Origin of the sequence: Pseudomonas sp. R3-18-08, assembly GCF_003852065.1 — a bacterium.
In the GTDB taxonomy this organism is placed as follows: Bacteria; Pseudomonadota; Gammaproteobacteria; order Pseudomonadales; family Pseudomonadaceae; genus Aquipseudomonas.
Map to the genome: position 1 here is coordinate 5,720,470 of NZ_CP027729.1, position 57,671 is coordinate 5,778,140.

47 protein-coding genes (2 of these 47 only partly in view) are annotated in these 57,671 nt (G+C 61.9%); 25 read left to right on the forward strand and 22 right to left on the reverse strand.

Annotated elements, in window-relative coordinates:
- The 7 genes from C4J92_RS26505 to C4J92_RS26535 form a co-directional block, all read left to right on the forward strand.
- Nucleotides 1-264, forward strand: partial view of a sodium:alanine symporter family protein gene (locus C4J92_RS26505; protein ID WP_124405697.1) — the final stretch only. 1,182 nt of this gene lie to the left of the window's left edge; the window shows 264 of its 1,446 coding nt (coding positions 1,183-1,446); its start codon lies beyond the left edge, outside the window; its stop codon occupies nucleotides 262-264.
- A gap of 77 nt (nucleotides 265-341) precedes the next feature.
- Nucleotides 342-1,319 carry an asparaginase gene (locus C4J92_RS26510; protein WP_124405698.1) on the forward strand — a complete coding sequence of 326 codons (978 nt, stop codon included), beginning with the start codon at nucleotides 342-344 and terminating at the stop codon, nucleotides 1,317-1,319.
- Nucleotides 1,320-1,433: 114 nt separating this feature from the next.
- Complete coding sequence (locus C4J92_RS26515; protein ID WP_256657437.1) at nucleotides 1,434-6,011, forward strand: dermonecrotic toxin domain-containing protein; 4,578 nt, start codon at nucleotides 1,434-1,436, stop codon at nucleotides 6,009-6,011.
- Between the two features lie 48 nt (nucleotides 6,012-6,059).
- Complete coding sequence (locus tag C4J92_RS26520) at nucleotides 6,060-7,052, forward strand: AraC family transcriptional regulator (protein WP_124405699.1); 993 nt, start codon at nucleotides 6,060-6,062, stop codon at nucleotides 7,050-7,052.
- A 157-nt stretch (nucleotides 7,053-7,209) separates the two neighbouring features.
- Complete coding sequence (locus C4J92_RS26525; protein WP_124405700.1) at nucleotides 7,210-8,244, forward strand: histone deacetylase family protein; 1,035 nt, start codon at nucleotides 7,210-7,212, stop codon at nucleotides 8,242-8,244.
- A complete protein-coding gene (locus C4J92_RS26530; RefSeq protein ID WP_124405701.1) occupies nucleotides 8,241-9,332 on the forward strand; it encodes a polyamine ABC transporter substrate-binding protein in 1,092 nt (363 codons plus the stop codon). The genes C4J92_RS26525 and C4J92_RS26530 overlap by 4 nt, the downstream gene beginning before the upstream one ends.
- A 114-nt stretch (nucleotides 9,333-9,446) precedes the next feature.
- Nucleotides 9,447-14,075, forward strand: coding sequence for a dermonecrotic toxin domain-containing protein (locus tag C4J92_RS26535; protein ID WP_124405702.1), 4,629 nt, complete (start codon nucleotides 9,447-9,449; stop codon nucleotides 14,073-14,075).
- 5 nt (nucleotides 14,076-14,080) lie between these two features.
- Here the strand turns inward: C4J92_RS26535 and C4J92_RS26540 are convergent, their stop codons facing one another.
- Nucleotides 14,081-15,622, reverse strand: coding sequence for a PLP-dependent aminotransferase family protein (locus C4J92_RS26540; protein ID WP_124405703.1), 1,542 nt, complete (start codon nucleotides 15,620-15,622; stop codon nucleotides 14,081-14,083).
- A gap of 87 nt (nucleotides 15,623-15,709) precedes the next feature.
- Between C4J92_RS26540 and C4J92_RS26545 the strand changes: the two genes are divergently transcribed.
- From C4J92_RS26545 to C4J92_RS26555, 3 genes are read left to right on the forward strand one after another with little or no spacing between them, the layout of a single operon-like run.
- Nucleotides 15,710-16,348, forward strand: coding sequence for an FMN-binding negative transcriptional regulator (locus C4J92_RS26545; protein WP_124405704.1), 639 nt, complete (start codon nucleotides 15,710-15,712; stop codon nucleotides 16,346-16,348).
- Nucleotides 16,345-16,791, forward strand: a complete 447-nt coding sequence (locus tag C4J92_RS26550; RefSeq protein WP_124405705.1) for a GNAT family N-acetyltransferase — start codon at nucleotides 16,345-16,347, stop codon at nucleotides 16,789-16,791. Before C4J92_RS26545 ends, C4J92_RS26550 begins: the two co-directional genes overlap by 4 nt.
- 10 nt (nucleotides 16,792-16,801) lie before the next feature.
- Nucleotides 16,802-17,473 carry a GNAT family N-acetyltransferase gene (locus C4J92_RS26555; RefSeq protein WP_124405706.1) on the forward strand — a complete coding sequence of 224 codons (672 nt, stop codon included), beginning with the start codon at nucleotides 16,802-16,804 and terminating at the stop codon, nucleotides 17,471-17,473.
- A 124-nt stretch (nucleotides 17,474-17,597) separates the two neighbouring features.
- Here the strand turns inward: C4J92_RS26555 and C4J92_RS26560 are convergent, their stop codons facing one another.
- Nucleotides 17,598-18,506 carry a homocysteine S-methyltransferase family protein gene (locus tag C4J92_RS26560; RefSeq protein WP_124405707.1) on the reverse strand — a complete coding sequence of 303 codons (909 nt, stop codon included), beginning with the start codon at nucleotides 18,504-18,506 and terminating at the stop codon, nucleotides 17,598-17,600.
- A gap of 112 nt (nucleotides 18,507-18,618) precedes the next feature.
- On the opposite strand from C4J92_RS26560, the gene C4J92_RS26565 reads away from it, so the two are divergent.
- From C4J92_RS26565 to C4J92_RS26575, 3 genes are all read left to right on the forward strand, one after another.
- The gene (locus C4J92_RS26565; protein WP_124368870.1) at nucleotides 18,619-19,440 is read left to right on the forward strand and encodes an ABC transporter substrate-binding protein; all 822 of its coding nucleotides are present in this window, start codon (nucleotides 18,619-18,621) and stop codon (nucleotides 19,438-19,440) included.
- Complete coding sequence (locus tag C4J92_RS26570) at nucleotides 19,437-20,267, forward strand: amino acid ABC transporter permease (protein WP_124405708.1); 831 nt, start codon at nucleotides 19,437-19,439, stop codon at nucleotides 20,265-20,267. The genes C4J92_RS26565 and C4J92_RS26570 overlap by 4 nt, the downstream gene beginning before the upstream one ends.
- A 158-nt stretch (nucleotides 20,268-20,425) precedes the next feature.
- Nucleotides 20,426-21,736 (forward strand): autotransporter domain-containing protein, encoded by a 1,311-nt coding sequence (locus C4J92_RS26575; protein WP_124405709.1) that lies wholly within the window; start codon nucleotides 20,426-20,428, stop codon nucleotides 21,734-21,736.
- 81 nt (nucleotides 21,737-21,817) lie between these two features.
- Here the strand turns inward: C4J92_RS26575 and oadA are convergent, their stop codons facing one another.
- Together oadA and C4J92_RS26585 are read right to left on the reverse strand one after the other, a co-directional pair.
- Nucleotides 21,818-23,626: a sodium-extruding oxaloacetate decarboxylase subunit alpha gene (gene oadA / locus C4J92_RS26580; protein ID WP_124405710.1), complete on the reverse strand. Its 1,809-nt coding sequence runs from the start codon at nucleotides 23,624-23,626 to the stop codon at nucleotides 21,818-21,820.
- A gap of 11 nt (nucleotides 23,627-23,637) precedes the next feature.
- Nucleotides 23,638-25,053 carry an acetyl-CoA carboxylase biotin carboxylase subunit gene (locus C4J92_RS26585; RefSeq protein WP_003195732.1) on the reverse strand — a complete coding sequence of 472 codons (1,416 nt, stop codon included), beginning with the start codon at nucleotides 25,051-25,053 and terminating at the stop codon, nucleotides 23,638-23,640.
- Between the two features lie 195 nt (nucleotides 25,054-25,248).
- Here C4J92_RS26585 and C4J92_RS26590 point away from each other — a divergent pair, with 195 nt between their 5' ends.
- A complete protein-coding gene (locus C4J92_RS26590) occupies nucleotides 25,249-26,223 on the forward strand; it encodes a LysR family transcriptional regulator (protein ID WP_124368875.1) in 975 nt (324 codons plus the stop codon).
- Here the strand turns inward: C4J92_RS26590 and C4J92_RS26595 are convergent.
- The 3 genes from C4J92_RS26595 to C4J92_RS26605 all read right to left on the reverse strand — a co-directional run bounded on the left by C4J92_RS26595 (nucleotide 26,153) and on the right by C4J92_RS26605 (nucleotide 30,535).
- Nucleotides 26,153-26,350 (reverse strand): PA3496 family putative envelope integrity protein, encoded by a 198-nt coding sequence (locus tag C4J92_RS26595; protein WP_124365036.1) that lies wholly within the window; start codon nucleotides 26,348-26,350, stop codon nucleotides 26,153-26,155. The two genes, C4J92_RS26590 and C4J92_RS26595, sit on opposite strands and share 71 nt — an antisense overlap.
- Before the next feature lie 282 nt (nucleotides 26,351-26,632).
- Entirely contained in the window at nucleotides 26,633-27,499 is an 867-nt protein-coding gene (hexR, locus tag C4J92_RS26600) for a transcriptional regulator HexR (protein WP_003177007.1), read from the reverse strand.
- A 162-nt stretch (nucleotides 27,500-27,661) separates the two neighbouring features.
- A complete protein-coding gene (locus tag C4J92_RS26605) occupies nucleotides 27,662-30,535 on the reverse strand; it encodes an EAL domain-containing protein (protein WP_124405711.1) in 2,874 nt (957 codons plus the stop codon).
- 267 nt (nucleotides 30,536-30,802) lie between these two features.
- On the opposite strand from C4J92_RS26605, the gene uvrD reads away from it, so the two are divergent.
- From uvrD to C4J92_RS26620, 3 genes are all read left to right on the forward strand, one after another.
- Nucleotides 30,803-32,986 (forward strand): DNA helicase II, encoded by a 2,184-nt coding sequence (gene uvrD, locus C4J92_RS26610; protein WP_124372330.1) that lies wholly within the window; start codon nucleotides 30,803-30,805, stop codon nucleotides 32,984-32,986.
- A 309-nt stretch (nucleotides 32,987-33,295) separates the two neighbouring features.
- Complete coding sequence (locus tag C4J92_RS26615) at nucleotides 33,296-34,165, forward strand: Tim44 domain-containing protein (RefSeq protein WP_124365039.1); 870 nt, start codon at nucleotides 33,296-33,298, stop codon at nucleotides 34,163-34,165.
- Nucleotides 34,166-34,300: 135 nt separating this feature from the next.
- Nucleotides 34,301-34,708 (forward strand): SMI1/KNR4 family protein, encoded by a 408-nt coding sequence (locus tag C4J92_RS26620; RefSeq protein ID WP_078735291.1) that lies wholly within the window; start codon nucleotides 34,301-34,303, stop codon nucleotides 34,706-34,708.
- A 12-nt stretch (nucleotides 34,709-34,720) separates the two neighbouring features.
- Here the strand turns inward: C4J92_RS26620 and C4J92_RS26625 are convergent, their stop codons facing one another.
- Nucleotides 34,721-36,484, reverse strand: coding sequence for a cation:proton antiporter (locus C4J92_RS26625; RefSeq protein ID WP_124405712.1), 1,764 nt, complete (start codon nucleotides 36,482-36,484; stop codon nucleotides 34,721-34,723).
- A 277-nt stretch (nucleotides 36,485-36,761) separates the two neighbouring features.
- On the opposite strand from C4J92_RS26625, the gene C4J92_RS26630 reads away from it, so the two are divergent.
- Entirely contained in the window at nucleotides 36,762-37,247 is a 486-nt protein-coding gene (locus tag C4J92_RS26630) for an acyl-CoA thioesterase (RefSeq protein WP_034110411.1), read from the forward strand.
- 129 nt (nucleotides 37,248-37,376) lie between these two features.
- Here C4J92_RS26630 and pdxY read toward each other — a convergent pair whose 3' ends face one another.
- Nucleotides 37,377-38,249 carry a pyridoxal kinase PdxY gene (pdxY, locus tag C4J92_RS26635; RefSeq protein WP_124405713.1) on the reverse strand — a complete coding sequence of 291 codons (873 nt, stop codon included), beginning with the start codon at nucleotides 38,247-38,249 and terminating at the stop codon, nucleotides 37,377-37,379.
- A gap of 117 nt (nucleotides 38,250-38,366) precedes the next feature.
- Between pdxY and C4J92_RS26640 the strand changes: the two genes are divergently transcribed.
- Nucleotides 38,367-38,762: a DUF3301 domain-containing protein gene (locus C4J92_RS26640; RefSeq protein ID WP_124365041.1), complete on the forward strand. Its 396-nt coding sequence runs from the start codon at nucleotides 38,367-38,369 to the stop codon at nucleotides 38,760-38,762.
- Here C4J92_RS26640 and C4J92_RS26645 read toward each other — a convergent pair.
- From C4J92_RS26645 to zigA, 3 genes are read right to left on the reverse strand one after another with little or no spacing between them, the layout of a single operon-like run.
- Entirely contained in the window at nucleotides 38,756-39,718 is a 963-nt protein-coding gene (locus tag C4J92_RS26645; protein WP_124405714.1) for a GTP-binding protein, read from the reverse strand. The two genes, C4J92_RS26640 and C4J92_RS26645, sit on opposite strands and share 7 nt — an antisense overlap.
- Nucleotides 39,719-39,763: 45 nt before the next feature.
- Complete coding sequence (locus C4J92_RS26650; RefSeq protein WP_124405715.1) at nucleotides 39,764-40,408, reverse strand: DUF1826 domain-containing protein; 645 nt, start codon at nucleotides 40,406-40,408, stop codon at nucleotides 39,764-39,766.
- A complete protein-coding gene (gene zigA, locus C4J92_RS26655; protein ID WP_124405716.1) occupies nucleotides 40,408-41,616 on the reverse strand; it encodes a zinc metallochaperone GTPase ZigA in 1,209 nt (402 codons plus the stop codon). The genes C4J92_RS26650 and zigA overlap by 1 nt, the downstream gene beginning before the upstream one ends.
- Nucleotides 41,617-41,678: 62 nt before the next feature.
- On the opposite strand from zigA, the gene C4J92_RS26660 reads away from it, so the two are divergent.
- Entirely contained in the window at nucleotides 41,679-42,068 is a 390-nt protein-coding gene (locus tag C4J92_RS26660) for a glutamine synthetase (protein WP_372238360.1), read from the forward strand.
- Here the strand turns inward: C4J92_RS26660 and C4J92_RS26665 are convergent.
- Entirely contained in the window at nucleotides 42,065-43,276 is a 1,212-nt protein-coding gene (locus C4J92_RS26665; protein WP_124405718.1) for an N-acetylmuramoyl-L-alanine amidase, read from the reverse strand. The two genes, C4J92_RS26660 and C4J92_RS26665, sit on opposite strands and share 4 nt — an antisense overlap.
- Nucleotides 43,277-43,404: 128 nt before the next feature.
- Here C4J92_RS26665 and folE2 point away from each other — a divergent pair, with 128 nt between their 5' ends.
- The 4 genes from folE2 to C4J92_RS26685 are packed head-to-tail and all read left to right on the forward strand — an operon-like array spanning nucleotide 43,405 to nucleotide 46,716.
- Nucleotides 43,405-44,295 carry a GTP cyclohydrolase FolE2 gene (folE2, locus tag C4J92_RS26670; RefSeq protein ID WP_124405719.1) on the forward strand — a complete coding sequence of 297 codons (891 nt, stop codon included), beginning with the start codon at nucleotides 43,405-43,407 and terminating at the stop codon, nucleotides 44,293-44,295.
- The gene (locus tag C4J92_RS26675; RefSeq protein ID WP_124405720.1) at nucleotides 44,292-44,960 is read left to right on the forward strand and encodes a metal ABC transporter ATP-binding protein; all 669 of its coding nucleotides are present in this window, start codon (nucleotides 44,292-44,294) and stop codon (nucleotides 44,958-44,960) included. The genes folE2 and C4J92_RS26675 overlap by 4 nt, the downstream gene beginning before the upstream one ends.
- Nucleotides 44,960-45,826, forward strand: a complete 867-nt coding sequence (locus C4J92_RS26680; RefSeq protein ID WP_124405721.1) for a metal ABC transporter permease — start codon at nucleotides 44,960-44,962, stop codon at nucleotides 45,824-45,826. The genes C4J92_RS26675 and C4J92_RS26680 overlap by 1 nt, the downstream gene beginning before the upstream one ends.
- An 11-nt stretch (nucleotides 45,827-45,837) precedes the next feature.
- Nucleotides 45,838-46,716, forward strand: a complete 879-nt coding sequence (locus C4J92_RS26685; protein WP_124405722.1) for a metal ABC transporter substrate-binding protein — start codon at nucleotides 45,838-45,840, stop codon at nucleotides 46,714-46,716.
- 24 nt (nucleotides 46,717-46,740) lie between these two features.
- Here C4J92_RS26685 and C4J92_RS26690 read toward each other — a convergent pair whose 3' ends face one another.
- A complete protein-coding gene (locus C4J92_RS26690) occupies nucleotides 46,741-47,262 on the reverse strand; it encodes a DUF3617 domain-containing protein (RefSeq protein WP_065933659.1) in 522 nt (173 codons plus the stop codon).
- A gap of 130 nt (nucleotides 47,263-47,392) precedes the next feature.
- On the opposite strand from C4J92_RS26690, the gene cls reads away from it, so the two are divergent.
- Complete coding sequence (gene cls / locus C4J92_RS26695; protein ID WP_124405723.1) at nucleotides 47,393-48,832, forward strand: cardiolipin synthase; 1,440 nt, start codon at nucleotides 47,393-47,395, stop codon at nucleotides 48,830-48,832.
- Between the two features lie 136 nt (nucleotides 48,833-48,968).
- Here cls and cfaB read toward each other — a convergent pair whose 3' ends face one another.
- The 8 genes from cfaB to hflK (C4J92_RS26735) form a co-directional block, all read right to left on the reverse strand.
- Nucleotides 48,969-50,153, reverse strand: a complete 1,185-nt coding sequence (gene cfaB, locus C4J92_RS26700) for a C17 cyclopropane fatty acid synthase CfaB (RefSeq protein WP_124365052.1) — start codon at nucleotides 50,151-50,153, stop codon at nucleotides 48,969-48,971.
- 86 nt (nucleotides 50,154-50,239) lie between these two features.
- Nucleotides 50,240-51,028: a DNA-binding domain-containing protein gene (locus C4J92_RS26705; RefSeq protein ID WP_124405724.1), complete on the reverse strand. Its 789-nt coding sequence runs from the start codon at nucleotides 51,026-51,028 to the stop codon at nucleotides 50,240-50,242.
- A complete protein-coding gene (locus tag C4J92_RS26710; protein ID WP_124405725.1) occupies nucleotides 51,019-51,864 on the reverse strand; it encodes a DUF692 domain-containing protein in 846 nt (281 codons plus the stop codon). Before C4J92_RS26710 ends, C4J92_RS26705 begins: the two co-directional genes overlap by 10 nt.
- A gap of 63 nt (nucleotides 51,865-51,927) precedes the next feature.
- The gene (locus C4J92_RS26715; protein ID WP_124368894.1) at nucleotides 51,928-52,179 is read right to left on the reverse strand and encodes a hypothetical protein; all 252 of its coding nucleotides are present in this window, start codon (nucleotides 52,177-52,179) and stop codon (nucleotides 51,928-51,930) included.
- A gap of 116 nt (nucleotides 52,180-52,295) precedes the next feature.
- Nucleotides 52,296-54,182: a cation-translocating P-type ATPase gene (locus C4J92_RS26720; RefSeq protein WP_124405726.1), complete on the reverse strand. Its 1,887-nt coding sequence runs from the start codon at nucleotides 54,180-54,182 to the stop codon at nucleotides 52,296-52,298.
- The gene (gene hflK, locus C4J92_RS26725; RefSeq protein WP_124405727.1) at nucleotides 54,179-55,213 is read right to left on the reverse strand and encodes a protease modulator HflK; all 1,035 of its coding nucleotides are present in this window, start codon (nucleotides 55,211-55,213) and stop codon (nucleotides 54,179-54,181) included. The genes C4J92_RS26720 and hflK (C4J92_RS26725) overlap by 4 nt, the downstream gene beginning before the upstream one ends.
- On the reverse strand, nucleotides 55,210-56,202 hold the full coding sequence (gene hflC / locus C4J92_RS26730; protein WP_164485308.1) for a protease modulator HflC: 993 nt from the start codon (nucleotides 56,200-56,202) through the stop codon (nucleotides 55,210-55,212). Before hflC ends, hflK (C4J92_RS26725) begins: the two co-directional genes overlap by 4 nt.
- A gap of 9 nt (nucleotides 56,203-56,211) precedes the next feature.
- Nucleotides 56,212-57,671 carry the 3' portion of a protease modulator HflK gene (gene hflK / locus C4J92_RS26735; RefSeq protein WP_124405728.1) on the reverse strand. The gene runs 445 nt beyond the window's last position, so 1,460 of the gene's 1,905 nt are visible here — the last part of the coding sequence; its start codon lies off the right edge, out of view; its stop codon occupies nucleotides 56,212-56,214.

Consider the following 57,671-nt stretch of genomic DNA (forward strand, 5'->3'; position numbering starts at 1 on the left):
AACCTGGGCACCGTGTTCGCCTTCGCCGACATCACCATGACCATGCTGGCGTTCGTCAACCTGTTCGCCCTGGCGTTCCTGTTCAAGATCGCCATGCGCATCCTGAACGACTACGACAACCAGCGCGCCGCAGGCATCAAGACCCCGGTGTTCGACTCCAGCCAGTTCCCTGATCTGGACCTGGACCGCAAGGCCTGGCCGGCGAATCCGGTAAAACCGCAAGCGACCCCGGCGGCTGAATTGAACGCTCAATTGCAACGCTGAGCGTAGACAGATGACACGCCGCCTGGCCTTGGGCATGCTCTGGGCCCGGCGGCGTTTTTCGTTCAGGAGATTTTCAAATGCAACCAGCCAATAACGTCATGGTGCTCTACACCGGTGGCACCATCGGCATGCAGGCCAGCGCCAATGGCCTGGCACCCGCTTCCGGATTCGAAGCCCGCATGCGTGACCAGTTCGCCAACCTGCAAGCGCCCGCCTGGCGTTTCCGGGAAATGTCGCCGCTGATCGACAGCGCCAACATGACCCCCGCTTACTGGCAGCGCCTGCGCACCGCCGTGGTTGAAGCGGTGGACGATGGCTGCGACGCGGTGCTGATCCTGCATGGCACCGACACCCTGGCCTACAGCGCAGCAGCCATGAGCTTTCAACTGCTGGGCCTGCCGGTGCCGGTGGTATTCACTGGCTCCATGCTGCCCGCCGGCGTGCCTGACAGCGATGCCTGGGAAAACGTCAGCGGCGCCTTGGTGGCGTTGGGCGAAGGCCTGGCACCGGGCGTGCACCTGTACTTCCACGGCGCGCTGATGGCGCCGACCCGTTGCGCGAAAATCCGCAGTTTTGGGCGCCATCCCTTCGCCGCGCTGCAGCGCAACGGCGGCGCGGCCAAGGCAGAAGCACTTCCCGCCGCCCTGGATTACCGCCAGCCCAAGGCCCTGGCCAACGTCGGCGTGTTGCCGCTGGTGCCAGGGATCGGCGCCGGGCAACTGGATGCGCTGATCGACAGCGGGATCGGCGCGCTGATCCTGGAATGCTTCGGCAGCGGCACCGGGCCGAGCGACAATCCGGCGTTTCTCGCCAGCCTCCAACGTGCGCAGGACCTGGGCATCGTGGTAGTCGCCATCACTCAATGCCATGAAGGCGGCGTGGAACTGGATGTGTATGAAGCCGGCAGCCGCCTGCGCGGCGTGGGCGTGTTGTCGGGCGGCGGCATGACCCGCGAAGCGGCCTTCGGCAAGCTCAACGCCTTGCTGGGCGCCGGGCTGGCCACGGCCGATATCCGCCGCCTGGTCGAACTGGACCTGTGTGGGGAGCTGCGCTGAGCCAGCGTCGACCGCTACATAATCACCCCCTGCCCTGACTGGCCGGTACCTAGCATGGAACACCCGAGTGGAGACCTCGGGTCGCTTCCATCAACCCGCCAGACAGGATGCCCCATGACTACGCACAGCCGAACTTTTGAGCAACCATCCGTCAAGCCTGCGGACCTGACACTGGACCTGCTCACCCAACTCACTGCACGGCCCTCATTCAGAGAAGTGGCCTCAGTGTTGTTGCGCCAGACCTTACAAGAGCAGTACCCGGCACTCGACATCAATCCCGACCTCAGTCTGGTCGGCAGCCCATCCTGGGAAATCGTCGAGGACAAGATCGTCCCCGGGCTGACGTTCTATCAAACCCTCAGCGACATCCTGGCCAGACAGTCCGTAGTCGGCGGGACGACAACGTACATTGAAGGCGAACACTTCCTCACCCAGCAACCGCTGACCGACCCGCCGATGCTGCTGCCCGTGCGCATTGTCGACATCGCCCACACCCTCAACACCCTGGCGCCGGTGATGCCGGCCGCGTTCCAGGAACAGCAGGTGGAATTCTGGAACCACAGCACCGACGACGGCCCGCGCTGGCATGGGTTTTCCAACTCATTGCGGGCAGCGTGGAATGTTCAGAGGGTGGACGGCTGGGATGACGACGACTGCGCCATGGCTCGCCTGTTGTTTCACGCCCCGGCCCGTAGCGGGCGGCTCAATGACCCTTACAACCTGCGAGCGTGCCTGATCGACATCGATCAGGTCGACGACGCAAAAGTCACGCATTTGAACGAGTGCTCGACAGCCGTACTGATCGGTCGACGGGACGAACGCGAAATTATCCTCACCTACTCCCTGCTCAAGGGGTATGAAAAATTCGCCTCGCTGGAGCAACTTGGCCAGAGCCTGCCGGACCGGCTGAGCCCGTCGGCCACGCGAAAAAAAATCCAGTGGCGGCTGTTCGAACCGACCGGCGACTTTTTCGACCACCAGGCCTGCAGCCTGATCGCCTTGCAGATCGAGGCCATCGGCACCCAGGATTTTTCCATCGACGATGAACCCGAGACGGCACCGGCGCTGGTTACCCCCGAGCAGATCGCCAAAAACGGGCCGCCCCTGGATTGGTACCGGCAAGTGCTGCCGGACTGGCTGCGGCAGGCCTCTCTCTCTGACCTGGGTTTCTATTCGCGGCATTTGAAAGACCTGGCCGCCCTGCAAAGCATGAACCTGGGCAAGTCCTACCAGGACGATATCCCGCCCATCGAGCAATATGCGCTTGAGGCGCTGAAGGCCGAAATGCTCAAGGAGCATCCAGAGGCGCTGCACCTGCCGCTGGACAAGCTCAGCATCCGGGTTCAAAGCCTGGTCGTGTGGGGCACCTTCACCGTGCCGGGACAGACGGACACCACCACCTTCAGCCTCAGCGAACTGGCCCTGCAGAACCTGATCGCGGTGCCGCTGGGCAACAAAACGCTGCTCCAAAGCAATGAGCGACCGTTGCCGCAATGGATGACCGTCGATTATGTGGAAAGCCTTGTCAGCAAGGCAGATATCGGCAAGCAGTACCCGGCATTGATCAACAGCAAGCTGCTGGAGATCAAGAGCGAAGCCTCACGGCGAAAGCGTCTCTACGCCCACCACCTGCGCATCCAACTGCCGCTGCTGGCCCTGCAATGCAAGATTCGTCGCGAACACGGGATTGATGAACAAGGCTACCGCTACGTCGCCGCCGCGATGCAGGCCGATACCAGGGACCGCAAGGTCGACGGGCAAGACATTGTCATCCGGCCCTTGGCCTTTGTGCCCCAACGCCGCAGCGATGGCTCGCGCGACGAGGTGGAAAACATGTACGTGATCGGCGCGAAGGGTTCTTCCGCCGGCCCCTGCCTGCTGTATCGGCCGCAGTTCGACCCGGCCCTGATCCAATACCCTTCCCACGCCAACCTGATGTATGCCATCGCCCAGTCCCCCGACCTGCGCAAGTCAGTGCTGGCGTGGCTGCCCGACGCCGTGCGCAACCATTACGCCAATTATGTGTTCCCTGGGGCACTGCCCTCGCCGTGGGCCGTCGCGGACTTTCTGGTGGACACCTCGACGCAATGGACCATGAGCGGACCGATAAGCCTGGGTGAACGCACGCTCGACGGCGATCTGTTTGCCAGCCTCTATGAGGCCAATGCCCACGCCCTGATCAAGCTCGCCGATCGCCAGTCGGTATCGAATGCGGAAAACCGCTGGGAGACGCTCAAGCATGCCGGCTGGACGCTGCTCAACGCCGCGCTGCCGTTTGCCAGCCCGACCGTGGCAACCGGCGCCTGGATCTGGCAGGTCGTCGAGCAAGTGCAACAGTTCGTGATTGCCTGGGAGGACGGCGCAAAACCCGCGCAATGGGCGGCGCTCACCGATGTGCTGCTCAACCTCGCCACCGCAATTACCCTGCACATCAGCACGCGCCTGCGGCCTGCGGGCCGTCGCCGGGAGCCCGAGCCCACGCTCATCAAGCCAGCGCCGCTGCCCACCGTGGAAACCCTCCAACTGGAAACGATTGCCACCCATGAGTTGCCAGCCGGCCATGCGCGATGGCTGCACACCAGCGGCGCGGTCAATCGGGCGCCAGCCACACTGGGCCGTGTGCTGGACAGCTTCAAGGTGAGCAAGCCGCACGAGCCGAGCACCGTCGAAACGAACCAGGGGCCGCACCAACACCTGACCCGGCACGACCAGAAGTACTACGCCCAGGTCGGCGAACGCTGGTTTGAAGTCGCCGTGGACGAGAACGATACCGTCATGATCATCGACCCGCAGCAGCCCGAGCGAACAGGCCCGACGCTGTTTCACAGCGCGGCGGGCCAGTGGGTTATCGACACTCGTTTGCGCCTGCGCGGCGGTGGCCCCAAACAGATGCTCAAGCTGGCGAAAGCCGAAGCAACCCTGCAGGCCGCCGAAGTACGCGACAAACTGGTGGCTTTCGAAAATGCGAAAAAAACCGCGCAAAGCGAGCTGCAGCAAACCCATCGGGCCATGACCGAAGCGCCTGGAACCTCCGCCGCCGCCAAGCGCGAACTCTACCTGCAGAAGCTCGGCACCCAGAGCGCCGACTATGAAACGGCGCTGCAGCAACTCAAGCGCCTGAACGTGTTCACCTCGGTGCCCGACTATCAACAAAAGGCCCTGGGCTACGTACGCGCGCAACTGGAACTCAACGAAGCCGGAATCCGCGAAGCGCAAACCCTTTTTACTCCCAAGCTCAAGACCACCCTGGACCAGATCGAACGCCAGAGCCGCGAATCCGGGCAGCGCGAGGTGGCGGGCGCTCAAGAAATGACCGACCTGAGCGAGGACATGATCGCGCGCCTGGATTACACGCAAACGCGCTTCGCCCAACTGCGGTCCCTGGCCCTGGATGGACAGCGCCTGATCCAGGACGCCAGGAAGCGGCTGCCAGCCTACACCAGCACTGACCTCAAGGCGCTGCAAGTGACCCTGGCGCGCAACCTGTGTCTGGAAAAAGCCAGCGCAGCCACCGAACCCGATGCCTGGAAGGTCATGGATGAGATCGTCGACAGCGCCGACCTCTCAGTCCAGGCCTTGTGCGACACCCTGCACGAGCGCAGCGAATCACGTCTGGATGAGCGCATCGATTCATTGGGCAGCCTGATCGAGCAATTCAAAGTCATCGATGAACGCCTGGAGGATTTCCCCCAGGAGTTTCCCGCCCTGGTCCTCTCGGACCCGCTGCAAGGCCTGCGCCTGAAGCTGCGCGAATTTTCCCAGGAGGCCCTGCATCATTTGAGCCTGTTACACGTCGAACGCGACGCCTTCAGAAACCGTCCGACGCCACCGCCGACACCGCCCAGGCCGCTGAAAAAGTTCATCCACACCCGTTACAACGGTGTGCTGATCGGTGAACCGCGACTGACGCCCATTGGCCTTGAAACCAACCTGGTGGATATCAAGTCGCCGCTGACCCAGCAGGTCATCGCAACCTTCCATGAGAAAAGCCCGAACGTGTGGTTGCAGCGCGTCACCACCTCGCAAGGCGAGGATGTCGTCCCCGACATCCAGGTCAGCCTGGACCACGGCCAGGCACTGCTGGACGGTCTGACTGCCTTCAAACGGCGCGCTGTCGAACAAAAGAACAAGCCAGATCGCACCGCCGTCGGTATCGAGTACCTGTATCACCGTCACGCTTTGCTGCTGGAAGAAACCAACCGACACATCGAGAGGGCGCTGGCCCACAACACTGTCACAGAAATCCACTCGAATTCGGCGGCCAGCATCGGCAAACAACTCCACGAAGCAGCACGGGAGCTTTATAAACTCGCATCCTCGCACATGATGCAAATGATCAAGCAACGTGCGCCGACCACCACCGGGATTGAATGGCTCAGAGATCGCAACGCGGTCATCATCAAGAAGGTCATCAAGCGGCGCCGGCTCACGAACACCGTGCCGGATTACCTGGATGAATACACCATCAGCGAGCGCTATAGCCATGAGGTACTGTGGTACGCGCACTTTCATTACTCAGCGGCCTGGACGCCGGACAAGTCCTTTATTTCCGCGCGGTTGAAGACACTCCAGGAATACCAAAAAGGGTCGTCGGCCGATTCCATTCAAGGGCTGACCGAGCAGCAGCAAATTGCCTACTTCCGTAGCGAGATCAGCCTGGAAGCCGCCAAGCGCTTATTTTTCGACCACTGACCGGCACACTCCTTGCTGCTTGCTGCCAAACCCCGGCAGGAACCGCCCATGCTGCACTCGCACCTGACCACGCTGAACGCGGTTGCCCTGGTGCTTGACACCTTCAAGGCCCAAGGCGTGGCCGCTGACGCATTGCTCGCCGGCAGCGGTATCTGCGGCGCGGACCTGAGCCGCGCCGACACGCGCATCACCACCAACCAGGAGATGCGCGTGTGTGCCAACGCCGTGGCCTTGCGCCGCGATATCGGCCTGGAATTGGGGCGGCGCATGCACGTGTCGTCCTACGGCATGCTCGGTTATGCGCTGCTCACCAGTGCCACCTTCGGTGACGCTTTGCGCCTGGCCCTGCGCTACCCGGCGCTGCTGGGAACACTGTTTGAGTTGAACCTGGAAGAAGACGGCCAACGCATCTGGTTCACCGCCAGTGATTATCGGGAAAATCCGGCACTGACCGCATTCAACGTCGAGCTGTGCCTGGTCTCGTTAAAAGTCATCTGTGACGACTTGCTGGGCCGGCCCCTGCCACTGCTTGGTGCCCGCTTCGAACACAGCGCGCCGGACTATCAGGCGCGTTATACCGAGCGCTTCGACTGCCCGTTGACATTCGAAGCCACCGCCAATGCCTTTGCCTTCGACCGGCACTGGCTCGAGCAACCGTTACCCTTGGCCGACGCCATCACCCACCGCGCCATGGCCGAGCGCTGCCGCAAACAAAATACCGAATTCACCGGTCGCCAGGCCTGGCTGGGCCGGGTGCGCCTGTTACTGGCGGCGCAATTGAACGCCGCCCCCGGCATCGATGGCTTGGCCGAGCAGATGAACTGTTCACCGCGCACCTTGCGCCGACACCTGCATGCCATGGGGTGCAGCTACCAGGAACTGCTGGACGAGCTGCGCTTCGAGCAGGCCAAGCAACTGCTGGGGGAGGACAAACTGCCGATCTACCGCATTGCCGAGCAGTTGGGCTTCAGCGAAACCGCCAGTTTCCGGCATGCCTTCGTACGCTGGAGCGGCGTGGCGCCCAGTCAGTTCCGGCCGTGACGCACAGGCCTGGGGCGCCGCCGCGCCATTGAGGGGCGAATAGCGGACACATTCTTTGGCCTTATTTATCTCCTTTTGGCCGCTCCTGCCGTTCTCCAAACCTGCGCACGCCGCAACACTGCAAGGCACCCCACTCAGCCTGCGGAGAACAACAACAATGCTGACGATCTACTCGGACGATCATCACCTGCACCACGGCCGTTGCGAATTGATGGACGGGCAATTGATGCCCTGTTTTGAAATGCCTTCGCGCGCCGACCACGTACTGCAGCGCGTCAACGAGCGCGAGTTGGGCCCGGTGCAGGCGCCTCAGGACTTCGGCCTGGCCCCATTGCAGCGCATCCACAGCCGCGACTACCTGGATTTTTTCAAAGGCGCCTGGCAACGCTGGACCACCTTCGGCCAGGACGGCGACCTGTTGCCCTACACCTGGCCCGCCCGCACCTTGCGCCGCGTACTGCCCACCAGCCTGCACGGCCAGTTGGGCTATTACAGCTTCGACGGCGGCGCACCGATTACCTCTGGCACTTGGCAAGCGGCCTACAGCGCGGCGCAGGTCGCGCTGACCGCGCAACAGGCGATCCAACACGGCGCCCACAGCGCCTTCGCCCTGTGCCGACCACCGGGGCATCACGCCGCCAGCGACTTGATGGGCGGGTATTGCTACCTCAACAACGCTGCCATCGCCGCCCAGGCCTTTATCGATCAGGGCCACGCGAAGGTCGCGATACTCGACGTCGATTACCACCATGGCAATGGCACTCAATCGATTTTCTATGAACGCAGTGACGTGCTCTTCGCCTCGATCCACGGGCATCCCGAGGCAGAGTTTCCGTTTTTCCTCGGTTATGCCGACGAGCTGGGAGAAGGCGCCGGCAAAGGCTTCAATTTCAACTACCCGCTGCCGGCCGGTTCCGGCTGGGGCACCTGGAGCGCCGCCCTGGAACAGGCATGCATGGAAATCGAGCGGTATGGCGCCGACGTTATCGTGGTCTCCTTGGGAGTGGACACCTTCAAGGACGACCCCATCTCGCAGTTCAAGCTCGACAGCCCGGACTACCTTGTCATGGGTGCGCGTATCGCGCGCCTGGGCAAGCCGACGTTGTTTGTGATGGAAGGCGGTTACGCCGTGGAAGAAATCGGCATCAATGCCGTCAACGTTCTCGAAGGTTTTGAGGGGTCAATCGAATGAACACGCTCAAGTCGCTTGTGCTCTGCGCCGCCGTGTTGAGCAGCGCCGTCCACGCCGAAGAAAAAACCCTGCGGGTCTACAACTGGTTCGACTACATCACGCCCAAGGCCCTGGATGACTTCAAGGCCCGGAACCCGGCAATCAAGCTGGTCTACGACATCTTCGACACCAACGAAGCCCTGGAAGCCAAGTTGCTCACCGGCAACGCCGGCTACGACGTGGTGGTGCCATCCAATGTGTTCCTGGCCAAGCAGATCGAGGCCGGTGTGTTCCAACCCCTGGACCGCAGCCAATTGCCGAACTGGAACCACCTGGACCCCAAGCTGATGAAGCTGATCGAGGCTAACGATCCGGGCAATAAATTCGCCGTGCCCTACATGTACGGCACGATCCTGATCGGCTTCAACCCGGACAAGGTCAAGGCCGCGCTGGGTGCCGATGCACCGGTGGATAGCTGGGACCTGATCTTCAAGCAAGAGAACATCAGCAAGCTCAAGCAGTGCGGCGTCGCGCTGCTGGATTCACCCTCGGAGATCCTGCCCCTGGCTTTGCAGCATCTGGGCCTGGACCCTAACAGCAGCAACCCCAAGGACTATGAAAAAGCCGAAGCGCTGTTGATGAAGATTCGGCCGTATATCACCTACTTCCACTCCTCCAAATACATGGCCGATATCGCCAACGGCGACATCTGCGTCGCCGTCGGCTACTCCGGCAGCTTCTCCCAGGCGGCCAACCGGGCCAAGGAGGCCAAGAACGGCGTGACCGTCGACATGCGCCTGCCCAGGGAGGGCGCGCCGATCTGGTTCGATATGCTGGCCATTCCCAAGGGCGCGAAAAACCCGCAGGACGCCTACACCTTCATCAATTACCTGCTGCAACCGCAGGTGATTGCGCCGATCAGCGATTTCGTCGGCTACCCCAACCCCAACAAGGACGCCACCTTGCAGGTCGCCCCGGCGATCCGCAACAACCCCAACCTGTACCCCACCGAGGCGGCAATGGCCACGCTCTACACCTTGAAACCCCTGGGCCGCGACGCCGAACGCGCCAGGACCCGCGCCTGGAGCAAGATCAAGTCCGGCACCTGATAAGCGTCGGCCAGGGACTGCGCGCCCTGGCTGTTTTATCTATCTACCGTCCCCAGGGCATCTTTGGACACTACCTTGCGACTCTCTCGTTCGACTGCTCGCAAGGAGCTGCAGATGCCCAATGACTCATCCCGAAACGACGACCCCGTCGCCCGCAACCTTCCTCCCAGCACCTACGATCTGCTGACACAACTGACCACCGGCCCTTCGATGCGCGAGGTCGCCTCAACCCTGTTGCGTACGGCGCTGCGGGAAGAGTTTCCGACGCTGGATATCGAGCCTGACCTGGCCATGGTGATTACGCCGCGCTGGAGCATCATTGACGATGTTCTCCAACCGGCGGAGCCGTATGTCGACTCGCTGACCACGGTCCTCGCTCGGCAAGCGTTGGCGCCCGCGCCGGTGATCTACATCGACGGCGAGCATTTCCTCACCCAACACCCCAACGCAGTACCCGCAGTCCACCTGCCGGTGAAAATCGACGCCATTGCGCGGTTGCTCAACGAGCTGTCGGCGCTGATTTTCGTCGCCTTTCAGGAGCAGCAACTGGACCACTGGAACGCGTCCAATGGCTCCGCCGGCCCGCGCTGGCAGACACTTTCCCAGTCCCTGCGCAAGGTATGGAACCTCAACAAGCTGGAAGGCTGGGATGAACACGACTGCGCCATGGCTCGAACGCTGTTCCGACTGCCGGATCCGACTGGCCGTCGAGAAGGCGATCCCTACCCGATCAATGTCTACCTGATCGACATGGACGTACGCCAAAACAACAAGACCGTGCACGCGGGCCTGGCGGACATAGCGGTACTGATCGGCGTCCATGAGCAGAAGCAGCGGATCCTGACGTACTCGCTGGTCGAGGGTTACGAGAAGTTCGACTCGATGCAGCAACTGGGCGAAGTCCTGCCGGGCAGGTTGAACCCGTATCACCCCGAGCTGGACGTGCAATGGCGGCTGTATCAACCCCCTGGGAATTTCTTCGATAGCCAGGCCTTCGCCATGATCACCCTGCAACTGGTGGTCATCGGCGCGTTTGGCTTGCGCACCCAAAAATCTTCCATCAGAAAAGGCATCAGCGACCAGGCCGTGATCAACGTCGTGCCGGTGATCGACGACCTGAGCGATCAGTCGCTGTCGAACATCCGCCAGATTCATCAGCAACTGCCCGAATGGTTGTCGGACGCCTCGGACCTCGACATATCCACTTACGGCCGAGGCGTCATTGACCTGGCCCAGGTGCACACGCACAACCAAGGCCTGCAATTTGATGACGGTATCGCATCGATCCGCGGCTACGCCCGGGCGCAACTGCGCAGTAAAATCCAGGCCCATCCCAATGGCGCCGGCCTGAACCTGGACAAGGTTGAAGTCAGCATCGAGAGCCCGGTGCTCTGGGGTACGTTTGTGGTGCCGGGTAGCAGTGACATCACGCGCCACAGCCTGATCGACCTGGCCCTGGCAAACCTCACCGGTTTGCCGACGGGTACAGCGAGCGTGCGCTACAACGGTGGCGACGCCCCGGACTGGCTGACCTACGACTACTTGAAGCAACTGATCGAAGCCATCGATATCGGCAAGCACTATCCGGCACTGATCAAGAGCACCCTGCTCACGGACCCGTTCGAGTCCAAGGCCCGCCAACTGCTCTACGTTTCACACCTGCGAGTGCAATTGCCGCTGCAGGCCCTGCAGTGGAAGATCAAGGGTGAGAATGGGCTCAACTCCCTCGGCTATCGCTATGTCGCTGCCGTTGTCCAGGCCCAGCAGCACGACCGCCAGGTGGAGGGGCAGGAGATCGTTATCCGCCGCCTGGCTTTTATCCCGGCGCTGCGGCCCGGTCATGAGCAGGATGTGGTCGCCAATATGTTCGTGATCGGTCCTCGCGATCACACCCAGGGCCCCTGCGTGCTCTATCGTCCGCTGCTTGAGCCGGTGCTGCTCCAATTCCCCTCCCGGCAAAACCTGCTGTATGCCATCAAGCACAATCACCTGCTGCGCGAGTCGGTCCTGGCCTGGCTGCCGGAAAGTTCGCGCTTCAACTACGAGCAATACGTATTCCCCGACAAACTGCCTTCGCCGTGGACCGTGGCGCGGGTGCTGGTGGAGCCCGAGGTGGTCCTGCAAATGAGCGGGCCTATCGGCCTGAGCGATGAAGTGCTGACCGGTGACATCCTGGGGATGCTGTTCGAGGCCAACGCCAATGCCATGATTGATCTGGCCAAGCAGCAATCGGTATCCAACACCCAGAAACGCTGGGCAAGCTATCGACAGGCCGCCTGGCAGATTTTCGGCGCGGCCCTGCCCTTCCTCGGGCGCACAGCCGGGATCGCGGCCTGGATCTGGCAAATCATGGATGACCTGCAAGAAGCCACCGAGCAAGAGCCTGGACCTGACGGGACAACCTCATGGACGGCGCAGATCGACCTGCTCCTCAATCTGGGCATGGCGCTGGTGATGCACGTCACCCTGCGCCACTCATCACCGAAAAAGAGCGCCGAAGGTTTTGCGCTCGAGCCCGAACCGAAGCTGGTCGAAGAGCCGGAAAAGGCAGCGCCTGTGCCCAGGAAACCCATCGTGACCAAGCAACCGGACCTGTCCGAAGCCGAGCTACCCGCTGAACATCAGGGTCCATTGCACATTCGTGGGGCGCTGAGCCGCACGCCTTCAAGCCTGGCGGCGACGCTGGATCGTTTCAAAATCGCTAAACCGGATGGGTTGGGCGAACCGAACAAGGAACCCGGACCGCACCTGCATCTTCATGGCCTGGCCGGCAAATGGTACGCGCAGGTCGGTGAACGCTGGTTCGAGGTCACCGTGGACGACAACGACAACGTGGTGGTCGTCGACCCCCGCCAACCTTCGCAAACCGGCCCGGCATTGACGGGCAACCTGGCCGGCAAATGGTTTGTCGACACGCGCCTGCGCCTGCGCGGCGCCGGCTTCAGGAATCGCCGCAGGGCGGCCAGGGGCAAGGCACCTTCGCGCATCAAGGAATTGCGTGAGGGCCTCACTGCGTTCGATGCCGATGAAAGACGCGGGCAGTCGGAAGTCGCCGCCGTATTTGACGCCATCGTTCGCGAGCCCGGGCCGTCCAGGGATACGACGCACCAGGCGTTCATCGAGAAGGTCGACGCTCGCCTGGAACAGTACGAGACACCCATCCGCCAGTTGCGCGCACTGAACATCATCGACTCGGTGCCCAATTATCAGAGCAGCATGATCGACTACCTGAACAAGCAGTTGTTGCTGACCCGATCCGCCGTGGCTGAAAGCCTCCCCGAGTTTCGGGAAAAACTGCTCTGGACCCTCGAGCACATCGAGACCCTGTCCGCCCTTGAGCCCAAGAAGCAGGCCGAAGCTGCCCAGGTCATGGCGAATTTGAACAAGGCAATGATCAGCCGCCTGGAATACGCCGAGTCGCGCTACCGTGAACTGGAAGGACTTGGCATGGAAGGTGCGAAGGTCGCACAGACCACCATGCGCGCGTTGCCCGGCATGCGGCTGCACGATCTCAAGGCGCTGCAAGTCACCCTGACGCGTTACCTGTGTATCCGCGAAGGCGACGGCGAGGCGTTTATCGATGCCCGCACCCAGATCGGCGAAATCGTCGAGATTGCCGACCTCAACATTCAAAACTGGGTTGAAACCCTGATCGAAGCCAACGTCAGCGGCCTGGATGAGCGCATTGAGGTGCTCAACAGCGTGGCCGACCAATTCGCCATCGTCGACCAACGCCTGCTGGACCTGCACGCCGAACACCCGGAGCAGGTAAACCGGGAAACCCTGGAGGGCCTTCGCAAGGAAATCGACGGTTTCAATCAGCAGGCGGTGGTGGAGCTTGCGCTGCTGCTGCGCGAAAAAAAGGCCCTGGAACCCAAGCCGGGTACATCGAAGCCGCCGCCTACGCCCAAGCGCAAAGTCATCAAGACCCGCTTCAATGGCGTGGTGGTGGGCGAACCTCGCGCGACGCAAAGCCACCTGGTGGACGTCAAGGCGCCAATGACGGGCAGGCTCATCGCCACGTTCCACGAGAAAACACCGGGGGTCTGGGTTGAACGGGAAAGCCCGTCCCCAAGTCGTACAGAGCCACACACCGTTGACCTGAATGCGGGCATGAGGGCCGGGCAAGGCTTGCTGGATGAAGAGCAGGCCGTCACCCAGCGTATCCTTGCGCACTCCAGAAAAGCCGGGCGCATCCCTGTGGAAATCGAAGAGATGCTGCACCAGTACGCCGCACGCCTGGAGCGCTCGGTCAGCACCATTGAGGAAGGGCTGACGCGACTCAACCTGACCGAAAGCGATCGCCCCTCAGCCGCCACCCTCAGCAGGAACCTCAACGACGCCGCTCAGCGGCTCTACAAACTGGGCACCGACACCCGCATCAGCATGACCAAAGAACAACCGCCCACCGCAGCGCGGGTGGAATGGCTGCACGAACAAGGGTTGGTGAAGATTGAAAAGGTCGTTACCCGCAAGCGTCTCAAGGGCCCCGGCAAGAACTACCTGGACGAATACGAAGTGCGCGATCACCAGAGCCGTGCCGCGTTGTGGTATGCGCACTTTCACTACGATTCCGTGCAAGCCGCGACCGAGAATTTCTTTGCCGGTCATCTGAAAACCCGCGAGCAGCGCAAACTTGGCGGAGCCATGGAGCGCGCAGGCCTGAGCGACCGGGACCAGATTGCGGTGTACCGCAGTGAAATCAGCCCGCAGCTGGCGCGCTCGTTGTTCTTCCAGAGCTGAGTGGGTCAGCCGCTGAGCCAGGCTTTGCCCAGACGCGACAGGGCCTGGGTAATGGCTGCCTCAGGCACGGCGGCAAACCCCAGAACCAGGCCGGCGCGTTGATCCGGTGCCGGGCTTGAACCGGGCAGCCAATAGCTACTCAGGCCATTGATTTCTACGCCCACGCCGCGGGCTTGTGCCAGCAACTGCTGCTCACGGGCCAGGCTGTCTACCCGAACCGTAAGGTGCAGGCCCGCTGCAACAGCGGGCAGGTTGTCCACACCGGGCAGCCCGCTGGGCCAGCCGACCAGCAAGGCATTGCGCCGACTCAGGGCGGCGCGACGCATGCGGCGGATATGGCGCTGGAAATGCCCGGCCGCCATGAATTCGGCCATCACTGCCTGAGTGCTGACTTCCGAGTGGCGCATGTCGACGGCGCGGCGCCGGGAGAACGCATCCACCAGGCCCGGCGGCAATACCAGATAGCCCAGACGCAGGGCCGGGAACGCCACTTTGCCGAAGGTACCGACGTAGAGCACGCGCCCGCTGCGGTCCAACGCGGCCAGGGGCGCCAGCGGCGCACCGCTGTAGCGGTATTCGCCATCGTAGTCGTCTTCGATGATCCAGCCACCGGTGCGCTCGGCCCAGGCCAGCAGTTCCAGGCGCCGCGCCAGGCTCATCACCACGCCCAGCGGGTATTGATGGGAGGGTGTGACATAGGCCAGGCGGCAGTCTTCCAGGCCATTGAGGGTCTGGCAGTCGATACCTTCGCTGTCCACCGGTACACCCCGCAGGTTCGCACCAGCCAAGGCGAATGCGTGGCCGGCTGCACGATAGCCTGGGTTCTCCACCGCGACCCCGTCGCCGGGCTCCACCAGCAACTGTGCACAAAGGCTGATTGCCTGCTGTGCACCACTGGTGATCACTATTTGTTCAGCGGTGCACTGCATGCCTCGCGAGCTGCGCAGGTAAGCCGCGATCAGCCCACGCAGGCGTGCGTCGCCTGCGGGGTCGCCGTAGCACAACTGTTCCAGGGCCGGCTTGCGCCAGAAAGCCCCGTTCAGCTTGGCCCAGACCTCAAAAGGGAACAGATCGAAGGCGGGCACCCCCACGCGAAACGCCTTGGGCGGCCCGGTCGGCGGTTGGGATAAATGGTTGTGTTGCAGACGGTCCAGAGCCGGGCTGTGGATAACTTCGGCATCCAGATCCACCGGCAAATTCGTGCATTTTGTGGATAAGGTTGGGGATAAGCCTGTTGGTAAGCCTGTGGATAGTTTTGTGGATAAATTTTTAGGGGTAGGCAGCTGGGCGACATAGGTGCCATCTCCCACCCGGCCTTCGATAAACCCCTCGGCGTATAACTGATCGTAGGCGCGCACCACGCTGTTGCGGGAAATCGACAGGGCCGCAGCCAGATCGCGGCTGGCGGGCAAACGCGTGCCGCTGACCAGGCGCCCGTCCAGCACGCGCAGGCGCAGGGCCTCATAGAGTTGGCGCGTGAGGCCCTGGCGCCGGTCCAGCTCGATACCGGCCGGGTTAAATGACAGAGGCGGCGAGAGTGGTGACATATTGGACCTACGAAATTGACCTTGGATGGCTCTTACAACGGACCATTAGCCTGCCTAGGATGCAGGCATTCGCCAAGGAAAATATTCATGTACACACCACGCGCCTTTGTCCTCGAAGACCTGCCTGAATTACACCAACTGATCCAGCACACACGCCTGGCGCAGTTGGTGACCTTTGGCGAGCAAGGCCTGCAGGCCAGCCATTTGCCGCTACTGCTGAATCCCGATGAAGGCCCCAACGGCACGTTGTACGGGCACCTGGCCAGGGCCAATCCGCAGTGGAAAGACCTGCAAAACGGCAGCGAAGCCCTGGTGATCTTTGCCGGCGCCGATGCTTACGTCAGCCCGGCGTTTTACCCGGCCAAGGCCGAGCACGGCAAAGTGGTGCCGACCTGGAACTACATCGCGGTGCATGCCTACGGCACGGCCGAGGTGTTTACCGATGCCGAACGTTTGCTCGACGTGGTCAGCGCCCTTACCGACCGCCACGAGGGCAATCGCGCCCAGCCCTGGAAAGTCAGCGACGCCCCGGCCGACTACATTGATGGCATGCTCAAGGCCATCGTCGGCTTCGCGCTGCCCATTGATCGCCTGATCGGCAAACGCAAGCTCAGCCAGAACCGCAGCCCGGCCGACATCGCCGGGGTGCGCAACGGCCTGGCCGCCAGCGTCGATGTACGCGACCAGACCCTCGCCCGCTTTATGCCCCAAGGAGCCCCTGAATGAGCCCGATCGATATCCGCCAGGTCAGCGCCGCCGACCACGCCGCCTGGTTGCCGCTGTGGCAAGCGTATTTGACGTTCTACAACACCCAATTGCCGGACGCGGTCAGCCGGAGCACCTGGCAACGCCTGGTCGATGCCGACGAGCCAACCCATTCGGCCCTGGCCTGGCAGGATGGCAAGGCGGTGGGCATGGTCAACTTCATCTACCACCGGTCCAACTGGAGCATCGAGAACTCCTGTTACCTGCAGGACCTGCTGGTGGACTCGGCCCAACGCGGCACTGGTGTCGGTCGCAAACTGATCGAGTTCGTCTATGCCACGGCCAAGGCAGATGGCTGCGGCAAAGTGCATTGGCTGACCCACGAGACCAACGCCACGGCGATCCAGCTCTATGAGCGCATCGCTGAACGCCCAGGTTTAATTCAATTTCGCAAAGCCCTTTAAGGAGCACAGCATGTCGATCTCCCTCGCTGACTGGAAAGGTGTTCCGGCGCCCACGGCTCAACTGCTCGAAGGGCGTTTTATCCGCCTGGTCAAACTCGACCCCGCGCGCCACGCCGATCAACTGTGGCAAGCCCTCGAAGGCCCCGGCGCCGACCCGAAGTTGTGGGACTATCTGCCTTACGGCCCGTTTGCCGAGCGCGCCGCGTTCGATGTGTGGTTGAACAACCACGCAGCCAGCACCGACCCGTATTTCTTCAGTGTGGTCGACCGCGCCAACGATGAGGTGCAGGGCATCCTGAGTTTGATGTCCATCGTCCCGGCCCAGGGCCGTATCGAAATCGGCCATGTCACCTTCGGCGCCCCGATGCAGCGCTCGCCGAAAAGCACCGAGGCGGTGTATCTGCTGGCCAAGTATGCGTTCGAGCAGGGCTACCGCCGCCTGGAATGGAAATGCAACAACGGCAACGCCCGCTCCCGATACGCAGCCGAGCGCCTGGGTTTCAGTTTCGAAGGGGTATTCCGCCAGCACATGGTGGTCAAGGGCCAGAACCGCGATACGGCATGGTTTTCGATGCTGGATTCGGAATGGCCGGCGATTGACGCGGGGTTCGAACAGTGGCTGTCGGAGGCTAACCAAACCAGCTCCGGGCAGCTGAAAACACTGGCCGAGTGCAGAAATTGAAACGAGGGGTACGCCCCAACGCCCCTGTAGGAGCGAGCTTGCTCGCGAAAAACGCCCAGGCAACACGCTCATACTGGATAAACGTGAAGCCCCTAGTTCTTCGCGAGCGCGCCTGCAAAAAGCCTTAACCGATTGGGGTCAGGTGCTTGGCCAGCACCGCAATATGCTCCGGCCCGATGCCGCAGCAGCCGCCCAGATGGCTGGCCCCGCGCGCCTGCCAATCGGCCGCCCAGTGCAGATAGCCGGGCGGGTCAAGGTCATCGCGCAGCGGGTCGAGGCCATCGTTGGCCGTGGCCTCCTTGGGTTGCGGCGGGAAGGCGTTGGCGTAAGCGCCGATCTGGGTCGCCACGCCAAGGCGCTCGAAGGTCTGGCGGGCAGCGTCAATCGCCGCGCCGATCACTTCCGGCTGGCTGCAGTTGAACAGCAGCACCTCCACGCCCAACTGCGCTGCCGCTTCGGCGGCATCCGCCACCGGTTCACCTGAGCGCAGGCGTGGCACCTCGTCCGTGTCTTCGTCCTTCAAGGTAAACGACAGCCAGAGCGGTTTACCGTCTTTCGGCAGCCCGGCCTGGATCGCCCGCGCCTCGGCGATGGAGCTCTGGGTTTCCGCCAGCCACAGGTCGACGTGGGGCGCCAGGCCGTTCACCAGAGGCGTCAGCAGCTCGCTCACCCGCCCAGGCTCGAACAAATCCGGTCGATAAGAACCGAACAGCGGCGGCAATGAGCCCGCCACCCGCACCGCCTGGCCTGAAGCCTGCACCGCACGGCGGGCCAATTCACCAGCGAGCGCCGCCAGCGCCTGGCCTTCGGCGGCGAACCGCGCCTCACCAATATGAAAGGGCACAACGGCGTAGCTGTTGCTGGTGATCACGTTGGCGCCGCTCTGGATATACGCCGCGTGCACCGCCTCAACCGCCTGAGGCGCTTCGCTCAACGCCAGCGCCGACCACTCTGGCTGCCTGAACGGCGCGCCACGGCGTTGCAGCTCACGGCCCATGCCACCATCGAGAATTACTGTAGGTTGTGCGCCCATATAGCTTTTACTCATATGCTTATGAAAATAACTCACTATGAGAGTCGTTCTTATAACTATTTAATACGCACCAGTCGGCTCATCACAACTCTTTTTTCTTCAGGTGTCTGCTTTGAAACTTAAACCGCTATTGGCCCTGGGCCTGACCATGCTCGCTGCCTCCACTCAGGCCTTCGGCGGTACCACCCTGGATCGGATCGAGCAAAAGAAAGAACTGGTGGGCGTGCTGATGGAAAGCTATCCGCCGTTTTCGTTTCTCAATGAGCAGAACCAACTCGACGGCTTTGACGTCGACGTGGCCAAGGCCGTGGCACAAAAACTGGGCGTGAAGCTTCGCCTGGAAACCCCGTCCTGGGACGTGATCGCCGCTGGCCGCTGGAGCGGGCGCTACGACATCTGCATCTGCTCCATGACCCCGAGCAAGGCGCGCGCCGAAGTGTTCGATTTCCCGGTGGAGTACTACGCCTCGCCTGCGGTGATCGTGGTCAATGCCAAGGATGACCGCATCCACGGCGCCAAGGACCTGAGCGGCAAGAAAGTCGGCCTGACCAGCGCATCGAGCTACGAGAGCTATCTGAACAAGAACCTGGTGATCGAAGGCGCCGAAGACACGCAACTGCAGTATCCGTTCGAGGACGTGCAGATCGCGCCGTACGACACCGATAACGTGGCCTTCCAGGACCTCGGCCTTGGCGCCGGCGTGCGCCTGGACGCGATCCTCACCAACCTGGTGACCGCACAGCCACGCTTGACCGCCGACAAGCGCTTCAAGCTGGCCGGCGAGCCGCTGTACTCGGAGCCCAACTCGGTGGCCATCGAAAAAGGCGACCCGCAGTGGGACAGCAAAGTGCGTGAGGTCTTCGCCCAGCTCAAGCAGGACGGCACCTTGAGCAAGCTGTCGCAAAAATGGATCGGCGCCGACATCAGCCAATGACCGCTTTCCCAAACCCGCCCCAGCCCCCGGTAACCACGTCGCGGCTGCGGCGGCTGTTCGGCTTTCGCACGCGGCTGTACCTGACTTGGGCCGCGCTGTTTTGCCTGTTTGCCAGTTTCTTCCTGAGCTTTGACCTGAAGTTCTCGATCATCCTCGACAAGCTGCCCAACCTGGTTGGCGTGCACCTGGCGCCCAACGGCTTCCTGCAAGGCGCGGCGCTGACGCTGTTTCTGTGCCTGTGTTCGATCGTGGCGTCGTCGGTGCTGGGTTTCGTCACTGCGCTGGGACGCGTGTCGAAAAGCGCCGTGGCCTTCGGCATCGCTACGTTCTATGCCTCGTTTTTTCGCGGTACGCCGCTGCTGATCCAGATCCTGCTGATCTACCTCGGCCTACCGCAACTGGGCCTGGTACCGGGCGCGATCGTCGCCGGGATCATCGCGCTGTCGCTGAACTACGGCGCCTACCTGAGCGAAATCTTCCGCGCCGGTATCCTCGGCGTGCCCCACGGCCAACGGGAAGCGGCACTGGCCCTGGGCATGCGCGACAGCGCGATCTTCTGGCACGTTACGCTGCCCCAGGCCATGCGCACCATCGTCCCGCCGGCCACCAACCAGTTCATCTCGATGCTCAAGGACTCGTCGCTGGTCTCGGTGATGGGCGTGTGGGAAGTGATGTTCCTCGCACAATCCTATGGGCGCTCAAGCTATCGCTATATCGAGATGCTCACCACGGCGGCAATCATCTATTGGGTAATGTCTCTCGGACTGGAGCTGATCCAGGCGCGCATGGAGCGGCACTATGGCAAAGGGTACGTAAGGCGAGGGTGACGGGAGGCAAAGCAACTACCGTGATCCGCCCTATTCCTCATTGTTTTAATCGCACCAGACGGCAGACATCTCCCGCAAAGGATCGGCTCGCAGGCCGACATTTATCCCCCCGGCACCCCGCTAAATTCCCAGCCTCATACATTAAGAGGTGGGTTTACATGCCGCTCATACACAAACAACTCGCACTGGCCATCACCCTGGCGTTCGCAGCGATCAGCACTCAACAGGCGCAGGCACGCGGCGACATCGAGCCAGACAGTGAATGGCTTGAGCCGACTCCGGTGAACGGTGGAAAACAATATTTCGAACCGGCCCTCCCGGCGCCTGAAGACTTCTACTTCGCCAACACGGCTACCAGCCGCAACGGCTTGAGCGTCGCCCATGTGCTGGACTCCGCAGTGGACACACTGCTGGCGTCGGACGAACTGCACGAATGGGAAAAAGACCAACTTGAGCAATACGGCCAGCACCTGAGCACTTTGGAGCCAGGCAGGCTAGGTGCCGTGCTTGAGCAATTGGCAGGCAGCCAGAACGCCAACTTGGGCACCGCCACCCAAAACAGCATGAAACAATTGAACGACAGCCTGTTGTCGGCAATACGTCTGCCGGACAACCACGCCAGCGAGACGGGACGCGTGTGGTTCCAAGGCTTGGGCAATAGCGGCAGCCTCGATGCCCAACACGGCAGTGCCGGTCTGAAACAACGCAGCCAAGGCCTGCTGCTGGGGGCTGACTGGTCAATCGACCACGCATGGCGGGTGGGCGTGGTGGGCGGCAAGTCCGGCAGTGAACTGAACGCCACGCGTTTCAAGGGTGATCTGGACAGCTGGCACCTGGGCGCTTACGCCGTGCGTCAAGACGGACCACTGGCGTTGCGCCTGGGCGCGCTGTACAGCAGCCATACCGGAAAAAACAAACGTACGGTCGATTTCGACCTCATTGACCTTCGCCAGAACCTCACCGGCAAGTACAACGCCCAGAGCCAAAACGTATTCGCAGAGGCGGGCTACCAACTGGATATCGGCGGCTTGCACGCCGAGCCCTTTGCCAGCGCAGGTTTTCAACGTTATCAGCGCGACCGCTTCCAGGAAAAAGGCGGCTATAGCGCTTTGGACGTGGGTGCACAAACCCAGCAAAACTTCAGTAGCACCTTCGGTCTTCGCTTGAGCCACGACGTTGCAATGGGCAACCAGATGACCCTCAAACCGCACCTGAGCACCCAATGGAAACACCTGTATGGCGACGTTAACAGTCGCGTTCGCCAGTCATTTGCCTGGAATAAACGAGAGGACTTCAACAGCGAGTTCACCATCGGCGGCACTGCTCTGGACCGCAACAGCCTGGCGCTGCGTACCGGCATGGACATGGCACTGTCGGCTGAACACACCGTGGGTCTGGCCTACACCGCCGAGTTCGGCAGCACGAGTCGCAACCAGGGATTGATGGGGCAGTGGGCGATGGCGTTCTAAGGCGCCAATGCCTGATCAGCAGGCAAAAAAAAGGGGGCACATGCCCCCCGAGGTTTAAGCGGTAGTGTCGAAGGCTCGGTATCAGCCTTCGATTTCAATCAGGATTTCGCCAGGGTTCACGCGGTCGCCCTTGGCCACATGCACGGCGGTGACTTTACCGGCGATGGAGGCCTGCACTTCGGTTTCCATCTTCATCGCCTCGGTGATCAGCACCGCCTGGCCGGCCTTGACCACGTCGCCTTCCTTGACCAGCACGTCGACGATATTGCCTGGCATCGCGGTGCTGACATGGCCTGGCGCGGTGGCATGCTTGCGCTTGCTGCCGCCGCTGCTGACGAACTCGTTGAGCGGTTCGAACACCACTTCTTCGGGCATGCCGTCGATGGACAGGTAGAAGTGACGCTTGCCTTCGGCCTTCACCCCGACACCAGTGATGTCCACACGGTAGCTTTCACCGTGCACGTCGATGACGAACTCGGTCGGCACGCCTTCGCCACCGGCACGGGCCACGCCGCCGGCTTCAGGGATCGGCAGCAGCACTTCCGGCGCCAGAGTGCCGGCGTCGCGCTCTTCGAGGAACTTGCGACCGATGTCGGGGAACATGGCGTAGGTCAGCACGTCTTCTTCGGACTTGGCCAGCGCGCCGATTTCGCCGCGCAGCTTGGTCATTTCCGGCTTGAGCAAATCAGCCGGGCGTACGTCGATCACCTCTTCGCTGCCGATGGCCTGGCGGCGCAACTTCTCGTTCACAGTGCCCGGCGCCTTGCCGTAGCCGCCTTGCAGGTAGAGCTTCACTTCGTTGGTGATGGTCTTGTAACGCTCGCCGGCCAGCACGTTGAAGAACGCCTGGGTGCCGACGATCTGCGAGGTCGGGGTGACCAGCGGCGGGAAGCCAAGGTCTTCACGCACGCGGGGGATTTCGGCGAGCACTTCGCTCATGCGGTTCAGCGCGCCCTGCTCTTTCAGCTGGTTGGCCAGGTTGGAAATCATCCCACCGGGCACCTGGTTGACTTGCACGCGGGTGTCGACAGCGGTGAACTCGCTTTCGAACTGGTGGTATTTCTTGCGCACGGCATAGAAGTACAGGCCGATTTCCTGCAGCAGTTCCAGGTCCAGGCCGGTGTCGAATTCGCTGCCCTTGAGGGCGGCGACCATCGACTCGGTGCCCGGGTGGCTGGTGCCCCAGGCGAAGCTGGAGATGGCGGTGTCGATGTGGTCGGCGCCGTTTTCGATGGCCTTGAGTTGGCACATCGCGGCCAGACCCGCGGTGTCGTGGGAGTGGATAAAGATCGGCAGGTTCTGCTCGGCTTTCAGCGCCTTGACCAGCTCGCCGGTGGCGTAGGGCGTCAGCAGGCCGGCCATGTCCTTGATCGCGATGGAGTCGCAGCCCATGGATTCGAGCTGCTTGGCCTGGGCCACGAACGCCTCAACGGTGTGCACCGGGCTGGTGGTGTAGGCGATGGTGCCCTGGGCGTGCTTGCCGGCGGCTTTGACCGCTTCGATGGCCACTCGCAGGTTACGCACGTCGTTCATGGCATCGAAGATGCGGAACACGTCGATACCGTTGACGGCGGCCTTGGCGACAAACGCTTTGACCACGTCATCGCTGTAGTGGCGATAGCCCAGCAGGTTCTGGCCGCGCAACAGCATTTGCAGGCGCGTGTTGGGCAATGCGGCGCGCAGTTGGCGCAGGCGCTCCCACGGGTCTTCTTTCAAAAAGCGCACGCAGGCGTCGAACGTCGCGCCGCCCCAGACTTCCAGGGACCAGTAGCCGACTTTGTCGAGCTTGTCGCAGATCGGCAGCATGTCGTCAGTGCGCATGCGGGTCGCCAGCAACGATTGGTGGGCGTCGCGCAGGATGGTGTCGGTTACGAAGATTTTCTTAGACATTGGAATGTTCCTCACAGGCCTGCGTGGGCGGCGATGGCGGCGGCGATGGCCAGGGCCAGCTCTTCGGGTTTGCGCTTGATCGAGTAGTTGGTCAGCTCAGGATGGCTTTCCACAAAGCTTGTATTAAATTGGCCGCTGCGGAATTCCGGGTTGCGCAGGATTTCCTGGTAGTAGGCGGCGGTGGTCTTCACGCCTTGCAGGCGCATGTCATCCAGGGCACGCAGGCCGCGGTCCATGGCTTCTTCCCAGGTCAACGCCCACACCACCAGTTTCAGGCACATGGAGTCGTAGAACGGCGGGATGGTGTAGCCGGTGTAGATCGCCGTGTCGGTACGCACGCCGGGGCCACCGGGGGCGTAGTAACGGGTGATCTTGCCGAAGCTTGGCAGGAAGTTGTTCTTCGGGTCTTCGGCGTTGATACGAAACTGCAACGCGAAGCCACGGTGCTGGATGTCTTCCTGCTTGACCGACAGCGGCAGGCCCGAAGCGATGCGGATCTGCTCGCGGACGATGTCGATCCCGGTGATTTCTTCGGTGATGGTGTGTTCCACCTGCACCCGGGTGTTCATCTCCATGAAGTAAACCTCGCCCTCGGCGAGCAGGAACTCCACGGTGCCGGCATTCTCGTAGCCCACGGCCTTGGCCGCACGCACCGACAGATCGCCGATATAGGCGCGCTGTTCAGGGGTGAGCTGGGGGCTGGGAGCGATTTCGATGAGTTTCTGGTTGCGACGCTGGATCGAGCAGTCGCGCTCGAACAGGTGCACGACGTTGCCAAAGCTGTCACCGAGGATCTGCGCTTCGATGTGCTTGGGATTGACGATGCATTTTTCCAGGAACACTTCCGCCGAACCGAAGGCCTTGGTGGCCTCTGAAATCACCCGGGGGAAGGCTTGTTCAAGTTCTTCGCGGCTGTTGCAGCGACGGATACCGCGACCGCCACCACCGGACGTAGCCTTGAGCATCACCGGGTAACCGATACGGTCGCCTTCGGTGAGGGCTTCATGGATATCGGCGACGTTGCCTTCAGTGCCCGGCGTGACCGGCACGCCAGCCTTGATCATGCTGCGGCGCGCTTCGGTCTTGTCGCCCATGCGGCGAATCACTTCCGCCGAGGGGCCGATGAACTTGATGCCGCGTTCGGCGCAGATGTCCGCCAATTCGGCGTTTTCCGACAGAAAGCCGTAGCCGGGATGCAGCGCATCGCAACCGGTCTCTACGGCCAGGTTCACCAGTTTGCGCGGGTTCAGGTAGCCGGCCAAGGGCTCGGCACCGATGCTGTGGGCTTCGTCGGCACGCTTGACGTGTAACGCGTGGCGGTCGGCGTCCGAATAAACCGCGACCGAGCGAATGCCCATCTCGGCGCAGGCACGCACGATTCGTACGGCAATTTCACCACGGTTGGCGATCAGGATCTTTTTTATCACTTGGAAATTCCCTTGAGCCGATTGCTGCGTTCTTCGACCCGTTGTAGGCGGGTCGACGCGTGACCAAATGTTTCATGACAGTCGCGAGACACACACTATGCGCACTTGAGGATTAACAAAAATCAATAATTGTTGGGCTGTGTATAAGTAAAGACTTATAGTTGGCCGGACGACCGGGGCTTGAGGAGTTACTTAATGCGTAAGTCATTGATGCGTATGACATTGCGTCAATTGCAGATTTTCAATGAAGTGTGTGATCTGCGCTCCTACAGCCGTGCAGCCGAGGAAATGTCCCTCACCCAACCCGCCGTCAGCCTGCAAATTCGCCAGCTCGAAGAGCTGCTTGGCCAGCCGCTGTTCGATTATGTCGGCAAAAAGCTCTACATGACCGAGGCCGCTGAAGCCTTGCAGCGGGCCAGCCGGGATATCTTCGGGCGCCTGGAAAATCTCGATATGCAGCTGTCGGACATGCAGGGCTCGTTGCAGGGCCAGTTGAAGCTGGCGGTGGAGTCCAGCGCCAAGTACTTCGTGCCGCACTTGTTCGCCGCCTTCAAGCGCCAACACCCGGAGGTGCAATTGCACTTGACCGTGGTCAATCGCGCCCAGGTGATTCGCCGGCTTTCGGACAACCGTGACGACCTGGTGATCATGTCCATGGTGCCTCAGGATATGGGCCTGGAATTCCTGCCGTTCCTGAATAATCCGATTGTCGCCGTGGCGCTGCCGGATCACCCCTTGAGCCTGCAAGGGCCGCTACGCTTGCAGGATCTGGAACCCTACACCCTGCTCATCCGCGAACCGGGTTCCGGCACGCGGCTGGCCTGCGAAGAGTACTTCAAGGAAAAACGCGTGCACTTCACGCAGACGGTGGAAGTGGCCTCGGCCGAGGCGCAACGCGAGTGCGTGGCTGCAGGGTTGGGCGTGGCCCTGCTGACGCGCCACGCCCTGAACCTGGAGCTGGCCACCGGCGGGCTCAAGGAGCTGCCGGTGGAAGAACTGCCGCTGTACCGCAGCTGGTGCCTGGTGCAAGCCAAAGCCAAGCGGCTGTCACCGGTGGCCCACGCGTTCCTGGGCTTTATCCGCAGCGAACGGGTGCAGATCAGCGCGCTGGCTGAGCGTTTCGCTGGGCAGCCAAGGGTGCCTGCCAATGGAGTTCCGGGTAGTCACTGATGCTCTGGAGCAGTTGGCGCTGGTCGCAGCGGTCTTCGATTGCGCGACGGAACGCCATGCGGCGCTGGTCTTCCTGCTGACGACGGGTCTTGACGGTGCTGTTGCTGTCTTCGTAGGGCCGGGCCATTTGGAGTCTCCCAATGCAAGTACGGGGAGTACAGGATGGGCACCGGGGATGACGGGGCTATGACAGCCTGATGAAGATTCTGGACACACAAAAGATGCACATGTGGGAGGGGGCTTGCCCTAGAGCCCTCTGTAGGAGCGAGCTTGCTCGCGAAAAACTCACAGGCACCGCGTTCATTCAGAAAGCACGCGTTATCGTTGACGTTTTTCGCGAGCAAGCTCGCTCCTACAGACTGGCATTAGGGCTTGCCCCCCTCCCACATTTTGTTCTGTGTACAGTTGATCAGTCGTCGAGGGCTTTGACCGACTTGGGCGACAACCGCAGGCTGCGCAAACTGCGCTTCACACTCTTGAGGTGGTTGACCAGGCTCGGCCCTCGGGCCATGGCCACGCCCATGGCCAACACGTCGATCACCACCAGGTGGGCAATGCGCGAGGTCAGCGGCGTGTAGATCTCGGTGTCTTCGTGTACGTCGATCGCCAGGTTCACTGTGGACAATTCCGCCAATGGCGTCTGGCTCGGGCACAGAGTGATCAGCGAAGCGCCGCTTTCACGCACCAGATTGGCGGTGATGAGCAGGTCTTTGGAGCGACCGGACTGGGAAATACAGATGGCCACGTCGGTGGGCTTCAAGGTCACCGCCGACATCGCCTGCATGTGCGGGTCGCTGTAGGCCGCCGCCGTGAGCAGCAGGCGGAAAAATTTGTGCTGGGCGTCGGCCGCTACCGCGCCGGAAGCACCAAAGCCATAGAACTCCACGCGCTGGGCCTGGGACATCGCGGTCACGGCCTTTTGCAGCTCCACCGGGTCGAGCTTCTCGCGCACTTCCATCAAGGTGTGCAAGGTGGTGTCGAAGATTTTCAGGCTGTAGTCAGCGACCGAGTCGTCTTCATGGATCGCAAACTGGCCGAAGCTCGCACCGGCGGCCAGGCTTTGCGCCAGCTTGAGTTTCAAGTCCTGGAACCCGGAGCAACCGATGGCGCGGCAGAAGCGCACGATGGTCGGCTCACTGATGCCCACGCTGTGGGCCAGGTCGGCCATGGAACTGTGCATCACAGCCGCAGGGTCAAGCAGCACGTGATCGGCAACCTTGAGTTCCGATTTGCGTAACAGGTGGCGCGACTGGGCGATATGTTGCAACAGGTTCAAAGGGCAGGACTCTTGTTATTGGCAGACGCCAGGGATGTAGCAAGCTTGTAGTTATACTACAAGAATTGCCGTTTTGCCCGCCTGATGCAGCACTAAATCGCCCCGCTCCCCTCTGAAACTAAGGGCAGAGGCTTTGTAGCCACAGGGACGCCACTTGAGTCGTTAAGAAAAATCTGGATTTTTTCGTAACAAATCTGCCAGCCCCTCAGCGTCCATCGGCCGGCTGATCAGATAACCCTGCACCTCGTCGCACTGCTCGCTTCGCAGGAAATCCAGTTGCTGCTGGTCCTCCACGCCTTCGGCCACCACTTTGAGCGACAACCCATGGGCCATGGCAATGATCGCCCGGGTAATGGCCGCATCCTCGCGGCCCTGGCCAAGACCCCGGATAAAGGTCTGGTCGATCTTCACGTAGTCCACCGGAATGCGCTTAAGGTAGCTGAGGGATGAATAGCCGGTGCCGAAATCGTCGATGGCCAGCTTCACGCCCAGGTCGCGTAACTGCCGGAAGGTGGTGATGATGTGCTCGACACTGTCGAGCAACTGGCTTTCGGTCAATTCCAATTCGAGGTATTGCGGGTCCAGCCCGGTCTCCTCCAGCACCTGGCGCACCAGACTGACCAGCTTGCCCTGGCGCAACTGATGCACCGACAGGTTCACCGACACCCGAATCGGCGCCAGCCCCTGGCGTTGCCACTCACAGGCCTGCCAGCACGCCTGGCGCAACACCAGCTCACCCAACGGCACGATCAGGCCGGTTTCTTCGGCCAGGCCGATAAAGTCTCCCGGCGGCACCAGGCCCCACTGCGGATGTTCCCAGCGCACCAGGGCCTCGGCCGCATTGAGCGTGCCGGTGGCCAGGCACAGTTTGGGTTGGTAGAACACCGTGAGCTGGCCCTCGTCGATGGCCTTGCGCAGATGGTTTTCCAGCTGCAAGCGCTCCAGGGTGCTGGCTTGCAGGCTGTCGGTGTAGAACTGGAAATTGTTCCCGCCCAGGTGCTTGGCGTGCTGCATCGCCATATTCGATTGGCTGACCAGCGCAGAAATTTCCCGCGCGTTATCCGGCAGCAGGCTGACGCCCATGGAGGCGCTGACCACCAGCTCATGCCCCTCCACCGTCACCGGCACGCGCAGCTTGGCCAGCAGCCGAGTCGCCACCCGCGCCAGGCTCGACAGGTTGCCATAGGCGTCGAACAGCACAGCGAATTCATCACCGGACAGGCGTGCAATGGTGTCGGCTTCCGGCAGTGCGTTGATCAAGCGCCGCGCCATTTTCTGCAACAGTTGGTCGGCCACTTCATGGCCAAGGCTGTCATTGAGCAGCTTGAAACGGTCGAGGTTGATGTGCAGCAGCGCCAGGCTGCGCCCACCCTGACGTACGCGTTGATGCGCTTCGCGCAGCCGTTCGCGAAACAGCGAACGGTTGGCCAGGCCGGTCAACTCGTCGTAATGGGTGAGGTAGCGCATGCGCTCCTCGGACTCGCGCCGCGCGGACAGATCGGCGAAAAAACCCACTATATGACTGACATTGCCGCGAACATCGCGCACCACGCTCAGTTGCAGCCACTGCGGGTACAGCTCGCCGTTCTTGCGCGTTTCCACCAGTTCGCCCTGCCAGGTGCCGTGGCTGAGCAGCGCCTGGCGGATCACCGGGAAGTGACGCCGGGCGTCGCGACTGCTGGGCAGCTCCACGACATTGCGACCGAGCATGTCGTCAATGTCAAAACCGGTGACACGGCTGAACGCCTGGTTGACGGCGAGCAGCACATAGTTCGGGTCGAGAATCACGATGCCTTCGCTGGCGGCCTCGAACACCGTCGAGGCGAGCCGTTGCTGTTCTTCCACGGCCTTGCTGGCACTGATGTCACGGCGCGTGCCGAGCATGCGGATCACCCGGCCACTGGGCGAACGCTCTACCGCGCGCCCACGGTCCTCGATCCACACCCAGTGCCCGTCGCCGTGACGGATCCGGTATTCCACCTGATAGTCCTCGCTGCGGCCCTTGAGGTGCTCCACCAACGCATGCTTGAGCAGCGGCAGGTCGTCGGGGTGCAGGCGCGGCTTGAGATGGCTGAGCATCGCGGTGACAAACTCGGGTTCCAGGCCGAACAATTCCTTGAGCTGGGTGTGGTGCACCTCATCGGTTTGCAGGTTCCAGTCCCACAGGCCCAGTTCACTGGCCTGCAGCGCCATGGCCAGGCGCGCCTCGCTTTGATTCAGGGCGAGGCTGGCGGCGTCCAATTCCTGGCTGCGCAGCGCCACACGGTCTTGCAGGCCCACCTGGGCTTCACGCAGCTCCTGTTCGACCTCGCGGCGCTGCTCGACTTCGCGCAGCAGTTCCTGATTCAACTGCTCGCTGCGCTGCTGCGCCTGCTGCAAATGCTCGATCAAGGCCTGGTTCTGGAAGCGTCGCAGCAGCCCGCGCTGGATCAGGCGATTGACCTGCCACGCCACCACACTTAATGACGCCAACAGGATCAGACCGAGCACGCCCCAGCCCTGTTGCCGCGAGGTGCCATTCCAGAACAGATAGGCGATGACCGGCAACAGGCAGGGCAAAGCGAAGGACAGAAAGGCCCAAAGGCTGACGGCATAGGCCACGCTGGCCGACAACGTCGCCGCGCCGATCAGGCCGAACACCCAGGCCTGTTGCATGAAGCTGTCGGTCGGCACCAGGGCGATGGCGGCGACCGACAGGGTCAGGCCGCTGACCGCCGAACCGAGCATGAACATGCGCCGCCAGACGGGCTGGGCCTGCCGGCTGGGCATCGCCGAATCAAACGCCGCCACCTGGATGACGCGCATCGCCACCAGGGCCAGCAACCAGACCAGCCAGACGCTGTCGAGCAGGTATTGCTTGGGGTCCCACAAAAGCCAGGCGCAGACCAAACCGTTGACCAGCATCAACAGGGTCGGCAGCAGCGAGCCCTGATACAGCAGGCGTGTACGCTCGACCGCGATCTCGGTGGCATAGTGTTTGCGGATAACCTGCGCAGGCGCCGCCGAGGGGCCGAACAGGTCAGTGTCAAAGGTCATAGGCAGTGTTCTTATAATGGTGAGCCCGAAACGTCGTCGGAGCATACACAAGCAAGCGCTCGGACCAAACCGCTCCAAGTCATAAAAACCCCTCGCCGGTTGAGCGCAAAACGTTGTCCCAGACAGCTTGAACGAGACGGCACGCGGGCTGTGGCGCATGACTAACCGGTCATCCGCACCCGCAGAATGTTTGCGCGCAGGTGGTTTTGTGTCGACCACCCGGCATTGGGATTTGCCCGTCTCCCCCCGGCACCCTAGAATGCGCCGATGCGCGATGATCTCTCCCTTTTGCTGAACTCCCTCAACGATGCCCAACGCCAGGCCGTAGCGGCCCCCGTTGGCCGTCAGTTGGTCCTGGCCGGTGCTGGCTCCGGTAAAACCCGAGTGCTCGTGCACCGTATCGCCTGGTTGATCCAGGTCGAGAACGCTTCTCCCCATTCCATCCTGTCGGTGACATTCACCAACAAGGCGGCTGCCGAGATGCGCCATCGCATCGAGCAGTTGATGGGCATCAGCCCGGCCGGCATGTGGGTGGGCACCTTCCACGGCCTGGCGCACCGCCTGTTGCGGGCGCATTGGCAAGAAGCGGGGCTGAGCCAGACGTTCCAGATCCTCGACAGCGACGACCAGCAACGCCTGGTCAAGCGGGTAATCCGCGAGCTGGGCCTCGATGAACAGCGTTGGCCGGCCCGCCAGGCCCAGTGGTTTATCAACGGCCAGAAAGACGAAGGCCTGCGCCCGCAACATATCCAGGCCAGCGGTGACCTGTTCCTGGCGACCATGCGCAGCATCTATGAAGCCTACGAGGCGGCCTGCGTACGCGCCGGCGTGATCGACTTCTCCGAACTGCTGTTGCGTGCCCTCGACCTGTGGCGCGACAACCCCGGCTTGCTGGCCCATTACCAGAAGCGCTTCCGGCATGTTCTGGTGGACGAGTTCCAGGACACCAACGCCGTGCAATACGCCTGGTTGCGCCTGCTGGCCAAGGGTGGCGACAGCCTGATGGTGGTGGGCGATGACGACCAGTCGATCTACGGCTGGCGCGGCGCGAAAATCGAGAACATCTACCAGTATTCCGAAGACTTCCCGGACGCGGTGACTATCCGCCTCGAGCAGAACTACCGCTCCACCGCCGGGATCCTGAAGGCTGCCAACGCTTTGATCGCCAACAACACCGGGCGCCTTGGCAAAGAGCTGTGGACCGACGGCGGCGAAGGCGAAGCGATCAACCTGTACGCCGCGTTCAATGAGCACGATGAAGCGCGCTACGTGGTGGAAACCATCGAAAGCGCGCTGAAAACCGGCCTGGCGCGCAGCGACATCGCCATTCTCTACCGCTCCAACGCCCAATCGCGGGTGTTGGAAGAAGCCTTGTTGCGCGAGCGCATCCCGTATCGCATCTATGGGGGCCAGCGCTTCTTCGAGCGGGCGGAAATCAAGAACGCCATGGCCTACCTGCGCTTGCTGGAAGGACGCGGCAACGATGCGGCGCTGGAGCGGGTGATCAATATTCCGGCCCGTGGCATCGGTGAAAAAACCGTCGAGGCCATTCGCGAACACGCCCGCCATGCCGATGTGTCGATGTGGGAGGCCATGCGCCTGCTGATCGCCAATAAAGGCCTGACAGGCCGCGCCGCCGGCGCATTGGGCGTGTTTGTCGAGCTGATCGAGAACCTCGCGGCCAAATGCGCGGAAATGCCCCTGCACTTGATGACCCAGACCGTGATCGAACAGTCCGGGCTGATCGCCTACCACGAGGCGGAGAAAGGCGAGAAAGGCCAAGCCCGGGTAGAAAACCTCGAGGAACTGGTCAGCGCCGCCCGCGCCTTCGAAAACATCGAGGACGATGAAGAGCAGACCCCGCTCGCCGCTTTCCTTGGTCACGCATCGCTGGAAGCTGGCGATACCCAGGCCGACGAGCATGAAGACAGCATTCAGCTGATGACCTTGCACAGTGCCAAGGGCCTGGAATTCCCGTATGTGTTCCTGGTGGGCATGGAAGAAGGCCTGTTCCCCCACAAGATGAGCCTGGAAGAGCCCGGCCGCCTTGAGGAAGAACGCCGCCTGGCTTACGTGGGCATTACCCGGGCCATGCAGAACCTGGTGATGACCTATGCCGAGACCCGACGCCTGTACGGTAGCGAGACCTACAACAAGGTGTCGCGCTTCGTACGTGAAGTGCCGAAGGGGCTGATCCAGGAAGTGCGCCTGTCCAACAGCGTCAGTCGCCCGTTCGGCGGCGGCCAGCAGCAGAACTCCAGCACTATGTTTGCCGGCTCCGAGATCCCGGAAACCCCGTTCAGCCTGGGTCAGCAGGTCCGGCATGCGATCTTCGGCGAGGGCGTGATCCTCAATTTCGAAGGCGCCGGCGCCCAGGCGCGGGTGCAGGTCAACTTCGCCGAGGGCAGCAAATGGCTGATGATGGGCTACGCGAAGCTCGAAGCCGTCTGAAACCGATCGTTTGTGGCGAGGGAGCTTGCTCCCGCTGGCGTGCGCAGCGCGCCCGTTTTTCAGGGCTGCTGCGCAGCCCAGCGGGAGCAAGCTCCCTCGCCACAACAAGCCCGCCTATGAAACACTGCGTAACATGAAGATGCTTGGCTCGCCCTTGTTTTAGACGAGCACGGGCCAATATCTGTAATAAGTCCTACAGACCATTCTGAATCGGTCCTACGTAAAAGCCCGAAACATTATGTCGCTAGCCACTGTCACGACACCTGTGCAACATGGCGCGCGTGCAATCCACAAATGGGAATTCCCTTTATGAAACGTTTTCTTAGCATCGCCATGGCGTTGTGCATCGGCTTGACGATGAGCCTCGACGCCAACGCCAAACGCTTCGGTGGCGGCAAAAGCATGGGCTCGGCACCGACCCACCAGACCAGCCAGATGGCTCCATCCGCCGGTGCCGGCGGTGCTGCGGCTACCGCAGGCGCGGCCGGTGCTGCGGGCGCTGCTGCCAAGGCCGGCGGTGCTTCGCGCTGGTTGGGACCATTGGCCGGCATCGCCGCCGGTGGCCTGCTCGCCTCCATGTTCATGGGCGGCGGCTTCCAGGGCATGCAGATCTTCGACATCCTGATCCTGGCCGTTATCGCCTTTGTGATCTTCCGCTTTATCGCCGCCCGTCGCCGCAAGCAGCAGGAGCACCTGGCTCCGGCCGGCGCGCCGATGCAGCGTGAAGTGTTCGAGCAAAAACCGGCCATGGGTTCGATCTTCGGTGGTTCAGCAGCGCCTGCCGCCGCCCGTCCGGTGATCAACGCCCCGGCCTGGTTCAACGAAGAGCGTTTCGTCGAAGCGGCCCGCAGCCACTTCCAGTCCCTGCAGCAGCACTGGGACGCCAACGAAATGGACAAGATCTCCGAGTTCGTGACCCCGCAACTGCTCGAGTTCCTCAAGCGCGAACGCGCCGACCTGGGTGACGCCTTCCAGTCGACCTATATCGACGACCTGCGCGTACAACTGGAAGGCGTGGATGATCGCGCCGACAAGACCATCGCCACCCTGACCTTCAGCGGTGTGTCGAAGACCTCGCGTTTCGACCAGGGCGAAGTGTTCAGCGAAAGCTGGAACATGGAACGCGCCCAGGGCGACAACCAGCCATGGCTGGTCGCCGGTATCCGCCAGAACGGCTGATACCTGCTCGTGTGAGCACGCGGTAACAAAAACCCCGGACATGTCCGGGGTTTTCTATTTCACGGTTGCACTTATAGCGAGCTACTGTATAAAACGCCCCTATAAACCGCGCCTACTAGCAAGAGGATCCCGGCCGTGGAAGAAATCATCGAACAACTGCGTGAAGCCAACGAACCGGTCCCGGTTCCTTTGGAGCTGCCTGACGAAGACCAACTGGTGGAAATCGAGGAACAACTGTTCATCGACATCCCGTTTGTGTTCCGCGAATTCCTGCTGACCGTCAGCGACGTGGTCTACGGCAGCCTCGAGCCGGTGACCGTCACCGACCCGCAATCCCACACCTATCTGCCGGATGTTGCCGCCAACGCCTGGGATGCCGGGGTTGATCGCAGCATGATCCCGATCTGCCAGGATGGTGACGATTACTACTGCGTCGAGGAAGACGGCACCGTGGTGCTGTGGTCCGCCGAGGAAGAACTGGTCCAGGAAGAAACCTGGGAGTCGGTGTGGCACTGGGCACGGGACGTCTGGCTGGAAAGCTGATTCCCAAACCCTCTAGTGCTCCGGCGTATCCTTGTGGTTATCCAGCGTCTCCAGCAAGGCCACCTGCATCCGCGTGTGCACGCGGATGAACCAGCGCCAGAGCACCGCCGCCACCGCCGCCGTGACTACTGCGATCAGCACCAGCAACTTGTTGGTCGGCAGGATACTGGCCGACAAGGCTGCCAACAGCAGGAAGATCACCAGCAGTGACAGGATGGGGATTAACTCTGCAATCACCCGCCGCACCCGCTGGGTATGCCGGCCCGCCATTTCCGGCTTCACGCTCATCTCGGCCAGCAACATCGACAACGCCTTGAGCTTGCGATACGCCGCAATCAGGAACGGCAGCGACAAGAGCAACGCCCCGCCCCAGATCAATGCCTTCTGCCAGCTTTGATCGCTGATCCAGCCTTCCAGATACCCACCGATGCGCGCCGCGAAAAAGCTGCCGGCGAAGAAAATCGCGATCACCAGCGCCAGGTTCACTCCCACTTGCAGCACGATCTTGCGGATCATCGACGCCAGCATGGCGCCTTCGCCTTGAGGCTGAATACTGCGCAGCCATTCGCCATACATCCCGAATACCCGGCTCATGCGCTGGGGCATCAAGGCGGCAATTTTCAACGACAGCGGGTCGGCACCGCGGATCAGGTAAGGCGTAAGCAAGGTGGTGATCGCCGAAACCGCCACCGCCACCGGGTACAGGAAATCGCTGGTGACTTGCAGGGTCATCCCCAGCGCCGCAATGATGAAAGAGAATTCGCCGATCTGTGACAGCCCCATGCCCACCCGCAGCGAGGTGCGGCCATCGTTGCCAGCGATAAACGCGCCCAGCCCGCACGACAGCATCTTGCCCAACACCACCGCCACGGTGATCACCGCAATCGGCCAGGCGTACTGCAGCAAGATCTGCGGGTCGATCATCAACCCAATGGCCACGAAGAAAATCGCACTGAACATGTCGCGCACCGGCTCGATCAGGCGCTCGATTTTAATCAGTTGGCGTGATTCGGCCATAATCGCGCCGATCAGGAAGGCCCCCAGCACCATGCTGTATTCGAGCTTGACCACCAGCAGGCAGAAGCCGAAACACAGGCCCAACACGGTGATCAGCAGCATCTCGTTACTTTCGAATTTGGCGACGTAGGCCAGCAGGCGCGGCACCAGCAGAATGCCAATCACCAGCGCAACAATCATGAACAACGACAGCTTGCCCACGGTGGAAAACACCTCGCCGGAGCTGACCGTGCCACTGACGGCGATGCTCGACAGCAAGGCAATGATGCCGATGCCCAGGATGTCCTCGACGATCAGCACGCCGAATATCAGCTGGGCGAACCGCTGGTTCTTCATCTTCAGGTCATTGAGCGCCTTGACGATGATGGTGGTCGAGGAGATCGCCAGGATCGCGCCGAGAAACAACGAGTCCATGGTGTTCCAGTCGAACCATTGGCCGATTTCGTAGCCGATCCAGATCATCAGGATGATTTCCAGGAACGCCGCGATAAACGCCGTGGCGCCCACCTTGAACAGCTTGCGCAGGCTGAACTCCAGGCCCAGGCAGAACATCAGGAAGATCACCCCTAGTTCTGCCAGGGTCTTGATCGTGTCTTCATCGTGAATCAGGCCGAACGGCGGCGTGTGGGGGCCAATGATGAAGCCGGCGACGATGTAGCCCAGCACCACCGGCTGCTTGAGGCGATGAAACAGAATGGTGACAACCCCCGCCACCAACATGATCACGGCCAGATCCTGGATAAAACTGATGGCGTGCATGGCGAAGGGCTCCTTGAAATGGCTGGCGCTTTCTCACTTTCCGCGTGTGCTACCGCTGAAGGAAAAGTCTGCCGTGATCGTAAGAAATGCCCGGAGATGGGCTTTTGAAGGTTAACACCGCGACTTCCGCCGGAAAGCCGGTGCAATATATGGAAACAGATCGACCCGCGCGTGACGGCAAGCCGTCCACTGGCGTCCCGTTAGGGATGGCGCTGCAAAGCCCCCAGCACCCGCAGAGGTGCCCTACCAACCAATGCCTACAACCCGTGAGTGTGCTATGGAACCCGGAAACGCCCAGCTGTCGATGACGGTATTGATGACCCCTGACATGGCCAATTTCTCAGGCAATGTCCACGGCGGCACCCTGCTCAAGTACCTCGACGAAGTGGCGTACGCGTGCGCCAGCCGTTATGCCGGCCGCTATGTGGTCACGCTGTCGGTGGATCAGGTGATTTTCCGCGAGCCGATCCATGTCGGCGAGCTGGTGACCTTTCTCGCGTCGGTCAACTACACCGGCAACACCTCGATGGAAGTGGGCATCAAGGTGGTGACCGAGAACATCCGTGAACGCTCGGTGCGTCATACCAACAGTTGCTTTTTCACCATGGTGGCGGTGGACGACCAGCGCAAACCGGCCGCCGTGCCGCCCTTGCAGCCGCACAACAGCGAAGACAAGCGCCGCTTCGTACAGGCCCAGCAGCGTCGGCAGATTCGCCAGGAATTGGAAAAGCGCTATCAGGAAATCAAGGCAGACGCGCCTTAAATTCCAAGCTGCGAACCGGATCAAATGTGGGAGGGGGGCTTGCTCCCGATAGCGGTGTGTCAGTCTCGAACATGCTGACTGACACACCGCCATCGGGGGCAAGCCCCCTCCCACATTGGTTCTGTGTACTTACAGGCTGATCGGCGTGGCTTCAAAGCGTACGCGGGGATGGGCAATGCGATCCTGCGCCCGCACCAGTTCCAGTTCATAACTGGCACAGGCCTGGGTCTCCAGCAGCACCTCGTGCACCGCCGCGGCGGTGAATTCGAAGGCCGCCAACAGGCTATCGCCCAGCAGCACCCGCGCCAGGAACAACCCTGACGTCAGGTCGCCCACACCCACCGGCTGGCGCGGGAATGCCAGCAGTGGCCGACGCAAGTGCCAACTGCCATCAGCCGTCACCAGCAGCATCTCGAAGCCGTCCGGCAGCTTGCCGGGGTAATCCAGATGCTTGACCAGCACCGCCTTCGGCCCGCGCGCCAGCAGGGCTTTGGCCATCGCCAGGCAATCGAACAGCGATTGCGGTTTGCGCCCGGCAAAGCTGTCCAGCTCCAGTTGATTGGGGCACAGGAAATCCGCCATGGCCGCCGCCTCGTTCAGCAGGAAATCACTGACTTCCTGCGGCACGATGCAGCCTTTTTCAGGATGGCCCATCACCGGGTCGCACAGGTACATCGTCTTGGGGTTGAGCGCCTTGATGCGCGCCACGCCGGTAAGAATCGCACGCCCCTGATCCGCACTGCCGAGGTAGCCGGACAGCACTGCATCGCAGTTGCCCAGCTCGCCGATGGCCGCGATACCCTCCACCAGTGCCGGAATCTGCTGCGGCGCCAGCACTTCGCCCGCCCAGTGGCCATACTGTGTGTGGTTGGAGAACTGCACTGTGTTGAGCGGCCATACATTCACCCCGACCCGCTGCATGGGGAACACGGCGGCGCTGTTTCCGGCGTGGCCGAAAACCACATGAGACTGGATCGCAAGCAGATGGGGTGTGCGTTTCATGCAGGAGATGTCCATAAAGCCGTTGAAATTCTGGCCGCGCAGTATGCGACTAAACGCAGCCTGTACGACAGACCGGCGACACAGTTAAGCTGCGCTCACTTTGTTGGAGTTCATGGAATGCTGACCCTGGGAAACATGTTCGTGTTGATGCTGCTGGCGACCGGCGCCGCTTGGGTCTGGCACAACCATGGCCTGCGCGAGCGCGCGTTGGAGCGGGTCAAGCAGCACTGCGCCAAGCTCGATATCGAACTGCTTGATGGCGCGGTGGCACTCAAACGCATCGGTTTCGTGAAGGATGCCAAGGGTCGGCGCCGGTTGGCACGGGTCTACAATTTCGAGTTCACCGTGACAGGCGAGGCTCGCCACAGCGGCACCATTACCCAATTTGGCGCCCACAGCGCGCAGATTGAATTGGCGCCCTACCCGTTCGAAGCCAAGGAGCCGCTGCCCAGCGCCAACGTCATCGAGCTGAGCCAGTGGCGCCAGGACCACGCAACCAAGAACCGTCAGTAACGGCAGGCAGCCAGAGCGGCCTGCAATGCCGCCACGTTCTGTGGTGCGTTGAAGATCAATTCGATACGTGAATCGCGGCGCCATTCGCTGGGTTGCCAGGCGAGTGAACTGTTATCCACAGCGTTGGCGGACATCCACGCGTCACGGCTGTGGATAACCAGTTTGGCGCGACGCCATTGCAGACCCGTCAGCCATTGGCTCACTCGTTCCAGGTCAAATCGCTGGCTCGGATGCCAGCGCCAGCCAATGCTCCAGCCACCTTCCTCGGCTTGGCTCAAGCAGATTGGCAACGTGGGGTCACTCCAGATCGCCGGCATTTGCGCCAATCCTTGGGGCACCGCGAAGTTATCCACAACCCCGCCAGCCTTGGCTTTCAAGCCAGGCAATTGTTCCAGAGGCAACTGAGCCTGGCGCGTCCAATAGAGCGCGTTGCCAGGTAACCGCTGCTCAATAGCCTGGCGTTGCTCAGCGTCCAGCGCCTCATCCTTGTTCAATACCAGCAAGCCGGCACCGGCCAGCGCCTCCTGCTGCGCTTGCGGCAAGGGTTTGCCCGCTGCCAGGGCCTGTGCGTTCAGCACCAGCACCCAGGGCTGAACCGCCAGCACACCTTGCCATGGCGCTTCGCCTAACTGTTTGAGCAACTGCGCCGGATGGCCCAGGCCTGACGGCTCGATAAACAACCGATCCGGCTTGGCCTTACGCAACAACCGACCCAGACCTACCTGGAACGGCGCACCATTCACACAACACAGGCAGCCACCCGCCACTTCGCCCAAGGCAATGCCATCGTCAGCTTGAGTGAGCAAGGCCGCGTCCAGGCCAATCTGCCCGAACTCGTTGATCAGCACCGCCCAGCGCTCGTTGGCCGGGCGTTGGGCAAGCAGGTGTTTGATCAGGCTCGTCTTGCCGGCGCCCAAGGGCCCGGCAATCACGTGGGTGGGAATGTTCTGCAGCATGGGTTGGCATCATTCAGACCGTGTAGAGCGTTTGATCCTACGCGTTTATGCAAGCCAATCCAGCGTGAGGATCAAGCGACGCTCATTGGCTTTCAGTGCAGGTGAGCGGTGAATGAGGCCATGGTCTTCGTTGCCATGCCATTTGGTGCCCTTGAGCAGGGCCACCTCGCCACAGAGGATTTGCTCGATGCGCTCGGTGGGCTCTGCGTCGGGCTGGCTTAATCGCCGGCGGTCCATGACGCCTTCGCGCAGCCATTGGCTGCCGACGCCAGCGTAGGTGGTGATCAGCCGCACAGGCACATGGTCGACGTGAAAACGCGGGCACATGGCCCTGTCCAGCAGGCGCAGACGCACGCCGATGCGCCTGGCGCCCAGCAGGCAGGCGAATGCGCTGACCAGCCAGGACACGTCGGCGATAAAACCGTCATAGCCTTCAAGATCGCGGCAATGGGGCGTCAGCCCCTGCAGGTTCGGCGCGCTGTCTTCGCGGTCCAACTCGATGACCAGTGCTTCGGCCAGCGGCTCATCGAGCCCGACGATCAACGCACCGAATTCGGCGATGTGCAACGGCAGTTGACGCTGCCACAGCGCCAGGTTCACGCCGTCTTCCAGGATGTCAGACAGCGCCAGCGGGGTTTGCCCGCGGGTTTGGCGAACCACCGGGCGCAGGGGAGTAAGCGGGGCCAACATCAGGCGGCGGCCTCTTCATACCAAGGGCCAAAGGGATCGGCCAACTGGCGCCAAGCTTCGGCGCCCAAGGCCATTTCGTCATCCGTGAGCAAGCATTGGTCCAGCTCGGCGCGCATCTGCGCAAAGTCGATGTGCTGGCCGATAAACACCAGCTCCTGACGGCAATCACCAGTGCTCGGTTGCCAGTTGTCCATGATCGCCGCGACACCTTCTGCGTCTTGCGGCCACTGGCTTTTCGGCACAAAACGCCACCAGCGCCCGGCAAAGCCATGCCGCATCATACCACCGGCCTGGGACCAACTGCCGGCGTCCTGGTGTTTGCTGGCCAGCCAGAAGAAACCTTTGGAACGCAGCAGTTTGCCGTTCTCCCAAGGGCGGTCGATAAAGTCGAAAAACCGCTGTGGATGAAACGGGCGGCGCGCACGGTAAGCGGTGGACGCAATGCCGTACTCGTCGGTTTCCGGCACGTGTTCACCGCGCAATTCCTGTAACCAGCCCGGTGCCAGGGCAGCCCGTTCGAAATCAAAGCGGCCGGTGTTGAGGATCTTGTTCAGCGGCACTTGCCCCATGACCATCGCAATGATCTGCGCCTGGGCATTGAGGCGTTCAAGAATGGCCATCAGCTCTTCGCGCTCGCGGCTGCTGATCAGGTCGATCTTGCTGACCAGTATCACGTCGGCGAACTCGATCTGTTCGATCAGCAGGTCAGTGATCGAGCGCTCGTCCTCCTCGCCCAAGGTTTCCCCACGTGAGGCCAGACTTTCTGCGGCCTGGTAGTCGAGCAGGAAATTCACCCCGTCGACCACTGTGACCATGGTGTCCAGGCGTGCGACATCCGCCAGGCTCTGCTGGTTTTCATCGCGAAACGTGAAGGTTTCGGCCACAGGCATGGGTTCGGAGATGCCGGTGGATTCGATCAGCAAGTAATCGAACCGACCTTCCCTGGCGAGCTTGCCTACTTCTTCGAGCAAGTCCTCGCGCAGGGTGCAGCAGATGCAGCCGTTGCTCATCTCAACCAGTTTTTCTTCGGCGCGATTGAGCGTAACGTCGCGCTGCACCTCACTGCCGTCGAGGTTGATTTCGCTCATGTCGTTGACGATCACCGCCACCCGCAGGTTTTCGCGGTTGCGCAGTACATAGTTGAGCAGGGTGCTTTTGCCGGCGCCGAGAAAGCCGGACAACACGGTGACGGGTAGACGGTTGGGCATCGGTTCGCTCTCATCAGGCTGCCCGGTCGAGCCAGGCTTTGTTTTTATGTTATAGTATAACAATGCAAATAAGCCAACCCTCCTTGCTCTTCGCGATTTTCGCCCTGTTATCAGCAGTGGCAGGACCTGCCTGTGCCCAACCCCCAAGCCTGCTGGCCAACTGCACCCGCAGCGCCAACCTGCTGGCCTGTGTCGACCCGCTGGGCAACGCCTATAGCGTGGCGACCGTTGGCAGCACCACGTATCTGCGCGGGTTCGAAGTGATCGGCAAACGCTACTGGGCACAAACCAACAGCCGCTATGGGCAGCTGACGTTCTTTACCGGATTGGCATCGGACGGTGAGGCGTGGGTTGGCTACACGCGGCGCGTGGGCTGGACCACCCTTAACCGGTTCTCCAGTTCGGGCGGCGCCAGCGCCAGGTTCACCTGCAGCCGAATGACCGGCTGTTAGACCTGGCCCTTCTTCTGTTCCTGCACCCATGCCATATAGCTGTTCATCGGCGGGTTCTTTTCGAAATATTTTTTCAGCCCGTCGAACAAACCGTCTGCCACCGCCTGTTGATGGCGCGCAGTCACAAGCCGCTGGGCGTCCTGGGTGTTGGAGATAAACCCGGTCTCGACCAGGATCGACGGCACGTCCGGTGACTTGAGCACCGCGAACCCGGCCTGCTCCACGCGTTTCTGATGCAGGCTGGTGATGTTTTGCAGGCTGCCCAACACCGAGCTGCCCAGTTGCAGGCTGGAGGCGATGGTGGCGTTCATCGACATGTCGAGAATCACGCCCGCGAGCATCGGGTCCTTATCCTTCAGGTTGAGTAACGTCGTGGCGCCAAGCAGGTCTGCGCCGTTTTCGCGCTGCGCCATGAAACGCGCGGTTGCCGAGGTAGCACCGCCCTCGGACAACGCATACACCGAGGCCCCCGATGCGGTGAGCCTGGGTGCCGCGTCGGCATGCACCGAGATGAACATGTCGGCTTTGTGCTGGCGGGCTATGTCCACGCGCTTGCGTAAAGGCACGAAGAAGTCATCGTTGCGCACCAGCTTCACATCGAAACCCTTTTCGCGTTTCAAGCGTTTAGCCAGCAACTGGGCAATCGACAACACCACGTCTTTTTCCCGCTGGCCTTTGGGGCCGATGGCACCGGGGTCTTTGCCGCCATGGCCAGGGTCGACCACCACGATGATGTCGCGCCTTGGATGAGCTTTATCCACCGGCGCGGTCAATGGCGCAGGCTCGGTGGCTATTTGACGAGGCGCCGAGGTGGCGCGAGTCAGGTCGAGTACCAGGCGATGACCCTGACCTTCCTGGGGTGGCAATAAAAAACTGTTGAGCTGCATCGGTGCGGCCAGGTCCAGCACGATGCGGGTGTCGGCCTTGCCGAAATGCCCGGAGCGAATCGAGGTAATTCCGCTGTTCTTCAGCATCAACTGGGAAAAGTCACCACTGAGCCCGGCGCCGCTCAGGTCGATGATCACGCGTTCCGGTGCGGCCAGGGAAAACGTCTTGTATTGCACCGGGCCGCTGAGGTCGAACACCAACCGCAGCTTATCCTCCGAACGCCACAGGCGCGCATTGCGGATTTGCGTGGCGCAGGCCCCCAGCGGCAAGGCGAATAAGGGGCTGACCAGCAGCAGGTTGAGGAGCTGACGTCTGTGCATGACCAATACCGCAAATAAAGGAGCGTCCCTGCTCAACGTGGCTGAAGAAAGGCTGGGGCAGAAATTTCATCGTCGAAGCGATTGTTATACTATAACATGTCGAATTATTTCCAACGATGGACCTGCTTATGAATGCGCTGACTCTGCCGGATATCGCTGCGCAGGCTTCACGCCAAGCCTTGCCACTCGACTGGGTCGGCATGTGCGGCATCGCCTTGCCGGTTCTGCTTGAGGGCCAACGTCTGCCCGCCACCGCCGATGCAGGGGTGAGCCTGGACGATGGCTTGGCCCGTGGTATTCATATGTCACGTCTGTACCTGGCGCTGCAGGCGTTCGACCAGCAACCGCTTACGCCTGCACTTCTGCGTAATGTATTGCAGCGCTTTCTCGACACACATGAAGATTTATCTAACAACGCCTACCTGCGGATCCACACCCATTTACTGTTGAAACGCCCCGCCCTGGTCAGCCCACTGGACGGTTGGAAGCGCTACCCGGTAAGCATCGAGGCGCGTCTGGAAAACCAGATGTTCCACGTGGAACTAAAAATTGACGTTGCTTATTCCTCAACCTGCCCGTGCTCCGCTGCCCTTGCCAGGCAATTGATTCAGCAGCAATTTCTCGAAGATTTCGCCAACACGCCATTGCGGCATGCAGACGTGTTGACCTGGCTCGGCAGCACCAATGGCATCGTCGCCACGCCCCACAGCCAGCGCAGCAGCGCACAGCTACAGGTGCATGTGCAAGGCGAACAATTGGCCATCGTCGATTTGATCAACGCCGCCGAAGCCGCGCTCGGCACCGCCGTGCAAACCGCAGTCAAGCGTGCGGACGAACAAGCCTTCGCCCTGGCCAACGGGCAGAACCTGATGTTCTGCGAAGACGCCGCCCGCCGTCTGAACCTCGCCTTGAAACGCTCGGATGCGGTCAAAGCCTTCCACCTCAAAGTGATCCACGCTGAAAGCCTGCACGCGCACGATGCCGTGGCAGAAAGCCGCTGGACGAGACCCTCCCCATGATCACCTGCAACGCTTTGCGCTGGGGCGCCCCGGGCCAACCGCTGACCCCCGCCGTGGATTTCACCCTGGAAAAAGGCAGCCTCACCGGCGTCATCGGCCCCAATGGCTGTGGCAAAAGCAGCCTGCTCAAAGTCATCGCCGGCCTGCAAAAGCCGTTGGTGGGGACCGTCAGCGTCGCTGTTCCACGCCGTGGCGGCTTGGCGTTCCTGCCTCAGCAGCAACACTTGGACCGACAGTTCCCCATCAGCCTGCAAGAACTGGTTGCCGCCGGATTCTGGGGCACCCGGCTCACACCACCGCAACGCAGCGAGCGCCTGCAAACCGTGCTGGAAGACTGGTGCCTCAGCGGCCTGGAGCAACGCCCATTGATGGCCCTGTCTGGCGGCCAGCTGCAACGCGCCCTGCTCGCCCGCATGAGCCTGGCCGACGCACCGGTCCTGCTGCTCGACGAGCCGCACGCGGCCCTTGACGAAGAAGGCCAGGCGCTGTGCTGGAAACACATTCACGCCTGGCACGAAGCGGGCCGCACGCTGATGGTCGTCTGCCATGACCTGGCCTCGGTGCGCCATCACACCCCGCACGTGCTGCACATCAAAAGCACCGGCTGCGCGCTGGGCCCAAGCAAAGAGCTGATCCGCCCACAACCGCAACTGCAGGTGGCCTGATGCACTTTGCTGCTCACTTGTGGATGCCCTTTGTCGACTTCGTCTTCATGCGCCGCGCGCTGATCGGCGGCCTGTTACTCGCCTGCAGTACGGCGCCGCTGGGCGTGTTTCTGATCCTGCGGCGCATGAGCCTGATCGGTGACGCCGTGGCCCACGGCATCCTGCCCGGTGCCGCCCTGGGCTTCTGGTTCGCCGGGTTGAGCCTGCCGGCACTGACTATCGGTGGCCTCGGTGCGGGCCTGAGCATGGCCGGGCTATCCGCCTGGATCACCCGCCGCACCGGCCTGCGTGAAGACGCCAGTCTCGCCGCCATCTACCCCATCTCCCTCGCTGCCGGCGTGCTGATCCTGGGCATCGCCGGCAAGCGCCTGGACCTTTTGCACCTGCTGTTCGGCTCTGCCTTGGCCGTGGACGAAACCACCCTCACCGGCATGCTCTGGGTCTGCGGCTTGAGCCTGATCGCCATGGCGCTGATCTACAAACCGCTGCTGCTCGATACGCTCGACCCGCTGTTTCTGCAAACCGTCAGCCGCCTCGGCCCGCTCGCCCATGGGCTGTTCCTGACCCTGGTGGTGCTGAACCTGGTCATCGGTTTCCAGGCCATCGGCGCCTTGATGGTGGTGGGGTTGATGATGTTGCCGGCCATCGCTTCGCGCTTCTGGAGCCGGCGCCTGCCGGTGCTGATCGCAGTATCGGCGGCGCTGGGATGCCTGTCGGTGTGGCTGGGATTGTTGCTGTCGTTCTACTACTCACTGCCCAGCGGCCCGGCCATCGTGCTGGTGGCGGGCGCCGGGTATGCGTTGTCCGTGGTTTTCGGTCCGGTGCACGGCTTGCTGCGCCGCCCGCCCTTGCTTACATCCCAATGAGGTGTTTTCCGATGCGCGCTCTACTCGTGCTGTTCAGTCTGCTGCTGCCCCTCTCGATGGCCCAGGCCGTCGATAAACTCCAAGTGGTCACCAGCTTCAGTATTCTCGATGACATCACCCACCAGATCGGTGGCGATCATATCCAGATCAGCAACATGGTCGGCCCGGACGCCGACGCCCACACCTACGAACCCACGCCGGACGACGCCAAGGCGTTGCTCAAGGCGAAACTCATCATCAAGAACGGCCTCGGCTTCGAGCCCTGGTTGGACCGACTGGTGCGCAGCACCGAGACCAAGGCCACGGTGGTCACCGCCAGCAAAGGTGTGATCTCCCACACCATGGACGAGGACGGCGAGACCATCCCGGACCCACACGCCTGGCACAACCTGGCCAACGCCGAGATCTACGTCAACAACATCACCAAGGCCCTGGTGACCGCCGACCCGGCCAACCAGGCGGACTACCTGCGCAACAGCCAGGCCTACCTGAAAGAAATCCACCGCGTGTTGGCCGAAGCCAAGGCCAAGTTCGGCGCACTGCCGTCGGGTAACCGCCGCATCGTGACCTCCCATGACGCCTTCGGTTACCTGGGCCAGGCCTATGGCATCCAGTTCCTCGCGCCACAAGGTTTGTCCACCGAGCGCGAGCCGTCAGCCGCCGAAGTGGCCGCGCTGATCACCCAGATTCGCCAGGACAAGGTCAAGGCCGTGTTCATGGAGAACATCAAGGACTCACGCCTGCTCAAGCAAATTGCCGACGAAAGCGGCGCGCAGATCGGCGGAACGCTGTACTCCGACGCCCTCGCCACCGAAGGCCCGGCCAGCACGTTTATCGGGCTGTTCGAATACAACCTCAATACCTTGTGCGCGGCACTGGGCACACCATGACTCGCAATGCCTGAAGGTTCTGCGTCAAGCGCGAGGTTTGACCGTACCGCAATCGTTGCCCAGCCATTGCGCGTGAGTGTCCAGGCTGCCCTTTTGCTGGATGCCGGTGGCATTGAAGGTGCCGTTGACGGTGGTGGTGAATTCTTTCTGGCTCTGGAAAGTCGCCACGCCTACGCCTTGGGCTTTCGGGCAACTGAAGCGGAATTTCCATTGGTTGCCGGTCTTGTCGGTCACTTGCTGTTTGCAACCTGATTGCGGGTCCGTCAGGGGGATGGAATCGGACGCGACCTGAGCCGGCGTCAGGCACACCTGCACGCCTTTACCGGCCATGGTGATGCCCTGTTTTTCCAGCATGGCGCGCTGTTCAGGGGTCATCTGTTGCTTGAGCTGACCGAGGATCAGCGACAGGTCCGGCAGGTCCTGGTTATCGACTTTCATATTGCTGGTGGTCAATTCCCACAAGCCCGGCGCCAACATCTGTGCCTGTGCTGCCACCGGCAGCGACAAACCAACAACCATGGATAAACAGAGCAGACGAGCATTCATCGGGTAACTCCTGGGCAATTGTGGGCGTTAGACGTCGCAAAGGTGCCAGTGTTGCACGGCAAATAAAATAGCGACATTCGCTGTGGAACATGGTCTGTTACGCATTGGACTGCCCGGAGTAATGTCGTTCATGGATTTTTTTGGCCCGCACCTGCTCGCCTACTTCATTGCCACGCTGCATTTTTTCGGGAGCCTCGCCGCGATTCATGCGGTACTGACCGTCAGGACCGCCCAAGGCTCGATCGCCTGGGCGTTGTCGCTGATGTTCATGCCTTACCTCACGCTGATTCCCTACCTGATTTTCGGCCGCAGCACCTTCGACGCCTACATCCAGGCGCGTCGCCAGGCCAACCAGGAAATGCATACGGCCATCGCCGAGTTGAACTGGCGCCCCTGGGTCGAGGAAGCGCTGGCCGCGCGCAATTCCAGCGCCTACGCCTCTTTGCGCGCCATGCCCAAATTGGGCCGCATGCCCTGCCTGGCCAATAACCAAGTGCAGTTGCTGATTAACGGCGACGCCACCTTCAGCGCAATCTTCGAGGCCATCCGCAGCGCGAAAACCGCTGTGCTGTTCCAGTTCTTCATCATTCATGACGATGAACTCGGTCGCCAACTGCACAGCTTGCTCACGGCAAAAGCGGCCGAAGGCGTGAATATTTACGTGCTCTACGACCGCATCGGCAGCCACGCCCTGCCCCATCGCTATGTGCAGTCGCTGCGCGACGTCGGGGTTAACGTCAAAGCCTTCGCCACCCGCAGCGGCTGGCTGAACCGCTTCCAGGTCAACTTTCGCAACCACCGCAAGATCGTGGTGGTGGACGGCATCACCGGGTTCGTCGGCGGGCACAATGTGGGCGATGAATACCTCGGCAAAAAGCCGCCCCTGGCGCCATGGCGCGATACCCATGTACAGGTCACCGGCCCGGTGGTGGCGTGCTTGCAAGAGTCGTTTGCCGAAGACTGGTTCTGGGCCGCACGCCAACTGCCACCCCTGATTCTGCCGGACGCTTACCCCGAGAATGGCGTGCTCTGTCAATTGCTCGCCAGCGGCCCGGCCGACTCGTATGAAACCTGCTCGCTGTTTTTCGTCGAGGCCATTCACGCCGCGACCGAACGCGTGTGGATCACCAGCCCGTATTTCATCCCCGACGAAGCCGTATTCGCCGCCCTGCGCCTGGCGGTCTTGCGCGGTGTCGACGTGCGCCTGTTACTGCCATCGCGCCCTGATCACCGCATTGTCTATGCCGCCTCCAGCCTTTACGCGATCGAAGCGGTACGCGCTGGCGTGCGGGTGTTCCGCTATACGCCGGGCTTTCTGCATCAGAAGGTGGTGCTGGTGGATAGCGAAATCAGCGCCATCGGCAGTGCGAACATGGACAACCGTTCGTTCCGGCTGAATTTCGAAGTGATGTTGCTGACGGTCGACGAAGCCTTCGCCAAAGAGGTGGAGCGGATGCTGCTGGACGACTTCGCCCTGGCCCATGAAGTCAGCCAGGAGGAAAGCCGCGAAACCCGGCGCCTGCAACAACTGGGTATGCGCGTGGCGCGCTTGATCTCGCCGATTCTCTGACAAACACCACTGTAAAAATGTGGGAGGGGGCTTGCTCCCGATGGCGGTGTGTCAGCAGCTAATGGGTAGCTGATACACCGTCATCGGGAGCAAGCCCCCTCCCACATTTGGCTCTTCAGTGTGCTGAAAAAATGCCTCAGCGGTAGATATCTTCCCGCGTCCACGGCAGTTCATGGCTGCCATCGGCATGGGGTTTCACCGCCAGGATCTGATGCAGGTTGATCCAACCTCGTGCAAAGGCATAGGCGCAACCCGCCAGGTACAGGCGCCAGATACGCAAGGCGTGCTCCGGCACCATCTTCGCCGCCGCTTCGAGGTTGTCCTCCAGGCGCTCGCTCCAATGGTCCAGGGTGCGTGCGTAGTGCAGGCGCAGGCTTTCGACGTCGACTACTTCCAGCCCGACTTCGCTGATTTCGGCCGTCATCATCGCCAGGTGCGGCAACTCGCCGTTGGGAAACACATAGCGCTCGATAAAGTCCCCGGCGCCACGGCCCACGGGGCGGCCGTCGGTGTGTTTGGCGGTAATGCCATGGTTCATCACCAGGCCGCCTTCGCGCACGGCGCCGTGCAGAATCTGACAGTATTGCGCCAGGTTGGCGTGGCCGACATGTTCGAACATGCCCACGCTCACCACTTTGTCGAAACGGCCGTCCTGCGGCAAGTCGCGGTAGTCGAGCAGCTGCAGATCGACCTGGTCCTCCAGGCCTTCGGCCTTCACTCGCTCCTGGGCCAGGGCCAGTTGTTCCTTGCTCAAGGTGATCCCAAACACCTTGACCCCGAATTCCCGCGCCGCAAACCGCGCCAGCCCGCCCCATCCACATCCCACATCGAGCAGATACTCACCCGGCTGCAGCCGCAATTTGCGGCACAGATGGCGGAATTTGTCTTGTTGTGCCTGGTCGATGGACTCGCTGCCGGTTTCGAAATAACCGCAGGAATACACCATGTCCTGATCCAGCCATAGCTGGTAGAACTCGTTGGACAGGTCATAATGGTAGGAAATGGCCGCCGCGTCGGTCGCCTTGTCGTGGATCGAGCGCACCGGCCGAGGGCCGTCGTCGTCTTCGATCAAGGCGTGACTCAACTCGTCACATACCCTGATCACCTCGGCGATGGAGCCTTCCAGCTCCAGTTTGCCCTCGACGAAGGCTTCGCCCAGGGCGTCGAGCGTGGGATGGGTCAGTTGTGAGACGACCGTAGGGTCCTTGACCACGATAGTCACACTGGGCTCGGGGCCCAGGTTGAATTCATGGCCGTCCCAGAGTCGAAGACGCAGCGGTAGCTGAAGATTCTGTAAGGCCGGTGGAAGTTGCGCGAGCATGAGTAGTCCCCCCTTGTTTCAGACGTCTGCTGTGAGGGTAGACCATCCAAAATAAAGTAGGAAGCTATCGATTAAATAACTGCCTTCTATATAGCCCGACGCTCGAGCAACCCGTCCTGGATCCACTGTTTCAGCCATGTGGCAGCTTGCAGTGGCGCACCCTCTTCATAAGTGACTGCCAACTCGACGCACAGTTCTGAAAAGTTCCAGCTGCTGGCGGTCATGCCCATCAGGGCGTGGGCTTCGGCGGGCTCGAGACTGCGGTAACGACACAGGTTCTGATGGCGCCACACCAGGCAGGCCTGCGCCGGGTCCAGCGCCTGGCTGCCGGGAAAGTCCGATTCATCCTTATTGGCCCGCCAGATGCTCAGCGTGTTGAAACGGCACGTTAGCTGCTGCACTGAAGGCACCAGCGATACGCGCAATGCCGGCCAGTCTTCAGGCGCCAATTGCGCCATATGGTCGAGGGTCAGCGCCTCGCCCGCAGGCGCGTCGAATGCCAGGGTGAATGCCCACTCCAGCCGCGCCAGTTCGTCCAGCGGGGCACTTTGTTCGGCCGTCAGGTGTTCAAGGATAAACCCTGCAAAACGTTCACCCAGCCAGCGCAGGCTGTAATGGGCCGAGGGATAACGACGAATATACGCTTGGCTCAGCGCGGCAAATTCATCATCGCCCAGCCAATACCGGATGGCGGCAAAGTCGTGACGTAATACGTCCTGCAATCGGGACAGGTAGGCGTTGTGATAAATCGCCAGGCCCGTGTCCACATCCAGCGTCGGCCCGCCAAGCAAGGTGGCGGCAAAGCCACTGTCGGCAGTGCAGGTTTCAGACAACAGATGTGCCTCGAACGCCCGTTGCCAATCGATCAAGCGCATAGCGACCGCCTGGCCAACGCAGTGGCACCCAGTTCCCGGGCCTTGTTCAATTCAGCCAGCAGCACTTCGAACGGCGGGAAATGATCGTCGCGCTCCAACAGCGTCGAGACCGGCCCCAGATGTTCCAGCGTGCGCTGATAGAGCGCCCACACCGGATCGCACACCGGCTGATCGTGGGTATCGACCACGTAGTCGCCGTAGTCCCTATGCCCCGCCAGATGCAGCTGGCGAATGCTTTCAGGCGGCAGGTTGCGAATGAACTCCCAGGCATCGAACCCATGGTTGCGCGAGCTGACGTACACATTATTCACGTCCAGCAGCAATTGGCATCCGGTCAGATGCGCCAGGGCATTGAGAAATTGCCACTCGGTGAATTCATCGGCCTTGGAGCGCACATAGCTGGAGACGTTTTCCAGCACCAGCGGGCGTTGCAACACGTTCTGCACCTGAAGCACGCGACCAGCCACGTGGTACAGGCTTTCTTCGGTGTATGGCAGGGGCAGCAGGTCATGCAACTGGTGTGCGCTGCCACGGCTCCAGCACAGGTGATCGGAAATCCAGGCGGGCTGGATGCGCTCGGCCAGGGCCTTTATCTGCTTGAGATAATCGGTGTCGATGGAATGGGGCCCGCCGATCGATAACGACACGCCGTGCATCACCAAGGGATAGCGTTCGGCTATGGCGTCCAGGTAATACAAGGCCTTGCCGCCCTGCACCAGATAATTCTCGGAGATCACTTCGAACCAATCCACTGCAGGGGATTGGGCAAGGATCTGTTCATAGTATTCGTGACGCAAACCCAGGCCGTAACCCAGGGAGGGGAGAGAACGGGTCATCATGCGCTCCTGGAAAGTGTCCGCAGCGGCGCGAGGTCCGCTGCGGTTGCACTCGTGTGTCGGTTACTCGCCGACTTTGCCACCGGCTTTGTCGCACTCAGCCTTGGTCATGGCCTTGAAGCCGTGGCCCTTGCACACCGCCTGGCCTTTGCAGGCGTTTTCAGCGGTTTTGCAATCGTTCATGCCTTTGCAGGAGGTGACGCCGTAGCAATGAACCGGCGCGTCGGCGGCCTGTACCTGGGTGGCGACGCCGGCAAACATGGAGGCCGCAGCGATAGCCAGGGCAGCACCGGAAACGGCGTGTTTGATATTCATTGTGTAGTCCTCATCGGTCAGTGGTGATGCCGGTCTGAGCGGATTGCCCAGTCTCGACACACCACTAGAGTGAGGCGCCCTTTTAGCGTTACAGCCCGGTACGAAGTTTTCTGAAATTATTCGTCAAGCTTCAACAGCGGCTCCTGAAAACGCAGCAACCGCCCGGCGTTACCCAGTACCAGCAAGGTGCTGAGGTTATGCAACACCGCTGCGATCATGGCCCCGGCGGCGCCCAGCCAGCCGAAGGCGGCGAACACCACGATGGCCAGCGTCCAGCCCAGGCCGATGATCACATTGACCTGCAAGGTGTGCCGGCACTGGCGGCTCAAGCGCACGCAGGTGCCCAGGCGGCGCAGGTCGCTGCCGATCAACACCACGTCTGCCGAGGCCAGCGCGATATCGGCACCGCCCGCGCCCATCGCCACGCCGACCACACCGGCTTTGAGGGCAAGGGAGTCGTTGATGCCATCCCCCACCACCATCGGCCGGAAACCGCTGCCGATCTCCCCCAGCACACGGTTGAGTTTGTCTTCCGGCAGCGCTTGGGCCTGGACCTCAGCGATGCCCACATTCACGGCCAGGCTGTCGGCCACGCTCTGGCGGTCACCGGTGAGCAGCAGCTGGCGACCCAGGCCCAGCTCGCGCAGTTCCTGCAGGGCCTGGCGCGCCTCGGGTTTGACGCTATCGGCCAGCAGCAGCCAGGCCAGGAACTGTCCGTTCAGCGCCAGCCCGGCAATCGGGCCGTCGTGGTTGGGCACTGAGGTCGTGGCAATAGCCAGTTGCTCGAACAGTTCGGGACGGCCCAGCGCCGCTTCGCCCTGTTCAGTGTGCGCAACGACACCGAGTCCCTGGCGCTCGCGAATATCGGTCAGCACCACGCGTTGTTGCTGTGTCGCCAACCCCGCCAATGCACGGCTGACCGGATGGCTGCTGGCCGCACCGAGGCTGGCCGCCAGGTTGAGCAAGGCCTGGCGATCGGTAGACGCGGTTTCGATGGACTGCAGGCGCAAGGTGCCGAAGGTCAAGGTACCGGTCTTGTCGATAACCAGTGAAGTGAGGTCCGCCAACTCTTCCAGAAACGCCGAGCTGCGAATCAGGATGCCGTGCCGTGCAGCGACCGCGATCCCGGCAATTGCGGTAGCCGGCGCCGACAACACCAACGCACACGGGCACGCCGCGACCAGCACGGCAAGCATCGCCTGGGCGTCGTTGGTGACGAACCAGGTGACCGCCGCCAATAGCAGCACCAACACCATGTAGCTACCGGCGTAACGCTCCAGCAACCGCGTGATCGGCGGCTTGGAACGCTCGGCGTTCTGCATCAGCGCAATCACTTTGCCCAGGGTCGACTCATTGCCCGTGCGCGTCACTTCAAGGCGCAGCAGGCCGTCCAGGTTGATCGCCCCGCCAAACACCTGCACGCCCACGCTGGCTTCCAACGGTACCGATTCACCGGTGATCGGCGCCGTGTCCAGGCTGGCCTGGCCCGACAGCACCACGCCATCGGCCGGCACGCGGTCGCCGGCGCGCACTTCGACCACATCGCCGGTGTTCAGCGTGCCGTTATCCACTTCCACAATGCTGCCGTCAGCCTGCACCCGGCGCGCATGGCTGCGCGTGAGTTTACCCAGCGCCTGGATCGCTTCCTGGGAACCGATCACGCTGCGCTCTTCGAGCACATGCCCGAAAATCATGATGATCGGCAGCAGCGCTGCGGTCAGCAGATCGCCGGTGGCCCAGGCGCCGATCATCGCCAGCGCGATCAATTGGTCAGTGATGCCATGCAGGCTGGGATAGCGCAGGCTGTACCAGGCCGAACGCATCACCGGCACGGCCACCAGCAGCGAGGCCACACCGAGCAGCAGTTGGCTGACCCCGCTCTGGTCCGCCGCCAGCCAGCGCCATACCAGGCCCAATACGAGTAAACCCAGGGCCAGCATGGCCAGGGTCAATTGCCGGGCGGCGCTGCGCTGCTCGGCGGAGGTCAGCATGGGTGCGCTCATTGCTCGGCTCCCTGAATGATCAGACGGGAGTCGTCTTTAGGATCGACGGTGGTGACGGAGCCGGCCTGGCCCAGAATCTTCGGCAGGCGCTCGCGGTACAGGCGCAGCAACAGGCCCGGGTCTTGGACTTGCGCCAAGCTGGTGACGGCAGCGGTCTGCGCCTGGGCATTGGCCAGGCGTTCACTGGCTTGGGCATGGGCGACTTGCACCTGGCGGTCAGCCTCCTGGTTGGCGGTTTGGGTGAGTTTTTCCGCATCGGTACGCGCGTTGGCCACCGCTTTGTCGGCTTGCTGGCTGGCGGTGAGTACCGCATTGAACGCGTTCACCGCCGGGCCCGGCAGGCTCGATTGCACATCGACCCGCGTCACTTCGATGCCCAGGCCCAACCCGCTGGCAGTCAACTGCGCCAAACGCTTATTGATGCCTTGCACCAGGTCGCCGCGCAGTTTTTCGCGGCGCTCGGCGGCGCCGTTGTCGGCGCCGATCAGCTCAGGGCGCGCGACCAGGATGGTGTCCAGGTCCCGCGCCGCCGTCAGGGCCACTGCGCTGCGGGTCACCAGGCGGTCCAACGCCGGCAGCACATGTTCGCCCTGCAACACAAAGGCGTAGGGCTCGGTGACCTTGTAGAACACCCGCACATCCAGCTGCACGATCCCGGCATCGCCGGTCAGCAAATAGCCGGAACCGGCCAGCGTATCGCTCAGGGGTGTGGCGAAACTGGCCACGCGGTCAGCCTGCACGGCCGCCTCAGAACGCAACAGGTTCTCCACCCGACGCTCGATCACCCGGTCTGCCGCCGGCAACAGCACCACCTGCTCGAACGGTTGCGGCCAGGCCAGCAGCAGCCCGGCGTTCTGAATGCGGTCGAGGGCGCCGAAATGCAGCACCATGGCGCGGTTCTGCGGGTCGATCTGGCGCACATTGGAAAACGCCCAGGCCAGCGCCGCCAACACGGTGACCGCGTACAGCGCCAGGAACGTCAGGCGCCCGGCCTGGATCCAGGGGCTGTCCGGGCTGTCACGCTCACTCATGGCTGCACATCCTTGGGCCCGTCCACCAGCGCGCGGAACGGCGCGGCATCGGTGCGCAGGATGATTTTGGTGCCCGGCGTCACCACGGTGCCCAAGGTATCCAACGAGCGCAGCAGGTTGTACAGCTGCGGATTACCCGCGTAGGCGCGTCCATAAATCTGCGCCGCTTCGACCCGCGATTGCGCTTCGATATCGGCGGCTTTCACCGTGGCGTCGGCTTGCATGATGCGCGCGTCACGTTCGGCTGCCGAGCGGATCTGCGCCGCCTCACGCTTGCCCACGGCGGTGCGCTCGGTGGCAATGGTTTCACGCTCGGCGCGCATGCGGTCGACCGTGGCGGTGAGGGTCACCGACGGCAATGTCAGCCGTTCGATACCGACCTGGGCCACGCGTACGCCATAGGTGGCCAGCAATTGCTGATCGATCTGCTGGCGCAGTTGGGCTTCGAAATCGGCGATGCGCACCTGGTTGGCGTCGGTATTGATCAGGCTGGACAGGTCAAAACTGGCCGCCGTGGTTTCCAGCGCCGAACCGACGAAGGTACGAATCTGCCGCGCCGCTTCATCCGGCTGGTTCTGCACCGCACGCATGAAGCGCTGCACATTGTCGGTATCGCCCTGCACCTGCCACGCCACGTACGCCTGCACGATGATCCGCAGGCCATCGCGGGTACCCACATCCTGCAACCCGCTGGAGGTGGTGCGCAGGCGCAGGTCAACCGGAATCGCCGCTTCAAACGGCGCCGGCCAGCGCCAGCCCAGGCCCGGTTCCAGCAGCACCCGCACCGGATTGCCGAAACGGGTAATCACCGTGGCCTCGCCGGAGCGCACCTGTACCAGACTCGCCGCCGCGATGGCAAACAGCACAAGCACTACCGCCCAGGCCATACGCCGCCAGGGGAAAGGGCTGTCTGCCTGTTCATCGCCATGATGGTGATGGTGGCCGTGATGATGGTGATGACCGTGATCGTGAGAATGAGCGCTCAACAGACAGACTCCTTATTGAACGGCTTTACGCGGCACCGAGGGATCGGCCGGCAAGGTAAAAGATCGCAGATCGATCGTCGGCGCGCTGTCGGCGCCCAGGCGATGATCCAGAATAAGCAGTTTGGCGTGGACCAGGCCCTGGCTGAGCTGGCCCAGGTACTGTTCCAGCACGAAAGCCCGGCCCGCCGCGGCGTAGGCTTTTTGTTCGGCAACGAAGCGCAGGTTCGCCGCCTGGGCACCGGCATTCACTTCGCGCGCGGTGGCCTGGGCCTGGTCGCGGGCGGTGCTGGCCTGCAGCAAGGCTTGGTTGGTCTGTTCGCTGGCCGCGCCACGCTCGCGAGCGATCAATGCCTGGGCGCCGATCTGCGCGGCTTGCACGCCGTGGTAGGCGTTGGCGGCGCCGGCCGGTGGGTGGATCGCTTCGACGACCGTGGCGAGGATTTCCACACCGCTGTCGAGCTTTTGCAGGTCTGCTTGTACGCTGCGGCCGATCTCGTCGGCGAGGCGGGTGCGTTGTTCGCCGAGCAATTCATCGAGGGTGCGTGAGGCAAAGTCGTGCACCAGGATGCGGCTGGCGGTGCTGCGGATCAGGGTCGGGACATCGGCGCTGTTGTAGGTGGCAGCCAGCGCGGCCTGGTCCGTCAGGCCGATGCGGTAGACGAACCGCACGTCCATGTTGACGATCTGGAAGCTCTGTTTGTCGCCACTGCTGCTGGCGATGACTTGGGACTTATCATTCACATGGCTGGCGTCCCACAGGCGATTGGCGATCAGCGGCGCCGGGCCTTCGGCGGCGGCCAACTCGGGCGCGGCGCTTTCGCTGACGCTGGTCGCCAGCTCGTGAACCACGCCGTTCTCGACGTTCAACACGCGGCCCAGGGGCCAGGGCAACCCGACGTGCAGGCCCGGGCCGAACACTTCGACCGGTTTGCCGAAACGCTCATAAATCCCACGGCCCTGCAGAGGGACTTCATGCACGCCGGTCAGCGCCCAGCCTACCGCCAGCACCACCAGCAGCACCGGCAGGAACGCGCGACGCATGTAGGTAAACGCCCAAATCTGGCGCAGGTCGATGCCGAAGCGGTTGTGCAATTCATGCTGCAAAGCCTGCAGCGGCTGCGGCGGCCAGCGCAGCAGACCAGCGACAAAACTTTGCGCCATCAGGCGCGGTTCCAGACGCGGCTGGCGTGGGCTGAACAGTGACAGCACGCCGCGCAGCACAAACTCCAGCGCCACCAGCGCAGGCAACAGGCCGATCAGCGTCGCCAGCCGCAGCGGCCACACCGATTGCGCACCGGCAAACAGCAGGCACAGCGCACTGATCACCAGGCAGGTGATCGCCACCCGGCTCAATTGCGCCAATTGCGTGGCTTCCGGCCATTGCGCGGCGGTTTCCTGGGCCATGCGCCGCTCGAACACCAGCAAACCGAACGCCAGCGCCAAGCCCAGCGCCGCGCCGATGCTGGCGGATT

What these genes read in the sequence shown, in the direction of transcription:
- C4J92_RS26510 (WP_124405698.1), top strand. Translation starts at nt 342, where the DNA reads ATGCAACCAGCCAATAACGTCATGGTGCTCTACACCGGTGGCACCATC.
- C4J92_RS26515 (WP_256657437.1), top strand. Translation starts at nt 1,434, where the DNA reads ATGACTACGCACAGCCGAACTTTTGAGCAACCATCCGTCAAGCCTGCG.
- C4J92_RS26520 (WP_124405699.1), top strand. Translation starts at nt 6,060, where the DNA reads ATGCTGCACTCGCACCTGACCACGCTGAACGCGGTTGCCCTGGTGCTT.
- C4J92_RS26525 (WP_124405700.1), top strand. Translation starts at nt 7,210, where the DNA reads ATGCTGACGATCTACTCGGACGATCATCACCTGCACCACGGCCGTTGC.
- C4J92_RS26530 (WP_124405701.1), top strand. Translation starts at nt 8,241, where the DNA reads ATGAACACGCTCAAGTCGCTTGTGCTCTGCGCCGCCGTGTTGAGCAGC.
- C4J92_RS26535 (WP_124405702.1), top strand. Translation starts at nt 9,447, where the DNA reads ATGCCCAATGACTCATCCCGAAACGACGACCCCGTCGCCCGCAACCTT.
- C4J92_RS26540 (WP_124405703.1), bottom strand. Translation starts at nt 15,622, where the DNA reads ATGTCACCACTCTCGCCGCCTCTGTCATTTAACCCGGCCGGTATCGAG.
- C4J92_RS26545 (WP_124405704.1), top strand. Translation starts at nt 15,710, where the DNA reads ATGTACACACCACGCGCCTTTGTCCTCGAAGACCTGCCTGAATTACAC.
- C4J92_RS26550 (WP_124405705.1), top strand. Translation starts at nt 16,345, where the DNA reads ATGAGCCCGATCGATATCCGCCAGGTCAGCGCCGCCGACCACGCCGCC.
- C4J92_RS26555 (WP_124405706.1), top strand. Translation starts at nt 16,802, where the DNA reads ATGTCGATCTCCCTCGCTGACTGGAAAGGTGTTCCGGCGCCCACGGCT.
- C4J92_RS26560 (WP_124405707.1), bottom strand. Translation starts at nt 18,506, where the DNA reads ATGGGCGCACAACCTACAGTAATTCTCGATGGTGGCATGGGCCGTGAG.
- C4J92_RS26570 (WP_124405708.1), top strand. Translation starts at nt 19,437, where the DNA reads ATGACCGCTTTCCCAAACCCGCCCCAGCCCCCGGTAACCACGTCGCGG.
- C4J92_RS26575 (WP_124405709.1), top strand. Translation starts at nt 20,426, where the DNA reads ATGCCGCTCATACACAAACAACTCGCACTGGCCATCACCCTGGCGTTC.
- oadA (WP_124405710.1), bottom strand. Translation starts at nt 23,626, where the DNA reads ATGTCTAAGAAAATCTTCGTAACCGACACCATCCTGCGCGACGCCCAC.
- C4J92_RS26590 (WP_124368875.1), top strand. Translation starts at nt 25,249, where the DNA reads ATGCGTAAGTCATTGATGCGTATGACATTGCGTCAATTGCAGATTTTC.
- C4J92_RS26595 (WP_124365036.1), bottom strand. Translation starts at nt 26,350, where the DNA reads ATGGCCCGGCCCTACGAAGACAGCAACAGCACCGTCAAGACCCGTCGT.
- C4J92_RS26605 (WP_124405711.1), bottom strand. Translation starts at nt 30,535, where the DNA reads ATGACCTTTGACACTGACCTGTTCGGCCCCTCGGCGGCGCCTGCGCAG.
- uvrD (WP_124372330.1), top strand. Translation starts at nt 30,803, where the DNA reads ATGCGCGATGATCTCTCCCTTTTGCTGAACTCCCTCAACGATGCCCAA.
- C4J92_RS26615 (WP_124365039.1), top strand. Translation starts at nt 33,296, where the DNA reads ATGAAACGTTTTCTTAGCATCGCCATGGCGTTGTGCATCGGCTTGACG.
- C4J92_RS26625 (WP_124405712.1), bottom strand. Translation starts at nt 36,484, where the DNA reads ATGCACGCCATCAGTTTTATCCAGGATCTGGCCGTGATCATGTTGGTG.
- C4J92_RS26630 (WP_034110411.1), top strand. Translation starts at nt 36,762, where the DNA reads ATGGAACCCGGAAACGCCCAGCTGTCGATGACGGTATTGATGACCCCT.
- pdxY (WP_124405713.1), bottom strand. Translation starts at nt 38,249, where the DNA reads ATGAAACGCACACCCCATCTGCTTGCGATCCAGTCTCATGTGGTTTTC.
- C4J92_RS26640 (WP_124365041.1), top strand. Translation starts at nt 38,367, where the DNA reads ATGCTGACCCTGGGAAACATGTTCGTGTTGATGCTGCTGGCGACCGGC.
- C4J92_RS26645 (WP_124405714.1), bottom strand. Translation starts at nt 39,718, where the DNA reads ATGCTGCAGAACATTCCCACCCACGTGATTGCCGGGCCCTTGGGCGCC.
- C4J92_RS26650 (WP_124405715.1), bottom strand. Translation starts at nt 40,408, where the DNA reads ATGTTGGCCCCGCTTACTCCCCTGCGCCCGGTGGTTCGCCAAACCCGC.
- zigA (WP_124405716.1), bottom strand. Translation starts at nt 41,616, where the DNA reads ATGCCCAACCGTCTACCCGTCACCGTGTTGTCCGGCTTTCTCGGCGCC.
- C4J92_RS26660 (WP_372238360.1), top strand. Translation starts at nt 41,679, where the DNA reads ATGCAAATAAGCCAACCCTCCTTGCTCTTCGCGATTTTCGCCCTGTTA.
- C4J92_RS26665 (WP_124405718.1), bottom strand. Translation starts at nt 43,276, where the DNA reads ATGCACAGACGTCAGCTCCTCAACCTGCTGCTGGTCAGCCCCTTATTC.
- folE2 (WP_124405719.1), top strand. Translation starts at nt 43,405, where the DNA reads ATGAATGCGCTGACTCTGCCGGATATCGCTGCGCAGGCTTCACGCCAA.
- C4J92_RS26675 (WP_124405720.1), top strand. Translation starts at nt 44,292, where the DNA reads ATGATCACCTGCAACGCTTTGCGCTGGGGCGCCCCGGGCCAACCGCTG.
- C4J92_RS26680 (WP_124405721.1), top strand. Translation starts at nt 44,960, where the DNA reads ATGCACTTTGCTGCTCACTTGTGGATGCCCTTTGTCGACTTCGTCTTC.
- C4J92_RS26685 (WP_124405722.1), top strand. Translation starts at nt 45,838, where the DNA reads ATGCGCGCTCTACTCGTGCTGTTCAGTCTGCTGCTGCCCCTCTCGATG.
- C4J92_RS26690 (WP_065933659.1), bottom strand. Translation starts at nt 47,262, where the DNA reads ATGAATGCTCGTCTGCTCTGTTTATCCATGGTTGTTGGTTTGTCGCTG.
- cls (WP_124405723.1), top strand. Translation starts at nt 47,393, where the DNA reads ATGGATTTTTTTGGCCCGCACCTGCTCGCCTACTTCATTGCCACGCTG.
- cfaB (WP_124365052.1), bottom strand. Translation starts at nt 50,153, where the DNA reads ATGCTCGCGCAACTTCCACCGGCCTTACAGAATCTTCAGCTACCGCTG.
- C4J92_RS26705 (WP_124405724.1), bottom strand. Translation starts at nt 51,028, where the DNA reads ATGCGCTTGATCGATTGGCAACGGGCGTTCGAGGCACATCTGTTGTCT.
- C4J92_RS26710 (WP_124405725.1), bottom strand. Translation starts at nt 51,864, where the DNA reads ATGACCCGTTCTCTCCCCTCCCTGGGTTACGGCCTGGGTTTGCGTCAC.
- C4J92_RS26715 (WP_124368894.1), bottom strand. Translation starts at nt 52,179, where the DNA reads ATGAATATCAAACACGCCGTTTCCGGTGCTGCCCTGGCTATCGCTGCG.
- C4J92_RS26720 (WP_124405726.1), bottom strand. Translation starts at nt 54,182, where the DNA reads ATGAGCGCACCCATGCTGACCTCCGCCGAGCAGCGCAGCGCCGCCCGG.
- hflK (WP_124405727.1), bottom strand. Translation starts at nt 55,213, where the DNA reads ATGAGTGAGCGTGACAGCCCGGACAGCCCCTGGATCCAGGCCGGGCGC.